This window comes from Flectobacillus sp., from assembly GCF_049240685.1.
In the GTDB taxonomy this organism is placed as follows: domain Bacteria; phylum Bacteroidota; class Bacteroidia; order Cytophagales; family Spirosomataceae; genus Flectobacillus.
Genome location: NZ_JBMLSD010000176.1, coordinates 1 through 43,735 on the forward strand (window position 1 = coordinate 1; position 43,735 = coordinate 43,735).

A 43,735-nucleotide genomic window follows, 5' to 3' on the forward strand; every position below is an offset into this window, starting at 1 on the left:
GCTAAAAGTTAAATAGTATTTCTCATGAAGTAATGAAAGCTTTTTTGCCTAATGCTTACGGCTTATAGCCAAAGGCTCTTTATGCAGTAGGCTAAAAGTTAAATAGTATTTCTCATGAAGTAATGAAAGCTTTTTGCCTAATGCCTACGGCTTATTGCCTAAAGCTCTTTATGCAGTAGGCTAAAAGTTAAATAGTATTTCTCATGAAGTAATGAAAGCTTTTTGCCTAATGCCTACGGCTTATTGCCTAAAGCTCTTTATGCAGTAGGCTAAAAGTTAAATAGTATTTCTCATGAAGTAATGAAAGCTTTTTTGCCTAATGCCTACGGCTTATAGCCTAAAGCAGTATTAATGCAATTTGATTTTGCATTAATATTTATAAAATCGCTAAATAAAAAAATTGGTTAGGGTATTAGCTACTTTTCCCAAAGAGTTGATACCCAACAACCTTTTTGTGTTTGGTTGCCTATTTTGTGTAGTTCAGTAAACATCAAATTAATATAAAAGCTCATGAAAGCGTTTCTACATTTTTCACTCCTTCTTATAGGACTTTTAGCAAGCTGCAAAACTACTTTTGCTCAAAAATTAGTGAATCCTCATATTAGTTTCAAAATAGAGTTGCGCCCAGATGGCTACTACTATGGAACCATGAAGTCGGATACCACGCTGAGTGCTGGCGTTCGAGAAAATATTATTTCCACTATTCAATTTACGATAGTAGCTCCCATAGGAACATTTGCTCCAGTTTCTTATACGGGCTCAACGGTGTTTAACTTGCTAGGAAGTATTGAAGATTTAGTGCCTTCAGACAATCTTGGTTCATATTTGTGGACTATTCAGCGATCTACCTACGATGCTAATACAGAGTATGCTTTTATTGAAATGAGAGGGACAGCTCGATTTATCAATCCGATCACAAAAGATGTGGAAATTCCTTTGTTTCGTTTTAGACTACAAAATTGTTTAGGAAGTATCCGCTTGTATCAAAATGGCATAGATTTACCAAGCCGTTCGGGAACAGCCTTGCTAAATACTGACTGTTCGGTCTATATTATAGGTATTAGTGGAGGTTTAGCCGACGCCTACAAAGATAATTATGGCGGACCAGCCGCATGTCTAACAGCTCCCATCCCCGACTTAATGACGTCATTGACTGTACCATCTTCTGGTGCTCCCAATACAGCTTACAATTATACTGTTAGTGTCATGAATGTAGGCTCAGGTGCTAGTTCAGGAATTGTGGCAGAAAGTTTTAGTTTGCCCGCAGGTTTGACATTCAATAGTGGAGGAGGTAACGGCTGGACTTGTGCGGTTGCAGGCACATCCTCTGGTACAACAACAGTCACCTGCACCAATCCCGCACCGAATGTGCCAGCAAGTGGAAGTATCAATTTTCCATTAACGGTAACACCAACGAGTCTAGGTGCTTTTACCATCACCGCACAAGTATCGGGTGGGGGAGAAAGCAACACCAATAACAACAATGCCACAAGTAATACCACCAGTATTGGTTGTGGCGTAAGCGCAGGAGGAATCAACAGACTTTAATCAATTTTTGATTAAAGAGAAGAAATATAAGCCTAAGGAGGACATCGTTAAGATAAGGAGTAACTATTTTTTCGTTGCGAGCGAAAATCAATACTTCAACAGTACTAGAGGTTGGTATAATCTGCCAACCTCTTTTTTGTGGGTTAACATTACAAACAAGTTAACTTCATGGGAAACCCTCATTTGCCTCGCTAGTGCTGGATTCCTATCCAGCACTCCTTTTTTCTGAGGATTCTATCCCTCATAATAGGCTATAGTTTCCTGCAAAGTTTTATCATTTTCGATAATCTAATGGAGGCTTTCTATCGCCTGCCAAGGATTTATATTCAAATGTTTTTGTTCCTCTTCTTTGATATAATTCCTCTTTGGCTTGTTCAATTAAATTGGGTGATTTAAACAAGTTTTGAGCCGTAAGGGCAATCGTTTGGGCGGCGTTCATCATGCCTTTATGCCCAATACTCATACCATTGCAGGCAACCGCTTGCCAACTATGGGCAGGTACGCCTGGCACCCATGTAGCTGTAGAAAGCCCAGCCGTAGGCGTAACCCAACTCACGTCGCCCACATCTGTAGAAGCAGGAAACGCCAAGCCAGTGGTATAAGGACGCACCGTTTGGGCAGAGCTGATTGGGGCAAGTGTTTGGGCATTTACCGTCTGGCGAATTTTTTCGGCAAAAGCGATTTCTTCGGGTGTGTAAGGCACGCCCCCAACTTTTTCAAGGCTTTTTTGCATTTCTTTTGCCAAAATATCATTGGGTAGTAAATTGTATAATCCTGCCAAAATTTCGTAGCTCATCTTCGTTTCTGTGCCATGAGCTGCTGCTTCAGCGGTTTTGAGGAGGCGTTGCCAAATTTCTTCTAAACCCTGTGCCGTAGGATTACGAATCGTGTATTCGACCATCGCATAATCAGGTACGATGTTGGAGGTTAGTCCGCCGTTTTTAATCACATAATGAATACGTGTTTCGGGAGAAATATGTTCTCGCATCAAGTTTACCATATAGTTCATGGCTTCAACGGCATCTAAAGCCGAGCGACCTTTTTCGGGACTAGCCGAAGCGTGAGCTGCCAAGCCCGAAAAGCTAAAATTGGCTACTCTATACGCCAGAGACGAGTTCGGACTAGCGTTGTTGTTATCGCCAGGGTGCCAATGCAACACCGCATCAATATCTTTGAAAACACCCTCTTTTACCAAATAGGTTTTGCCACCGCCAGCACCTTCTTCAGCTGGTGTGCCAATCAGGCGAATGGTTCCTTTGATATGGGCTTTCGCCATCCAATTTTTGGTAGCAATAGCGGCTGCAACCGAGCCCACACCAAACAAGTTGTGCCCGCAAGCATGGCCATAGGCATTCACAAATTTAGCTTTTCTGAAAGGCACTGCTTCTTGCGATAAACCGGGCAAGGCATCCATTTCTGCCAAAATACCAATCACTGGAGAGCCAGAGCCATAGGTAGCCACAAAGGCTGTTTGCATTGCTCCAACCCCTTTTTGTACCTGAAAGCCAGCCGCTTGCAATTCTTCTATTAGGGCGTTGGAGGTTTTGTCTTCTAAATATCCCGGTTCGGCCCATTGCCAAATTTTATCTGACAAGGCAGCGTATTGGGTATATTTTTGTTGTAATTCTTGGGTAATTTCTTGTTGAGCCAGCGCACACGGAATACCTACCCAAAGGCAAAGGCATACATACAGTAGTTTTTTCATGGTTTTAGTTTGGGTGAATGAGTGGAAAACAATATTTTGAGGTATTTTCACTAATATCAAATTTAACCCATGAGCAAGTTTAAATCAAGCAAGTAGCAGAATGTTATTTTGAAAATATCCAAGTAAAACCTTTACAATGAAAAAAGGAGTGCTGGATTCCTATCCAGCACTCCTTTTTTCATAGGATTCTATCTTTTATTGAAGTTATCTATTGGAAACCTAACTTTAATGGACAAGTTTGACCAGCATTTTAAGTCGTTACTAGCCCAGAGAAGATTCCAATGAGGATAATTAAAATGAATAAAAATGAGTAAGACATAGTCAGTAGTATGAACTTTATGAGCGTTTTTACCCAACTTTGCTGATATACGTTTTTGATAGAAATCATGAAATACACTAGACTCAGAATTACTACAAATAATACAATGTATCCTGAATAATCATAATAATCTTGATTGAAAAAGTATTTGTATAAATCAATCAGAAATTCACATATTGCCCAAAAGACAAAAATAGCGGAGTGGGTATATAAGGTAAACACAAGGTGTTGAAAGTAATACCGCCACTTGGTACGTTTTTCGAAAAACCATAAGATATAGGCTGCAAACGGTAATAGAATAAACATGATTGTCGGCAAATAATTGTTGAACAACATCGTTCTGCCATTTATTTCTGATTTTACTCCATACTTTTCTTCAAGATAGCGATGGTATTCCTTCACAATACTATTTTTGATAGTTTTCCTGACAGGGAAGAATGTAGATATTCCCTTAGCCGTCAATACGGAATCTAAAGCCTCGTCATTTAATTGAAAATAGTAAGTGATGGAGTCTTTTGGAATAATGAGTTTTTTGAAAAGACCTAAATAAAATTTGGAGCTATCTTTTCTGGCATTATACTCTTTTTGAGCATCTTTCATGCCTTTTCTGAATTCATCCAGATTACTTTTTGAGACAGTATCTAGTTCTGATTCGAGGTTTTGCGAAAGGTCTTTTTTTAATTGTCTAGCAAAGTTTCTACCGCTATTATAGTCTCTATTTTCGGCTTTTCTCAGCGAATCAATGGTGTTTTTGCTCTGTAACTGAGTATTGCTATCTTTTTTCAGTAGGTCTGAACTCATGATGAAAAAAAAGATGGCACTCACCCCAAAATACATTCTTACAGGGTGCATATATTTAACTCTTTTCCCTGAGTTAAATGCTAAAGTCAGTTTACCCGGATGTGTGAATATAATTTTTACCGTTTCGATAAACTTGGTTTCAAAAAAAGTAATACCACCAATAAACTCCATGATGAGGTCTTTCATGGGCGCATTCAAATTGTGATTTTCTTGTCCACAAACGTGGCAATAATTTTCATTGCGTTCTAGGACAGTTTCACAGTTTGGGCATAAATGGGTTTTACGGCGTACTTTTCTTTTTCGCATAATAAAATAGTAGTATGGTAGTATTTGAAATGAGGCTATACAAATGTAGATGTTTTTAGAAAAAACTCATCGCTAGTGCTGGATTCCTATCCAGCACCCCCTTTTTTCTTAGGATTCTATCCTTTTTGATTTGGTAAGACTATTACTTCTTTCCCACCCATCCCAAATGCGTATGCTGAAAACTGTCAGTATATTTAAGTCCGTAGCCCAAAGCTCTGTCCATAGCCGAATGACCAAACAAAATAATGCCAATCAAGGTGATTATGTCCTGATTTAAAAAATAACCAAGCGCAAGTATAGCGATAGCCAATAATTTGTGATGAAATAGGTTATATCCCCAAGCCCCAACTTTGGTATTAAATAGATAGCCTAACATCGAAATATCTGGCAGCAGAATACAAGCAGGATATATCCACCAAGCATACTCTAATTGCTGAAATAATACGATAGAAAGAAGTAGCTGAGCAAGTTCTTCTAATTTGAGGAGGGAATTCATTTCTTTTGTCATGTTCGTTTTTGTTTTTGTGATGACACAAAATTCGAGCATTAAAAAGTATTCACTCTTGACAAAAATCAAGAACTTTCGGATTTACGTTTTCTGATTCGACTAAAGGTTTCGGCGCTCATACCCAATACCGAGGCTATGTATTGCAGAGGTACTTGATTGAAAAGTTCTTTATTTTGTTCAAAATACGCATCATAACGCTCTTCGGCGGTCATTGATAGGTGCGAAAACACGCGATTTTCAATCATCGCAAAACATTTGACGATAAATCTTTTTTCAATATCGAGCCACTTGGGAAACTCCTGACAGAGCTTGAGATAATTATTTTTTGAAAGGGTCAATAATTCAACATCTGTAAATGCTTGAATTGACCAGCGATTGGGCTGGTTAAAGAAAAAACCTGCTATTTCGGTGATAAGATAATTTTCGGTCGAAATCCATTGAGTAATTTCTTTCCCGTCTACAACAGCATACACTCTTAAAATCCCTCTTTTTATGAGACTGAGCTTATCACAAACTTTATCTGATTGGGTAAAATAAGCATTTCTAGGAAGTTTTTCTTCTTTAAAATAGGAGCGAAGAAGTTCCAACTCAGTCTCAGAAAGTTGTCCGAAGTTATCCTGAATAATAAGGTTAAAGTCTTGCACAGAAAAGGTTGTTATAAATCTTGAGCGTTTTCAGGATATAGGTAGAAAATAGAAATCAGTTTTCTGGTAGCTGTATCCCAAAACATCATGTAGGCTTTTTCCTCTGTACTAAAAGTATTTAAACACACCTCCTTGGCTGAGGAGCTGGAGAGTTTTTTTATCGCCTCTTCCCAAGAGCTTATTTCTTCGTTTTCAAAAAAAGATCTCTTCAAACTTTTATTGATTCGTAGCTTTGTGGTGTATAATCCTGTTAGATACTCCCTCGTTTGAACTATTTCCTTTAGAATACTCTCAGGATATTGTTGGAGTACCGTTGCACATTCTTGTGCTAGAAAAGACTCCTTTTCTGCTTGAAGGCCATTTAAAACTTGTTCACGTGTCATCTAGAATTGGTTTTTGGATAAAAGGTGTCTTGGGTATATCTCTGAATACTAAATTGATGAAGGTGATTTCATGAGATTGAAACGTCATCTAAGTTCTCAAAATCTTATCCATTTTTTTACCCTTCGCTAGTTCATCCACTAATTTATCTAAATATCGGATTTGTTGCATCAATTTATCTTCAATATCTTCTATTCGGTAGCCACAAATAATCCCAGTAATTTTATGAGCATTTGGATTTATCTGAGGAGCTTCTGCAAAAAAGGTTTCAAAGTCAGTTTTTTTCTCAATAATTTGTAGAATATCGGCAACATCATAGCCAGTTAACCAACAAATCACTTCATGTAATTCGTCTACAGTCCGTCCTTTTTTCTCAACTTTCTGTACATAGTGAGGATATACACTCGCAAAAGACATTTTGAAAACTCTAGTATTTGTATTCATGAGTAAAGTGAAAGGTTAACTGACAAGTTTATTAGCAGTTTAAATTTACTGTTTTTCAACAAAAATCTACTGTTTGACACAAGGGAATTTCTAGCCTAAGCTCTATAAATAAAATTCCCAAAAGGAAATAAGTCATGCAAAATAAGATTTAATAAGCTGAAGCTATTTTATTATTTTTGTAAAAGCTCCGTAGGAGCGAAAGTTTGGTAGCATAATTCCTTAGGAAAATTTTAAAAGAGCGCCGTAGGTGCGAAAGAAAACAAACTATTTTGAAGTCTTTCGCGCCTACGGCGCTCCTTTATTGGTTCAGTAAAAAGTCCATTACTACCAAACTGTCGCTCCTACGGAGCTGATGTAAAAGATTGGTGAGTAAGTGGGCTTGTCATTTTTAAAAATAAATTCTGTCGTTCTGCTTCGCTTTTTATTTCGAGCACAAACAACCAAAATATGAGGTCTTTCTGTCATAAATGCTTTTTAGATATTCGATATTAATGCGACACCATTTTCAATCCAATAATAGAGCCAATTAAAGTACTGATAAAAAATAAGCGCCAAAAAGTAGCTGGTTCTTTAAAAACAAGGATTCCCAAAAGGACTGTTCCAACAGCACCAATGCCTGTCCAAACAGCATAAGCCGTAGCAATAGGTAGCGATTCAATAGCTTTCATCAAAAGCCCCATGCTGATAAAAAGCGCTATACCAAATCCTGCATACCAAAGATATACCTCGTTCCCAGTACTTTCTTTTACTTTGCCCAAACAAAAAGCAAAGGCTACCTCAAATAGCCCTGCAATGATTAACCATATCCAATTCATATTTCTTGTGTTAAAATTCACAAGCAAAGTTCTGCATCGGAAAAGGAAAATAATTTTACAAATGTTAAAAAATACTACTTATCGAATATCAGCTCTAATTCTACTCAAACTCACTTGGCTTATGCCAAGGTACGAAGCAATATGTCCTAATTGCACTCGCTGAATTAGGTCAGGATGTAATTCTAGAAGTTCTTGATAGCGTTCGCTGGCGGTTTTGAATTGTCTCGCAATAAATCTTTCTTCTGTTTTGATGAGTTCCAGTTCAGCCAATTTGCGTCCCCAATTAGCGATATGTATATCACTCTGATAAAGGTCTTCCAACACCTCTGTTTTTAATTGATACAGTTCACAATCTTCTAATAGCTCTACATCTTCGTAACCTTTTTGTCCAGTGACATAGCTTTTTAAAGATACCAAAGTGTCTCCTTCTTTACAAAACAGAAAAGTAATCTCATTGTCAGGCGTTTGAGTATAGAGTCTTGCAATTCCTTTTTTGATAAAATAAATACTATTTTCCACTTTATTGGCTCGCAGTAGAATATGACCTTTCGGGAAACTAAGCTCAGAAATATGCCCTTCCAGCTTTTGCATAGAAGCTTCAGGAAGAGGGTAAATTTTATTTGAAATGTGTGAGAGGTTCATGTTAAATTGAATTGATGTATTTCAAATGATTTTTCCCGACGTATTTTCTCATTGATAACCTTTTAATCATTAAAATTACACTAGTTAATAACAGAATAGATAGTTTAAATCCGAAGCCCATTAAAATTTGAGATGAATATCTGTAGACTATTTGACGAAATCCAAATGCTGAATTTTATCAATGCAAGCCTCAACCGAATCATCCGTAGACTTCAATTGATATTTTAAATGCCAATTTTTACTTCTCACCAAAAAAATTCCTAAAGATTTTTCATAGTAAGCCTCTACTTGGCCGTCTGTCCTTGCATCAGGATTGGTAAACTTTAAAATTTGAATAGTTTGTTGGTGGATAGGATAGGCAAAAGAATCTACTAAAATCATTTTTTCTGAAACATCAGGAATATGATTTAGCCAGAGAGTATCAGATTTGCCAAGTTCTTGCTTAATCAAGTAAAAGCTATTTTCTTTTTGGGATACTGCTTTTTGTTTTTGGTTACAAGAGTAAAGGCTAATAATTGCGATGATACATAAAATGTTTGATGTAGATTTATCCATGATGTTATGTCTATAAACCAGCGCTTTAAGAGTTTAGAAAAATTCAAAACAAAGATGCGAATATTCATTGTGTAACCTACCTTTAGCTCACAAAATGAAATTAATTAGGGTATTTACAGTAGTATTCTTGCTTATGTATCTTGAAAGATGAAAATGGAGTTTTGATTTAAAATATATTGGGTGATAAGTTAACCCCAATTCAATCAAGTAATTAGTACAATCCCAAGAATAAATTTGACTTGGAATTAGCGAAAATTTGCTAAATGTATTTAGTTAAATATTTGGTAAAACTTCGTTTGTCATGGAATAATATTGTGTTGATAGATGCTTTAGTGCAAAAATCTTTGTTTTATCCATTTTAGGGTAATACACGAAGATGCTACAAGGATTAGACAATATTTCAGAAAATCTTCTCTGAAAATGAGAATAAATTAAGATTAACGTCAAAAAAAGCGTTGTAAGGGATAGGTTTTGAAGCGAAATTAGATACTTGGACAAAAATGCCACTCTCAAAAAAGTATAACGTTTAGCACGAAAAAAATTAGATTGTCGTGGAATTGTGAAATTTCTTCCCTAATTTTGCACCCGAAAAGAGTTAGTAAGTTTAAGATGTAATGCACACCTTCCAAGTAAAGCGAAAAAAATCTCTTTCCTTATCTTGTAAAGGACTTGCATCCAACGAATAACCTCTCAAATCGAATTCCAAAATCACAAATCCAACTATAAAGAAATGGCATCAGTCAGACCAGATGAAGTGTCAGCCATCTTGAGAGAACAACTTTCAGGATCTAAGTCAGAGGCTGAACTCCAAGAAGTAGGTACCGTGCTACAAATCGGTGATGGTGTAGCTCGTATTTATGGACTATCGAAAGTACAAGCGGGTGAGTTGCTCGTATTTGAAAACGGCTTGAAAGCCCTAGCCCTTAACCTCGAAGAAGACAACGTAGGTGCGGTATTATTGGGTGAATCATCTGAAATCAAAGAAGGTGACACCGTAAAACGTACAGACGAAATCGCCTCTATCAAAGTAGGTGACGGTATCTTAGGTCGTGTCGTGAACACACTTGGCGAGCCAATTGACGGCAACGGTCCAATCGCAGGACAATTATACGATATGCCACTTGAGCGTAAAGCTCCAGGGGTAATTTATCGTCAACCAGTAACAGAACCTCTTCAATCAGGTATCAAAGCAATCGATGCGATGATTCCAGTAGGTCGTGGTCAACGTGAGTTAGTTATTGGTGACCGTCAGACAGGTAAAACAACTGTTTGTATTGACACAATTATCAACCAAAAAGAATTCTACGATGCAGGTCAACCAGTGTTCTGTATCTATGTAGCTTGTGGTCAGAAAGCTTCAACTATCAAACAAGTTGAGCAAGCTCTTCGCAAAGCAGGTGCTATGGATTACACAGTAATCGTAGCGGCTGGTTCTGCCGACCCAGCTCCAATGCAGTTCTTTGCTCCATTTACAGGTGCTGCTATTGGTGAATTCTTCCGCGATACAGGTCGTCCAGCATTAGTAGTGTATGACGATTTGTCTAAGCAAGCGGTTGCTTACCGTGAAGTTTCATTGCTTCTTCGTCGTCCTCCAGGTCGTGAAGCTTACCCTGGTGACGTATTCTATTTACATAGCCGTTTGTTGGAGCGCGCTGCCAAAATCAACGCATCTGACGAAATCGCAAAAAATATGAACGACCTTCCTGAGTCTATCAAAGGAATCGTAAAAGGTGGTGGTTCATTAACGGCTCTTCCAATTATCGAAACTCAAGCGGGTGACGTTTCTGCTTATATCCCGACTAACGTAATCTCTATTACCGACGGTCAGATCTTCTTGGAAACTAACTTGTTTAACGCAGGTATCCGTCCAGCTATCAACGTAGGTATCTCTGTATCTCGTGTAGGTGGTAACGCCCAAATCAAATCAATGAAGAAAGTAGCTGGTACCTTAAAATTGGACCAAGCGCAATTCCGTGAATTGGAAGCTTTCGCTAAATTTGGTTCTGACTTGGATGCTGCTACTAAATTGACTATCGAACGTGGTCGTCGTAACCTCGAAATGTTGAAGCAACCTAACGGTAGCCCTCAACGTGTAGAAGACCAAATCGCTATGATTTATGTTTCTACAAACGGTTTAATCGACACAGTTGCGGTATCTAAAGTACGTGAGTTCGAGAAGGATTTCGTTACAGTTATGCATGCTACTCAAAAATCTACTATGGATGCTTTGAAAGCAGGTAAATTCGACGATTCTTTGACTGATGTATTGAAGAAAGTGGCGAAAGAAGTGGCAGTTAAATACCAAGGATAATATTTGAATGTAGGAGAGGGTAGTACGCTACTCTCTCTTTTACAGTAATTAATCAATTAGCAAATTGTGAATTGTGAATGAGAAATCATCACAAAAGCTTCGCAAAATTGAGACTGATTACCTAGCACGAAATCATTATTTGACTTGATATTCTTTAATGTAAACTTTCTGAGTCCTTACAAATAACAGATACATTAGTAATAAATAACGATTTTGAATACATCAAATATTTCATTTCTATCATTCACTGTTTCAAACATTAGCAAAAGATGCCTTCATTAAAAGAAGTCCGTAACCGAATAGTGTCAGTAAACTCTACTCAGCAGATTACTAAAGCCATGAAAATGGTTTCGGCGGCTAAACTTCGCCGTGCAACTGATGCTATTGTTCAAATGCGCCCTTATTCGCAGAAGTTAACCGAAATGATTGCAACTGTTTCGGCTAATGCAGAAGGTGCTCAATCGAACCCTTACACAATCACTCGCGATATTCAAAAAGTGCTAGTGATTGTTGTTACTTCTGACCGTGGTCTTTGTGGAGCATTCAACGCCAACATTGGTAAGGCTGCTGTAAACCTTATCTCTGAAAAATACGCTAGTCAAAATGCCGCAGGCAATGTTGAGATTTTGGCTTTGGGTAAAAAGGGTGCTGAATACTTGACTCGTCGTGGTTTTAAAGTAAACGAAAAATTTGTTCATATCTTCTCTAAATTGTCTTTCGCTTCAGTTCGCCAAGCAGCAGAATTTGCTATGGATGGATTCGTTGCCGAAAAATACGATGTGGTAGAAGTTATTTTCAATGAATTCAAAAACGTGGCAACTCAAATCTTGAGAACAGAACAAATGTTGCCATTAGTTGATAAACAAGATAGTAACGTTAAAGCTTCAACAGTTGATTATATCTTCGAACCATCAGAAGAGGAAATTATCAGCGAATTGATTCCTAAAGCGTTGAAATTGCAAGTGTATAAGGCTGTTTTAGAATCAAATGCTTCTGAACACGGTGCTCGTATGACTGCAATGGATAAGGCTACCGAAAACGCAGGCGAGTTGTTGAAAGAGTTGAAACTCGTTTACAACCGTTCTCGTCAAGCTGCGATTACGAAGGAAATCCTCGAAATCGTTGGTGGTGCCGAAGCATTAGCTTCAGCTTAATCTTGTTAAAAAAAGAACACAAAAAAAGACCTTTCGAAAGATAGGTCTTTTTTTATGTTCAGTTCTTACCTCTAAAAATTTGAAATCATCATTTTCTGGAATCTTTAAAGACAATTACCACTCGTCCAATCAAACCAACAGAGATAATTCCTCCAATAAGAAGAATGAAAAAGGTTTTTTCATTGAATCCATTGGTCGAATCAAGTAGTGCTATAGCGCCCCATGTAATTAAGGCTACAGTGGCTAGTATGATAATGACAAGAAGAATATAGGCTATGTTTTTCATGAAAATTCGTTGATTATTAGTCTGACCCAAAGCTAAGTGGCAGTTATTTTTTTAACAAGAAAATAGCTATTTTGTTTGTTTAACTTTTCAAAATAGTCTATTTACTGGTCAATTCATCGTAGGCAGCCGTCAAACTTCTTTGGATTCCATCGCCTTTCCATTCTGGGGCATTAGGGATAGCCGTAGTTTTGAGAATTTCTTCCTTGCTTTTTCCCGCTTTTATTTCTTGCGACACATAACCCAATAGCTGTTCCAAATAATTTTTGAATGCCTTTATATCTTCATGAGCACCCGTAATTTTCTCAGGATCAAACGCATGTCCAAAGACAAAAATGGTATCCTTATCAAAAGTAGCATTGATTTTGTCCAAAACATTAATCCAAGAATTCATATTGGCACCCGCATTGCGGTCTACTACCGGAAAGCGGCGGTTGAATACCAAATCACCGCAGTGTGCGACATTGGCACGTTCAAAATGAATGATAGAGTCTCCATTGGTATGACCCGCACCGAAATAATGTAGTTTGATACGCTCTTTTCCTAATTTCTCTAAGTGGGTATCTTGGTAAGTTATATCTGGGAAAAGCTGTTTTTCTACTGTGTTTTGCTTTTCAGCAACAGCTTTTTGATTTTTTAAAGAGTTTTCATGGGCAATTACATGTTCTACAATTCCTTTATAAGCTATATTACCACTTGAATGATCGCCATGGTGATGGGTATTGAAAAGTAATTTTATGGGATTTTCTGACATCCCTTTGAGGGCTTCTATCAAGTGATTGGACTGCTCAGGAAACTGTGAGTCCACTATGGCGATACCTTTGTTGGTAGAAGCAAACGCAATCGTACCTCCACGTTCGGTAAATACACCGACACCGTTGCGAAGTTCTTTGATTTTATATGGTGTGTCGAATGGCGATTTGTACGAACTAAGACCAAGGCTTGTCAGCAAAAAGGCTGAATGTTGGAGAAAAAGTCTTCTTTGCATAGAGAGTTGAAATATTTAAGTTTAGTTTTGACGTCAAGAAAATATGCTATTTAGGAAGATGCTAATCTTTACCTGATACAAAAAATGATATGAATGTACAATTGTTAACATAATTCGAAACTGCATAAAAGTAAAAACGCTTCTTTATACTACATTAGAACTGTACCGAGGGTTTCCAACAATTGTAGATTTGAGATTTTTGATTTCGGAAATACATTAAAATATCTTTTTTACAAAATCCAGAAGCTTATACTTCCAATAGCCAAAATAGACATTTTTAGAATCCTTGGTACGCAACTAATACTAAATAACTAATTGCTATTCAGCTGTTTTAATCTTAGGTACTGCTAGTCAAACCTTTATTCATAGATGAACTTTAAAGGAAAGACAAGTCAAAATTTAATAGAATTTTATCGTCGTAAAATACTATATTTAAGTTTTCATCCAAACTTTTCGACCAACGAAGCAAATAGGATTCTGAACGATTATGCAACACCTCAAAATTAAACAATTTGGCCCTGTCAAAGCTTTTGAGCTTGGGTATCACTGGCCTGGCTTGCCTACTTTTACGGTCTATGTTTACTACCTAGATGAGCTTTTGATTGATACAGGGCAACACAATTGCCGTCAAACAATTGTATCTTTATTTAAACAACTTCCTTTACAAAAAATCGTACTTACGCATTGGCACGAAGATCACATAGGCAACGTCGCTACACTCTATAATCAATTTAGTCCTGTGATTTATGCCGACCCGCTAACAGCCCAAAAGGTTAGTCAAGGCTTTGATATTATGCTTTATGAAAAGTATTTTTTTGGAAAAATTCGTCCACAAAATATTCCGATTGAAAATTTTCCCGATTGTATACACACGAATCAATTTTCGCTTACGCCAATTTTTACGCCTGGGCATACCGAAGACCATCATGTCTTTTTAGAGAAAAACGAAGGATGGCTTTTTTCAGGAGACCTGTTTGTGAGTCAGCGGATTAAGGTATTTCGGAAAGGCGAAAATATTTGGCAACAGATAGAATCGCTCAAAAGAGTTTTACAAGAAGATTTTGAGAAAGTTTTTTGTGCACATAATCCCCAAATACAGTTTGGCCGCAAAGCCTTAGAACGTAAACTCAGTTACTTTGAGTCGTTTACAGAGCAAGTGTGCTATTGGTATAATCAGGGATATAAAACCGCTGAAATTATTCAAAAAATGGAGCTTAAAGATAAAAAGGTTATTAATTTGATGACAGCTTACGACGTTAGTGTACATTGGATGGTGGGCTCTGTTATCAAGCACTTACCTGTACAATTGTAATTGCTGATAGGGCTATAATTAAGGCCATTGGTCGAATTTTTGTATCTTCTTGTCGGCATATTATGCCATCGGGTGAAACTATATTGTACTTTTGCCTGTTCAAAATGATTGAATAGTCTTCAAACAATTCTCCAATTTAAACAATAACATGAAAAAGATTTTATTAACATTTGTGGCAGTTGCAGCTATTATGACTGCTCAAGCACAAGGTATCAAAACTCCAGCGCCAAGCCCAACCCAAACCATCAAACAAGATTTTGCTTTATCTTCTATTGAAGTAAACTATTCGCGACCAAATATGAAGGGTAGAACTGTATTTGGTGATTTGGCTCCTTATGGTAAATTATGGAGAACAGGCGCTAATGCAGCCACTAAAGTGACTTTCGGCGAAGACGTAACGGTAGGCGGCGTAGCGGTAAAAGCGGGTACTTATGTGCTTTACACTGTTCCAAACAAAGACGAATGGGAAGTGATTTTTAACAAGGGTTTGAATAACTGGGGTATCGATGGTTACAAAAAAGAAGAAGATGTTGCTCGTTTCAAAGTAAAACCAGTAGCATTGCCTTCATCAGTTGAGACTTTCACGATTCAATTGGGTAATGTAACTGCTTCGACGGCCGATATTCAGGTTTCTTGGGAAAAAACTCAAATCAATATTCCTGTAGTGGCAGATATCGATGCTAAAATTTCTAAGTCAATTGAGACTGCAATGAACGTGGATAATCGTCCATATTTCCAAGCGGCTAGCTATTATTTTGAAGCTGGAAAAGATTTGAAGCAAGCATTAGCTTGGACAAACAAGGCTATCGAAAACAGTCCAAAAGCATTTTGGATGGTACATTTAAAAGCAAAAATCTTAGCTAAAATGGGTGACAAAGCTGCTGCTGTGACAGCTGCAAACCAGTCTATTGCATTGGCCAAAGAAGCTAAAAATGATGATTATGTAGCATTGAACGAGAAATTGATTGCTACCTTGAAATAATTTTAAGCAATATGCCATAAGCGGAAAGTTAAAGAATATTTCAAATGAAATGATACATACTTTTTGACCTAATGTCTAGGTATTAAAACATTTTATAATAAAAGGCGGTCGAAAAATAATTTTCGACCGCCTTTTTGATGCTACTATGCTAGATTTTACTCAACCTAAGACGCAAAGCATTGCATCTCTACTGGTGGTAGGTAGATTTAATCACTAAATCACTCAATCTCAATTCACTCAATACTATTTCCTCCTAATAAAATCTACTTAACTATTTTAGTATAAATAAAAAAGCAGTACCTTTGCAAAAAAATAAAAACACCCATTGGGTAAAGTCATGAAGTTCCTGTATTTTTCTCCTAATTTCTTCTCTTAGTAAAGGTATTTTGAACCTTTACCTCATTTTAGAATCTGTCAACTGGATAGACGTATTTATGACAGCATCCATTGGTTTTTGATTCAATACATATTATTTTAGGGAACTTAGTCATTGTAAAATTTCAATCTTTTTGTTTTAGCAATTGTTCTATATTCAGAACCTGTTCTGAGTTTCATTGCCCAATTCGTTCATTCTTTAGCATGAAATGAATACGATGCCCAAAGACTTAGTTTTCCCTCCACATAAATAACCATAAAATTTATGAGCACAGAACAGAAGGTTGAAATAAACCTAGAGGAAATAAATATCAAAAAGCGTCGCCTAGAGGCTATCAAAGAAGAGCTGAAAGCCGAATTTATCGGTATTGACTACATCATCGACGAATTAATCAACTATATCCAAATCTGGTATTTGATGCCAGACGTATTGGTTCGACCTATTGTGGTAAATCTTTGGGGAATGACGGGCGTCGGAAAAACCGATTTGATTCGCCGTTTAGTTTCAAAACTTGAATATCAAGATAGATTTGTAGAGGTTGAGTTATCACATGGCGAAAACTATTGGTACACCTCAGTAGCCTCTATTTTTGAGAGTAATTGTATCAATGACGGAAATCCCGCCATTGTGTTATTTGATGAAATTCAACGTTTTTACACGATTGATCCTGAAGGAAAAGTAGTTACCAATACTCGTTCTCAGGATTTTTGGGAGCTCTTGTCGGATGGACGTCTTTCTAAAAAAGATAACAAAGAGTCTATTGATGAATATATGCAGCGCTATATGCACTCGTCGGCGCAGCGTCAAAAACGTAAGAATAAACCTGTAGATGATGACACCTCCGACGAAGACGATGATTTGGTTGGATTGTGGGAAGCGTATAATTTGAAAAAAACCTTTGTACTCAACGAGTCTGTACATGAAATTGCAGAAATGAAGGAAGAGGACATGTTGAAAATTATGCAGCAAAAACGAGATAAAAAGATTGTTTTTGAACCTATTAATCATGCCAAGACCTTAATCATCATTAGTGGTAATCTCGACGAAGCTTATACCATGGCCGACGAAGCAGGCGAAACGGATGTAGATGCAGATATTTTTAGGGCTTTTACCGAAAAAATTACCATTATAGATATCAAAAAGGCGTTGTCGAGAAAGTTCAAACCAGAACAGGTGGCTCGTTTTGGTAATATTCACTTGATTTATCGTTCACTCAAAAAGCAGGATTTTAATGCCCTTATTGATTTAGAAGTTCGTAAAATTCAAGAAAGAAACATTGAGCATTTTGGTTTGAGAACAACCGTAACTGATGCTGTTAAACAACTAGTTTATCAAAATGGGGTATTCCCTGTTCAAGGAGTTCGTCCTGTATTTTCGAGTATGGTAGATGTGGTCGAGTCTAACTTATCCAGTGTTATTTTTGAAGCATTAGTTGAAAGTGCCGAAGAAATTACTTTGGATTATAATTTTGTTGAAAAGGAGCTAATTGCTACTTGGGGCGAGAGCTCCGAGAAGCGTATTCCCTACATAGGAAAAGTAGATTTGATTCGTCAAAACAATTTGCCAGACATGATTGCCAATATCTCTGTGCACGAATCTGGTCATGCTGTGGCATATTCTTTGTTATTGGGGGTAGCACCATTACAGTTAAAGTCGAGGGTAGCGTCGTCGTATGCAGGGGGATTTTCATTTCCTCATCAGATACACATGTCAGAGCAAAATGTGTTGAAAAAAATCAAAATTTATTTAGCAGGAGGTTTGGCCGAGTCGATAATTTTTGGAGAAGAAAACGTTACAATCGCGCAAAGCTTCGACCGAGAAGATGCGGCAGGGTTAGTGATGGAATATATTCGAAAATTTGGTTTTGATCGTAATTTCTCCTCTTATTATATGAGCTCCGCAGAATACAGTATGGATATGACTGTAACCGATTGGTCGATTGAGAAAATGATGAAAAGTTTGGAGCAACAAACTTATGAGCTTTTAGTTCAAAACAAGGACTATTTAGTGGCGCTGTCGAAGGTTTTATTTCAAAAAGGTAGTTTGAAGCCTCAAGAAATAGTTGAAATTGCCCAAAAATTTGGTCATACCTTAACTATTTGCAAAGAAAATCACTTAATTATTGCGCCTTATCAACATACCTTGGAGCAGCAATCAGAATAGAAAAGGGCAGTAATACCTTTTATTTTTACATGACAATTCTAACGATAAAGCAGTATCTTTGTGGTTCGATTTTATATCATAAAATACAGAAATTAACATGATATAAAAATCCAGTAAATGTAAAATAATTTTTTAGGCCTTTGGGTTTTTGCAAACCTTATGCCGTTTTTCACACGTTCTGAGAAGATTTAGCCTTAAAAATCAATGATTTTATGATAGGGCTCATATTCTCTTGAAAATTAAATTTGATTAATAAGCTTTATGCATAGTACTTATAAAGAAAAAGAAACGGCGGTTTTGGTTGCCGTTCAAACACAAAAACAAAATGCCATTCAAACCAAAGAATATTTGGATGAATTAGCATTTTTGGCAGATACCTCGGGTATTGAAACCCTTTACACTTTTACTCAAAAACTCGAACGCCCTGATAATCGTACCTATGTAGGGAAGGGGCGTATGCAAGATATACTCATGTATGTGATTGACAACGACGTAGATATGATTATCTTCGACGATGAACTTTCGCCTATACAAATTCGTAATATTGAGGCCGAGTTTGCTCAGTTTCAAAAGCAAGTAAAAGTGTTGGACCGTAGTTTGTTAATCCTAAATATTTTTGCGATGCGTGCCCAAACTGTACAGGCTCGTACACAAGTAGAGTTAGCGCAACAGCAGTATATTCTTCCTCGATTGACGCGCATGTGGACTCACTTATCAAAGCAGCGTGGTGGGGTAGGTATGCGTGGTCCGGGGGAAAAGGAGCTTGAAACCGACCGACGTATTGCGAATGACCGTATTGCATTTTTGAAAGAAAAATTACGCCAAATTGATAAACAAGCGCTTACTCAACGCAAAAATCGTGATAGGATGGTGCGTGTTTCGCTAGTGGGTTATACCAACGTAGGAAAATCTACTTTGATGCGACGTTTGGCAAAAGCCGATGTTTTTGCAGAAAACAAATTGTTTGCGACTGTTGACTCGACCGTTCGAAAAGTTACTATTGATTCTATCCCCTTTTTGCTTTCTGATACCGTAGGATTTATTCGTAAATTGCCTACCATGCTCATCGAATCCTTTAAATCAACCCTAGACGAGGTTCGAGAAGCTGATATCTTATTACATGTAGTGGATATTTCACATCCAAATTATGAAGAGCAGATAGGGATTGTCAACGATACGCTCACTGAAATTGGAGCAGCAGATAAACCTACTATTTTGGTTTTTAATAAAATTGATAAATTTGAGGTCAATCCTATGACTATTGAAAAAGACCAAGAAGATTGGGAAGTAGTCCACGGGGAAAATGTTTGGGAAGAGGAACCCAAAGACCAAGCTTCAAGAATTCAGAAAGTAACAGAGTTTTTGAAGAAATCATACCTACATACACCACAGCCCATGGCTGTATTTATTTCGGCGGAGCAGAAGGAAAATCTGGATGAATTGCGAGAAATTGTACTTAATTTGGTCAAAAATAAACATTTTCAGATTTTCCCTAACTGGCTCACACCTGACAATACCTACTCAGAAAGTAGTGAAAGCTGGTCGTAGAAATTGTATTTTAGGTAAAATAATTGCTATTTTTATTACCTAAATTTTTAAGTAATTTTGTATTCTGTGAACCACCCGATGGTTCACTTGGCACTGTAGTTCAATGGATAGAATAGGCGTTTCCTAAACGTTAGATGCGGGTTCGATTCCCGCCGGAGCCACATTATCTGTTACTGCTGCTTTTTCACGTTTTTTGATACTTGTTCGAATTTGAGAAACAAGATTACGATAAGTGAAAAAATAGAAAAACATACCTTTCTCTGCACGATTCAATTTGTACTTTCCTGAGGTATAGACCGACAGTGTATACTTTTCAATCCCAAGTATACGTTCCAAATCTTCAAATTTGAGTTTTTGCTGCGCCATTTTGTCTAATATCCACTGGGCATCTACGACATCAGTTGTGGTGGGAATAAACAGTTTTATGCCAACTCGTAATTTCCGACCATACAAAAATGGGGTGAATACTTCTTCCGTGATTTTTAATAGATATTCCTTTGCGTTCGTTTCATCTTCATCTTTTTGAAGTTGACTCGTTTGGATAATCATTTCACGGTCAGTTACTTTCATGGTTTTAAATAACACTTGATACTTTTTCATCTGTGCTATTGCTCTTTGTTCCAAAGATGCTTTGAGAGCAGGACTCAAATGCTCGAAGCGATGCAAATTGTCAAACTTAGGTGTCATAATGGTTAGTGAATTTTAATTAGAGAGAAACTTTTTTTAAAAAAAAGCAATATGAAATTAATTGATTTAATGGGTTTTGGATACTTCTGGCTTTTTTAGGCTTTACTTGGGTAAATTTTTCAAATTTCGCCATTAACTCATCTGTCAGCATTCTGGCCAAATGATAGAATGACTAGCGTTCATGATTTTAAAATAAAAAGTTCAAAATATTCGCAGTTTTCAGGGAGGAGAATGGTGTTTTGATGTGTTGTAGCTATTTATATAAGACAATATTCTATAAAATTAGAAAAATAAAAAATAAAAAAAAACGCTTCACTCAGTTTTTTAAAGGAATTTAATATTTTTTCTCTAAAGCCTTTTTTTTATATAAAATTTGTCATTTTATATAGTTGATAGTCAGATTTTTAAAAAGTTTTTTGCATCTTCCGAATTATTTTTTCCAACCAAGTTGTGTTTTTAAAGACTCATTAAAGCAAAACAAATCAACACAACATTATGAAAAAATACCTTTTAAGTTTGTCAATTGCTGCTACATTAATGTCTTGTTCGGATCAGGATAACTTCCCCAAACAGTTTATTTTATCCGATAAATTTACTACGAGTACCCAAGGTTGGATAGGTGATTTTGCGGATTATCCCAAATCAGATTCTGTATTTTATGAGCTAAGTTACAACCATGCCAAACTTCCTGCACCTTTGGACACAGCTAAAAAAGCGCTAAGAATTTCAGGTAATAATCACAGCGATGATTTATTTATGTTCTTGAAAAAGAAAGTAACAGGCCTGAAACCTAACCAAACTTACAATGCCAAATTTGAAGTAGAATTTGCAAGTAATGTACCCAATGGTATGATGGGAGTCGGTGGTTCGCCAGGCGAAAGTGTGTATTTTGGAGCTGGATTCAGTGGTATCGAACCGAAAAAAGAGGTTGATAACGGCTATTACAGAATCAAAAATGTAGGAAAAATTTCACAAGCTGCGGACGGCAAAGACATGAAAGTAATGGGAAATGTAGCGAATGGAACCGACAAAAATCAATATACCTTGGTTAAACGTTCGGGAACATTTACAGGTAAAACCGACGCTCAAGGACAATTATGGTTGATGATTGGTACCGACTCGGGCTTTGAAGCTACTACAACTTTGTACTACACTGGTGTAAATGTAGAGTTTATTGAGGTGACAAATCAGTAGTTTTAAATGATTTTACTGAGCGATTGTATTGTTTTTCAATCGCTCAGTAAGATTTTATTAGTTTACCAAATGTTCCCAAATGACTTGATAAACTTCAGTAGCATCGATTTCCTTTTTGTCGATTGCTTTGTCTGTTACAAGGATTGGATAATATTCTTTACCAATATTGATACCACCATGCGAGCCTTTTACCAGTGTGGCATCTAATGGAATAACATCCATCAAGTATCTGAATCCAAGTAATTTACGCGCAAGTTTATAAGCAGCTCGTAACTTAATCAAAGGATTTTTGGGATTCATAAACATCTCAACTGGGTCATAGCCCGGTTTGCGATGAATATCTACCAAACGGGCATAGTCAGGTGCAACGGCATCGTCGAACCAATAGTAATAGGTAAACCAGCTATCTGCGTCGGCCATTAAGACAAAATCGCCTGAACGCTCATGGTCAAGGTGGTAATCTTTTTTGGTATTTTCGTCTAAAACTAAGGCTACACCAGCAATATTATTTAAGATTGTTCTTACCTTTTCAAGCTGTGTTTTGTCGTTGACATACACGTGTGCTATTTGGTGATCGGCGGTGGCAAAAGCTTTTGAAGCGCCCGCATCCAATAGTTCTAACCCTTTTTCTACACGTACATTGATTAAGTTATTTTCTCTTAAAATACGATTGATATGGATTGGATTGTTGACCGTATTGATACCATATTCAGAAAGTAAAATGATATTACAATCTTTTTGGCGATAATGCGTCACTAAATCTTCCACCAACTTATCTACTTCATCCAATTCTTTATGAATTTTCGTGAAATCAACCCCATATTTTTGTAAACAATAATCCAAATGTGGGAGGTAGATTAAGGTCAACGTAGGGTCATGTTTTTTGTCTACCCAAACAGAAGCATCGGCTATCCATTTCGAAGATTTAAGGTTGGCATTGGGACCCCAAAAGTTGAAAAGTGGAAATGTTCCAAGTTCAGCTTGTAGCTCATCTCTCAAACTTGAAGGATGCGAATAACAGTCGGGTGCTTTTACACCATCAGCATGATATTGAGGTCTTGGTGTTACTGAATAATCGGCAGTTGAATACATATTATACCACCAAAACATCTTTGAGCAAGTAAAGTTGGGGTCTAATTTTTTGGCAGCGTCCCAGATTTTTTCCGACTGTACCAACTTATTAGACTGTTTCCAAAACTTTACCTCAGATTCAGTACGATCATACCAACCATTACCTACGATTCCATGTTCTGTAGGGAATTTGCCTGTTACATAAGTACTTTGTGCTGTGGTAGTTACCGCAGGAAGTACAGGTTTGATATGGGTAAAATGATGATCTTCAAAATACTTTTTCAAAAATGGTGTATGTTCACCAATTACGCTGGTGCTAAGCCCAACTATATCAATAACAACAGTTTTTTTCATATTTCTAAAAAATTGGGAGCAATGAATTTAGGGCTAAACCAAGGTTTTTACCCAGGCGATTTCTCGAACAATAGAGTCATTTAATGGCGCCTGCACTTCTGCGGGCAAAACGCCCCATGTATATGTTTCGATTTCGAGATGATTGGTGGCAGGCTTTTGTTTATGCAAAGCCAATGTTTCAACAATATCGTTTCTGGTTGATGACAAAAGTCCGTAATGTTCGATAAACAAAGGGACGTGGAAATGTACTCGCCATTCTTGATACGACACTGTTTGAGCAGCGGTTAAGGCATCGCCAAGGTCAGTGAACTTTTCAAAACTTCCATCTTCCTTTAAAGCAACAACTTGGTGCAAATAGGTAGGTTCGTTGTATTGTGCCAAAGCTGCGAGTTTTTCCACTTTTTGCTCATCAAATACAACTCGAATCGCTGAACTAACCTGAAACTTGCCAATTTTAATCCCTAATTCCGCTAGTTTTGCCAAAGCCGCTTCAGGCTTTTCGTAGCTTACTGCAAAATGGCAAATATCATAGCATAGTTGGACATGCGTATGAATAAGGTCTTCTATTTGTTTGTCTGTCAGGTTCTTATCTTTAAAATGTTCTTTGGCTGTTGGCAGTAATATATGTTGATACCAGTCGATGAACTCAGCCGAATTTTCTAAGATACCATCTGGTTCTGGTTCTATATCCAAGTGTAATATTTTGCCCGTCGTTTGCTGAATTTCAGCCAGTTTTTCAACTACTTGTAAAATATGTGTCGTCGAAATAGCAATAGCTTCAGCTAGTTTTTGAGGCGTTTTCCACCAATAACGATAGGAGAGAGGCGAGGTCGAAATACCACCTTCTTGCATATCGGTTGGTAAAATGTCTGCCAATATTTCAAACATTCGGATGGTATAATCACGACGATTGCTGGTAGTCCAATCGGGTGCATGAACTTGGTCTTTTACTACAGCCTCATGAAAATCTCCATAAGGAAATCCATTCATCGTAAATACATAACAATTTTGCTCAGATAGCCAATTTTTGAAAGTTTCAAGATGATCTTTTTGACTTAAATCAATACTCGCCTGATTGGCCAAACGCAAGCCAATTCCCATCGGCTGGTTGGGACTCACTTGTTGTTTGATTACTGGAATACTATTTTGAAGTACTGAAAAATGATGTTGCCAATCTTCACCTGTATGGATATTGCTACAATAAGTCAAATGACCATTGGGAGTTTTCATGCTAGTTTATTGTTAATTTCGTAAAAGCCTTAAAATACACAAACCTTCGAAGCCAGATAATCTACGGCTTGTTTTACTAATTCAAAATCTATCTCGTGAACTTCCTCGCCTTTGCCTAATGCTTTTAAAAGAGTAATAGTTAGTTGACCACCAAGATGTTCCCTAAATTCATTTAAGCCTTTCCAAAGATTGATTTTATCATTTTCTGCTAAAGCAGGGTGATATAGCTCAAAGCCTAAATTTTGTAAAAGTGTAATGATTCTTTGTAAATCATTTTCGGTTAAATCACCTTTGAGATGCGAATACACCGAATCCAAGGCAATACCAATCGCAACAGCTTCGCCGTGACGAATACTGAAATTGGTAAGATATTCTAACTTATGTGCAGCCCAATGCCCAAAATCCAAAGGTCTTGCTGAGCCACTTTCAAATGGGTCGCCACTAGAGATATGCTGAACGTGCAATTCGGCACAACGGAAAATATGCTGGTACATGGCGTCTTCATCACGATTTGCCAAAGCAAAAGCATGATCTTCGAGCCATGTGAAAAACGTCAAATCCTTGATTAAGGCTACTTTAACGGCTTCTGCAATGCCCGAACGCCAATCACGGTCGTTGAGGGTTGTCAAGAAATTACTATCGTTGAACACTGCTACAGGGGGAGCAAATGTGCCTAAGAAGTTCTTTTTTCCGATATAGTTAATCCCATTTTTTACCCCAACACCCGAATCATTCTGTGACAAAACCGTCGTTGGTATGCGGATATGCTTGACCCCACGATGCGCCACCGCCGAAGCGTAGCCCGTCATGTCCAAAAACGCACCACCACCAATGGCAGCCACAAACGAATGACGGTCGATACCATAAGTATCAATCGCTTCGAGAGCTTTGTCGAAATAGCTTGGTTGATTTTTGACGATTTCTCCTCCCGGCAATACCAGAATATCTGAAGCAAGTTCAATGGCATCTTGCGTTGCAAAATACTTACGAATAGCATCTTGCAAGTAAGGATGTGCCTCGGCAACGCCTTCGTCAATGAGAAAAAGTATTTTCTTTTTGAAGGTTGGACTGCCGTAATTACGGAGAAAATCTATGAATAAGGAGTTTTCAGGCGCAAATAAGTTTTTAGTAAATTGGATATTATAAGAAAAATGTACCTGAAAAGATTGCTGAATAACTGACATTGAATTAAGATTTTAAGTCATTTAGTGCCAAAGAATATTGTCGGGCGCTAAGTCATACAATTAACATGTGGTGATTTTTTAGTTATGAATTGTGAATTAAATTCAATTATTTGGCATTCGGCTTTCAGCTATGGGCTTTTCGGCATAAATATTTCTTATGAATTCATAGAAGCTTTTCTACCTAATACGATAGCTGACTATTGATGAGTTAAGATATTAGTAATCATAAATTTGTACTCACAATTCATCATTCACAATTCACAACTCATTTTACGTTACTGCAAACATTTTTGCCAAACGCATTGATAACGGTAAAAGCAATACAACCATTAAGGTCTGAACAATATTTCCTGATAAACTCACCCAAGCAGCATCCATAATAATTAAGGACAATACACCTGCTTTAACAGCTTTTCCGATATTGGGTCCTATTGGATGTTGAATAGCTTTGAATAGGGGTTTTCCAATCAAATAAAGATGGATAGCCACCAAAATGGTTGTCAACCAAAGCGTTCCTCTCGTAAAAGAAACATACAACTGAGCCGAACTTACCAACAGATACAAAAGTGCTGCAAAATATAGAATATTTTTACTACCTCCATGTACTTCGCCGCGGCTCACCATGGTAATTGCTGCAATATATATAACAGGAATAAGGGCTAAATATTGGTAATTTTGCCATTCTTCGGGCATGACACTCATACCAAGCAATAAGTTAAAACCTCTGCATAATCCCATGTTGATAGGACCTAAAAATGAATGATGTTTTCCCCATTTGTCATAAACTAAGGCTGCAACAGCGGTTATTATCGCAAAGATGGCACTTAAAGGGCTTTGTAAATAGGCACTAATTACTCCGATTAGTAACAAAATACTGCCTAAAATGCTCGCCTCGGTAAGAGTCACTTTTTTGCTCGGAATCGCTCGTTCGGGGCGTTCGATAGCATCCAATTCTGCATCAAATACGTCGTTGAACACCACACCACCACCATATAATCCCAAGGTGGATATAGACAAGTATAGAACAGATTGTACATGAAAATAGTTTGTGTCAAACACAAAGTGTACAATACTCATACCTGCCAAAATGTCTGCGACCGCCGTTATCATATTCGCCGGTCGCATGAGTTGTAAATAATATTTAAGTTTCAATTTGTCTATTAAAGAAGTTAAAAATAGAGAATCGCATTAATTTGCTGTAGGCGATAAGCTGTAGGCATTAGGCAAAAATTCGTGAGAAATACTTTTTGTTTATTTAGCCTAATGCGGGTAAAACAAAATTTTAGATTGTGCTTTAAGCTTTCAGGTAACGGCTTTCGGCGATGGGCTTTGGAAAAAAGCCTGTTTATGCTTATTGAAAACAATTAACGTGTTGCCTTGTGCCTAAAATACAATTCATCACTCTTACTTATCGTATCACTATCGCATTTTTATCGATACGAGGTTGCTGTCCTCCTCTCAAAATGGTATTTCCATTGAAAGTTTTACTTTGGTCAATAACCGTATTGTTTTCAAAATCTTCCACGTTGATTTGACCACTTTGAGCAAATGCATCGATGGCATTTTGATAAGTAACCATCTTGATGTCATGGTCTGAAATTCCTTTCATTTTCATTAATGCGGCAGTTTTGGCAACGGCAAGTGGGTCGCTAATACCCCAGTCGGCCGCAGAATTAATCATGATTCTTTCTGAGCCATATTGTTTTACAATTTCTACCATTCTTTCGTTACCCATTTTGGTAAATGGATAAATCGTAAATGCTGCATAAAAACCTTGGTCGAGTACACTTTTTACGGTTTCCTCATTGTTGTGATCAATGATTACCATGTTGGGAGCAATACCATGTTCGAGTGCAATAGCCATACTGCGTTCGGTACCTTTGCGTTTATCGCGGTGCGGGGTATGCACTTGTACGGGTAGATTGGCCTCCTTGGATAAATCTAATTGCCAACGATAATACTTTTCTTCTGCGGGAGTTTGGTCATCAAAACCGATTTCTCCAACGCCAACCACGCCTTCTTTGTAAAGATACAATGGCAAAATTTCCATAACTTGTTCTGCCAAGGGTTCGTTGTTGGCTTCGCGAGAATTAAGCCCAATCGTGCAGTAATGTTTGATACCAAATTGTGACGAGCGGAATCTTTCCCAACCTACCAAGCTGCTAAAGTAATCTTTGAATGTTGCCAAACCTGTACGAGGTTGTCCCAACCAAAAAGCAGGTTCGATAATTGCCACAACACCAGCGTCGGCTAAGGCTTGGTAGTCGTCGGTCGTACGTGAAGTCATGTGGATATGAGGGTCAAAAAACTTCATATCCTTTATATAATCCATGAAATTGGCCTGCACGTGTTGTGCAGTTACTTTCTCCTCTGCCGAACCTTCGAAGTGCGAAGGATTTTGTTGTATTTCTGAATGTTTATTACACATAATCGAATGAGTGAATTGAAAATGAGTGAGTTAGTGAGTTGCTTGCGTTTCCTTCTTATCTTTTGAGTCACTACACATAACACAGTTGATGAACCTCCAATTGCTTCCAGCTCAATTGTCCTTTTTGTATGGAAGCTCGTAATTGAGGGTAATTTTCTAGTAAACTCTCAGCGCCAGGAAATGATGTTTCGGAACATACCAGAGCTGCGGCTGTTTGATTTTGGATGTCATTTGACTGAAAAAGTTTATCCAAATCAGCCAAAATTGTATCATTCATAAAATCGGTTACCAAGCGCCACACTTGCGCAGGTACTTTACGGTCGGCCGCCCAGCGCTCATGCGCAAAGTCGGAAAGTGTTTCAGCAAGTTTGCGATTGGCACGTTTTTCCAAACCTACAATCAAATGAATAGGTTTATCATTAAAAATACATTTTAGTACCAATTGATTCCATGCTAGTTCTGAAAAATGTAGAAAAGGGTAAGGATTGCCAAATCCGATAGCATCGAAAACGACGCCCATATTGGAGCGAACTGCCTCTGTGGCTCTAAAAAGCCATTTTTCTGGATAGGACAATACGGGTAATGCTGAATATAATGCTACTAATTCATTGATTTCGGCGGTATCAAAAAGCGTTTCAATGTTTTTGACATAATCTTCACTATGCTCGTTTGGGATATGTAATAGTAGATAAACACGTACCAATCTTTCTAAAGTCCACTCCTCAATTTGCCAATCTGGTACAACCGAATGAATCACCTTTTCATCGACACGAATTGCTACTTTGTGAATAAATCTAGGCGCTGAAACAAAGGCTATTTGAATCGCTTTTACATCAGAATTAGCCTTAGTTTTTACCCATTCTAATTCTTTCTCATTGGCTGTGGCCTCAATAGCACTGAATAGTATATGTTGGATAGACGTCATCGTTTTGGGATAGTTTTATTACTTAGGGTTTTTGGAGGTATCTAAAAGAAATCTTTTATGTTGACCAAAAACCTTTTCTTTCTTTTTGTAAAGATAAAAACATCTATTCAGCTTGGTGTCTTGTTTTTTAGGGAAAAAAAGCATTTATGATATTAATCAATGTTTATTTTCTTCCTGTAAACTTAAGTTTTGTGTTTTAGGGCACAAGACAAAGAGTATTAAATGGTTTTGTTATAACATTAGCTATGTTTTTGCCGAAAACCCATAGCTGAAAACCGAAAGCTAAAAAATTAGATTTCATTTTGCGCATTAACTTAAAATTAAATGTTTTATGACAAAATTAAATAGAAATAATTCAATTATTGTCCCTTTGTGAGAAAATAAATATAATGACTAAATAGAGAAGTTGGTACAAATCTCCTTGGGCGCTCGTTATAGGTTTTTTGCAAAAATAGGAGACATCCCAGATTTTGAGGAAATTTTAGACTTTGACACTTAATTTTACAAAAACAGTTGTAAACTGTATAAAAAAAGAAAGTCCAAGACTAAGTCTTGAACTAGGAGATTCAATTTTGTCCAGCTAAAAGCCATAGACGAGCCCTAATTTCTCAAGATGATTTTAGAGGTTTGAGACTTTTTACCTGTTTCTATTTTGAGCAAATACATACCTGTGGGTAGTCCTTGCAAGTCGAAGACCTCTTCTGTATTGGCACGAACCATTCTTGTATTTTGGATAATACGACCGCTCAAGTCAATCAGCGTTGCCTGTGCATTTTCGGTCATTTTTACATAGACATACCTATTCGTAGGATTAGGATAAATCTGACTAATTTGGTCTTGCTCAGTACCAGTAATGACCACCTTGGTAAGGTTTTTTAATACTCGTAATCCTCCAGTATTAGTACCAATGATGACGTCAGGAAGCAAATCGTTATCCAAATCTCCAATGGCAATTGTGGCATTTCCTCCAATCAATAAGTTTTCAGACTTATTACTAAAACTGTTGAATATCAGACTAGTATCTGCTACGAATTGATTGGTGTTTTGCTCTTGGAAACTTCTGTAAATACTCATATTGCCAGTGCGATTCCCAACAAGCAAATCCGTTTTTCCATCAAGATTGACATCACCAGTTGTCAGAAATATATTGCCTGCAATAAAATCGGTTTGGAGCTTGCCAAGGTTGTCATTTTGTACTACATATTTGGGTGATTGATTAGTGCCAGTATTTTGGATAAAACGAATATTTCCACGCGAGGTTCCATGTAAAATATCCATTTTCCCGTCTTTATCAAAGTCAAAAAAAGTGACAGATTCGCCAGCTAAAAAGTCAGCAATGGAAGGAAGCAGTACCGCATTACTCAACTGGATACTAAAAGCCTGATTACGTGCAGCCTTGTTGGGGATGTATCTGATTTCCATGCCTTTAGACGAATTAGAACTAAAGCCCAAATCATCGACTCCATCACCATTGATGTCAGCTACGAAGGGACGAACATCCAACAATTGCATAGATTTTACGAGTCCTAAGTAATCGGTGTCCTTTACTTCAAATGTATTATTGCCCTTATTTTCCAGTAAAACCAAACCTGCTTTTACGCCAGTTGTTGTACTATTTCCACTGTATCCAACTATCAAATCCTTATCGCCGTCGCCATCAATATCTACTAAAACGGGGGAGGCATTTTCTCCCAAATCTATCATAGTATTCTGCAAGAAATTTTTGCCTTGAAAATTCCAAATCGGGAAATTATCTTTTCCTGTATTTTTATAAAACCATACAGATTGTTGAAAATCTACCAGGCGTTCTGCATTATCAAAGCCATTTGGGGCAGCCACCAAATCTTTGATACCATCAAAATCTAAATCCTCAAAATATACCGCTGGAAAAATAGGGAAATCAATGGCCGTGGTATTGGTGGGGTATACGTAGTTTGCAGAGGTGAAAGAAGCACGTTGCTGCGTGCCCTGATTGATTAGTGCAGCAATGTTATTACAGGTGATATGCCCAAAAAGCACATCTTTTTTATTGTCACCATTTAAGTCAAGCAATAGCAAAGCATTGCCAGAATGTAGAACTTTTTGAGCACTCTGCTCGCTACTTTTTTCTCCCGCAGGCGTATCGCCACATTCTATTCCGAATTGAAAATCTTGACATAACTGCTTAATGAAATCACCCCAACAATAACCGATTTTTACAAATTCGAGACGAGTAGGGTCGTTGTATTTCTCGACGGCATTGTTTCTATGAAACTCAACAAAATCTCCAGATGGGTCAAAGAGTAAAACATCAATATCGCCATCGTTATCAATATCTGTAATAGCTGGAATATCTGTGGCTGTTACATTGAGATTAATTTTCCCTGAAAAACCTATACTATACACTGGATTAGCAATAAGTTGCCAAGATACCTTGTCGGCTACGGTGGTATTTTTAAACAATTTTAGTCCAGCAGACGAATGAGTGAATAAATCTTTGCGACCGTCTTTATCATAGTCTACTAATAACATCCAGTTTTGTAACGTCGGGAAAAGCGTTTCGTATTGAGGGGCATATTGCCAGTAATATTGTCCAGCAGTATTTTGGGATGCCAAAAAAGTAAAAACCTTTTGGGCTGTTCTGTCATAAACCACCAAGTCTTCAGGTCCTTCGTTGTTGAGCTGGCAAGTCGAGAATTGTGGAGCATTCAAACCACCCGCAAAGGCATTGACGAGGGTTTGACCATTCTGAATGATTTTTACTTGGTCGTTATACTTAAAAGATATTTCTTGGGCATAAATTTGAATAGAAGACCAAATTATATAGAGCGTAAGTAATTTTTTCATTCGATATTTGTTTGCTTATTTCGTAGTTGTAATAATACGAAGCTTGATGTGTATATAACAGTTATTTAGTTTGTGAGGCTTAATCAATTACAAATCAGTGTATTATTTTTTTTTACCTAAAAAAGAAAAATAATTTTTTTCTAAAAGACCCATTTGAATACAAATAGGGTTGCATGTTTTTTCAAAATAAAATAAAAAATAGCGTAGTTTTTATAACTCGATTTTGAGAATTTATAAACTTCAAACCTTTTCTTCGGCAAATTGTTGATAACAACTAAACGACAAAAATGATGATTTCGGTTAGCGAATTATACAAAAAATACAAAGAATGTACTGGTGTATCTACCGATACCCGCAAAATTGATCAAGGGGTTATGTTCGTGGCTTTGAAAGGCCCCAACTTTGATGCTAACCAATTTGCCGCTCAAGCATTAGAAAAAGGTGCTGCCTATGTGGTAGTCGACGACCCCGCCGTTGTTCAAAATGAACGCTACTTATTGGTAGAGGACGGTCTACTGGCTTTACAACAACTAGCAAATTACCATCGTAAACAGATGAATATTCCTTTTGTGGGACTCACAGGTTCGAACGGCAAAACCACCACTAAAGAGCTAATTAATTGTGTTTTATCAAAAAAATATAAAACATATTCAACTGTTGGTAACTTAAACAATCACATTGGTGTGCCTTTGACAATTTTGGCCATAGATGATACGCTTGAAATGGCTATTATTGAGATGGGAGCCAACAAACAAGGTGATATCAAAGAGTTGGTTGAAATTTGTGAACCTACGCATGGTTTTATTACCAACATTGGTAAGGCGCATTTAGAAGGTTTTGGGGGTGTAGAGGGCGTTCGCAAAGGCAAAGGCGAATTGTTTGATTTTTTGTCAGCTCAGCATAGAACAGTATTTGTTAATGTGGCTTCGACACCTACCTTTGACATGACGCAGGGCAAAAGCTTTGCCGAAATCATAACTTATAGCGCAGAACCCAATGCCGATTTTCCAACTGTAATTACCCTGAAAGAGGAAATTCCGAATGTTACTTTTGAAGATTTAGACGGGCATTCGTACAAAACACATTTGACAGGCAAATACAATTTTTATAATATGTGTGCCGCCATTCGAATTGGACAGTATTTTGGTATTGATACCCAAACAGCTTGTCAGGCAGTGGCTGATTATGTGCCCAACAATAACCGTTCGCAATTTGTTGAAAAAGGCTCTAATCTTGTTTTGATGGATGCTTATAATGCCAACCCATCTTCGATGAATGCCGCTATCACTAATTTTAACAATTTGAAAGCCGATAAAAAAATGGTGATTTTGGGAGATATGTTCGAACTAGGCGAGGAGGCGGAAGCCGAGCATAAGGCTATCGGAGAGCTATTGAAAAATTGTAATTTTGATTATATTCTTTTGGCAGGAAAATTGATGGAATCCGCTGTGGCTCAGTTGCCAATCATGAAGGTACACTATTTCCCAGATAAGTTTGGGTTGCATGTGTGGTTACAGGACCATAAAGTAGAAAACACCCATATTCTCGTAAAAGGTTCGAGAGGAATGGGCTTAGAAAGTGTATTACAGTTTTTGTAAATTAATATGCTTTAGGCTGTAAGCAGTAGGCATTAGTCATGCACAACTTTTAGCTTACGGCGTATTGCTTAATGCCTAATGCGTTATAGTGCAATCTATCTCTAACTTTGTTTGAAAATATGAGTAATGATTCGTTTAAAGAACTAAGAGGACCTAATCAAGGTGTTAATGGGATGCTCCGTGCAGGAATTGGGGTTGTTTCGGTGTTAGCGGCTGTATTATTATACATGGTGATTCAAAGCAATGATATCAAAAAAAGTCAACAAGAGGTCATTGAAGAAAAAGTTGTACAGCTGGCCGAGACTCGTATCAAGCTAGACTCCATTATGCATCAGTTGGATAATAAAATTGCGGAAATTCAAGAATTGGGTGGAGATATTTCGGAGCTACAAAAAGCCAAGGCCAAATTGGAGCTCGACAAGATACAACTACTCAAAAATACTTCTGAAGAAATTGCCAGTATTAAGGCCACCTATCAGGCCAAAATACTGAGTTATGAATCATTGTTAACTATCAAAGAGCAAGAAATACAACGATTGCGTGCCGAAAATACAGAGTTAGCTTCTCAAAACGAAAATCTTAGCGAGGAAAATACAAGCCTTCGTTCCGAAAAGTCCCTTCTTGCCAATACCGCTGCGCGTATAAGGGCACAAAAGGAAGATGCTGATATACGAAATAAGGCCCTCGCCGAAAAGGTATCTAGGGCTACAGCACTCAAAACTGAGTTTGTGAAAATTACGGGAATTAACCAAAAGGGACGAGAGTTTGATGACAAGCGGATGAAGAATGATAAGTTGGCTCGACTCAAGATATCGTTTATGCTTGCAAAAAATGATTTGACCGAGCACGAAAAGAAAACGGTATTTATTCGTATTCTTGATCCTGATGGCTCCACACTTTTTGATTCGGCTACGGGTTCTGGAAGCTTCGTTTTTGAAGGTAAAGATTTTGCCTACACAACAAAGGCCGAAATTTATTACGACAATGTTAATCAATTTGTGGAAGTCGCCTATCATAGAGGTACTGCATATCGTTCTGGTAAATACACAGTCGAGTTGTTTGCCGAAGGTTTTAAAATCGGAACTGGTGGTTTTGAGATTAAGTAGGTATTGGTTGAAGACTTAAGAAAAAAGCACGATACAAGTCTAAGGGTTTTATAGATTTGTGTTGTGCTTTTTTATTTTAGAAAATAGTATTTCTTGAAATAAATAAATTATCTTCAATATGTTATTTTTTTAGATAATTTATCAAAAAATTAAACATTTATGTTTTGTAATTTCTATTTTTTGGTTCAATCCTAAATGATTTATTGGATTGCTTTTTAAATCTTCCTAAAACCTACTAATTTTGTACTTTATAAAGAATTGAGTTCATAAAAGAAAACATTTTTCATATTTAATTAATTGAAATAGAGTTTATTAGAGGCTTAATTTGTTTTAAAGTAGAAATAATAAAAGTAAAAAATAAATGTCAACTACAACACAACCGTACACTCCGTACAAAGTAAAAGACATCGCCCTAGCTGATTGGGGTCGTAAAGAAATTCTTTTGGCTGAAGCTGAAATGCCAGGTTTGATGGCGCTTCGTGCTGAATATGGTGAGTCTAAGCCATTGGCTGGTGCTCGCATCGCAGGATGTTTGCACATGACTATCCAAACTGCTGTATTGATTGAGACATTGGTAGCCTTGGGTGCTGATGTAACTTGGTCTTCTTGTAATATCTTCTCTACTCAAGATCACGCTGCTGCTGCTATTGCTGCCGCGGGTATCCCAGTTTATGCTTGGAAAGGTATGAACGAAGAGGAATTTAACTGGTGTATCGAACAAACTTTGTTCTTTGGCGAAGAGCGTCAACCTTTGAACATGATTTTGGATGATGGTGGTGACTTGACTAACATGGTTTTTGATAACTACCCTGAATTAATCGGTGGTATCAAAGGTTTGTCTGAAGAAACTACCACTGGTGTTCACCGTTTGTATGAGCGTTTGAAAAATGGTACCTTATATTTACCAGCTATCAACGTTAACGACTCAGTTACAAAATCTAAATTTGATAACAAATACGGTTGTAAAGAATCATTAGTAGACTCAATCCGTCGTGCAACAGACTTGATGTTGGCTGGTAAAGTAGCTGTAGTGGCTGGTTATGGTGACGTAGGTAAGGGTTCTGCCGAATCATTGCGTGGTGCTGGGTGCCGTGTATTGGTTACTGAAATTGATCCAATTTGTGCGCTTCAAGCAGCTATGGATGGCTTTGAAGTAGTTACTATGGACGAAGCTGCTACTCGTGCAAACATTTTTGTAACAGCTACTGGTAACGTAAACATCATCAAAGGTCGTCATTTCTTAGCAATGAAAGACAAGGCGATTGTTTGTAACATTGGTCACTTTGATAACGAAATCGATATGGCTTGGTTGAATGCCAATTATGGTGCTACTAAGCAACAAATCAAACCACAAGTTGATTTGTATGATGTTGATGGCAAAGATGTTATCGTATTGGCAGAGGGTCGTTTAGTTAACTTAGGTTGTGCTATGGGTCACCCATCTTTCGTAATGTCTAACTCTTTCTGTAACCAAACCTTGGCTCAGCTTGAATTGTGGTTGAACACAGAAAAATACGAAAAACAAGTATATATCCTTCCTAAACATTTGGATGAGAAAGTAGCTAAATTGCACTTGGCTCATATCGGTGCGAAATTGGAAGTATTAGACGAAGAACAAGCTGCTTATATCGGTGTTACTGTAGAAGGTCCATTCAAATCTGACTTGTACCGTTACTAGGATTTTGTCCTAAAACGACCTATATATCAAAGCCTCAATTACTTCGGTAGTTGGGGCTTTTTGAGTTTTTAGAGAAATTATCAATTATTTTGAAATTATAGAATAAGTATCTTAATTTGGATAAAATAGGGCTTGAGCTGTAGGCATTAGGCATTGGGCTTTGAGCTTTAGGCATTAGGCATTAGGCATTAGGCTCTGAGCAGAAATATAATTGTAAATTTAAAAGATTAAAAACTCTTTGCCTGTTGCCTGTTTACTATTGCCTGTTTACTGTTACCTGTTTACTGTTGCCTATTTACTGAAAACCAATACTTGAATGTTTATCCTGTTTTGCACAATCACTGCTATGTCGACTGTCTATTTTTGTGCTTTATATGAAAGGTATTTTACATTATTCTTACTTACTTTTATTGCTATTGACTTGTAATTTTCAGGTGTTGAGTTTTGTTAAAAGTTCAGACTCCACTACCCACATTACGAATCAAACTAATGCCCCTTCAACGCTTACTTTGCGTATGCGTGACAAACATTCCAGAAAATCTATTTTTGGACAGTTTATAGTGCAGTTTAGCGATGGAAAAAAAACGCTTATAGAAACTGCGTCCTCTCATATCGTAACCTTTAATTCCGAAGCAAAGCTAACTATCACCGCTCAGGCAGAAGGTTATCAAACCCAACAACGTACATTTCAAATCTTACTAGCACCCTTTGGTAAACATTATGAATATGAGGCTTTTATGGAAAAGGCCGTTGGCGTAATTCGTATAAATGCTTTGGATGAAGAAACTAAAAGACCTGCTAAAAAAGTTAATTTTTTTGTTAAAAATACTTACACAGAAGAAGTCCAAAAGTATTTATCTATTAGTTCTGAAGGAATAGTTTATCTAAATCTATTTGATTCTCCTCTAAAGTATGAACTCGAAATATCTGCCAAAGGCTACGAACCAATAATCACAAAGTTGGATTCTTCGAGTTTGGATAGAGTATTAACTTATCTATTGAAGCCTGTAAAAAGAGCTAGTGTTGTAATTCCTATTGTTGCTCAAGATATCCTTACAAAAGATTTGATTCCTGTTTTCGAGGTAGCCTCTACTAATTTAAAACTTACTGAAACCAAACCTTATAAAGTACTTTTGGTAGATGGCGATGAGATTGATGTAGAAGTTCAAGCAAAAGAATATCATACCTATAATAAGCACTTCGTTGTAACAGATACCTTACTCAATTTGTCGAAATTGGTAGTGCCTATGGAAAGAAATAGTTATACTTTTTTGCTAAAATCATGGGAAGACCAAGAGCTAACCGAGCATATTCATGCAGTTTATAAGGTTTATGATTTAGAAACCAATACCCAATTACCACAAGCGTATCAAGGTGTTTTTCCGATGGTTGAGCTAATGCCGCACAAAGAGTATAGTATTCATGTGACTGCAAATGGATATGAGCCCATTATTACACGTTTTGCGCCTTTAGGTGCTATTATGGACAAACAGTTTTCGAAAGATTTTATCCTGAAAAAAAAGCGCACTATCGTCAAGATAGAGCCAAATTCAATTATAAAATCTAAGGAATTTGGTATTATCGAAAAAGGCAAAGCAATTACTTTACGAAATCTATATTTTGATCAAAGTAGCCCTGTCTTAAGGAAGGAATCTTTTCAAGAATTAGATTCATTAGTAAGTTTAATGCGTGAGAACCCGACTCTCAAGTTAGAAATTCGTGGTCATACCGATAATGTTGGTGATTTTAATCTCAACCTGAAATTATCTCAAGAAAGATGTCAGTCTGTTATATTTTATTTGATTTCAAAAGGTATTCAATCAGAAAGACTCAAGGCCGTAGGGCGTGGTCCTTTAGAACCCGTCGTCCCAAACAATTCGGAAGAAAATAAAAAGAAAAACCGACGAGTTGAGTTTATCAGGCAATGACACAATTTAGGTAAATGGTTTGTTTGTTTTAGAAAGGTTCTTTTCAGTGTTTTTTTCATTTTAGAAAAAGCTTTTTGCTGAAAATCAGTATAATTACCTATAATTTTACTTTTTCGAGAAACAAACTTACTACCTTTATGTCTACTTCAAACCGACGTCAGTTTATTTCTGAATTAACTATGATTGGGGCTGCTTCGATGCTCTCACAGTCACTTTTTGCTTCAAAACCTTCTTCTATTAAGATAGCTTATTCGGCTATTACGTGGGGAGGCAAAGACCTAAATGCCATGCAAGATATTTCTTCATTGGGCTTCAAGGGTATTCAACTTCGTGCCAACGCTTATGATAATTACAAGACTAGGGTTCAGGAGCTAAAAGACTTACTTGCCCAGCACCATTTGACATTGGCGATGTTTTCGAGTGGAAATGTGGAGGTAGATTCAGCGCGTGTTTCGAGTAATGTAGACTACCATGTGGCGCATGCAAGTTTTGTAAAAGCCCTAGGTGGAGATGCGATTCAGTTAACTAATAGCCTCAGAAAAAATAACCAAGCTCCAACCAAAGAAGAGTTAAAGGCCTTGGCGAAAGTGATGAATCAAATAGGTGAACAAACGGCCGATTTGGGTGTGCAAACCACCTATCACAATCACATGCACCAATGGGGCGAAACCCCTGAAGAGGTAGATATTTTGATGCAAGAGACCAATCCTACATTTGTAAAAATGCTGCTCGATGTGGCACATTATCATCAAGGTGGGGGCGTACCAGCCAAAGCTGTGGAGCAATACAAAGACCGTCTATTTGCATTGCATATCAAAGATGTAAAATCTCCCTTGGCTGATAAGCCAGACCCAAAGGCCTACAAGTTTGTTGAGCTTGGCCAAGGCAACGTGGATTTGCCTGCGGTGTTTAATGCTTTAGCAAAAATTAAATTTAATCGTTGGGCGGTTGTCGAGCTTGATGGCGTTCCTGAGCCAAATCGTACGCCATTAGAATCAGCCACAATTAGCAAAGCCTATTTGAACGATAAATTAAAACAAAAGATATAGTTTTTTTACAGGTACTTGACAGACCTGAACAAATAGCTAAATGAGTGAAAAAAGATTGAGTGAAGGAGTGATTATGTAAAATTCAGTTCATCACTCAATCTTACTTCATTGAATCAGGAGTGTTTGATATTTTGCCTTTTTCTACAAAAACACCTATCTTGCATGGTTTTCAAAACCAACATATTATGAATAACTAAATTCCTTAGTGAGATGGTGTAGGCATTGGATTCCTATCTATTACACCCACTAGCTGACTTCTGACAGTGAAAATGCCCTTTCAAAAAATTCATTTAAAACATTTTTTGGTAATTATCGACTTCCTGATTTTCAGATAGGACACGTATGGTCTCATGAAAAATTGTCATGCTTAGTAATGACGTAGTTCATGTTAAGTAATCGTGCAGAATTAGATCTAGGTGTTGTGATAAAGGCACTAGGCAACAGGCAAAGAGGTAAATTGTTTTTAATTAAGGATACATACGCTTTTGCCGATTGCCCATAGTTGAAAGCCGAAAGCTCCAAGATTAAAATTTATTTTGCTCACTTAAGTAGAAGGAAAGATTAAATTAATAGTATCTCAAAGATAAAGTTTGAGTATAATCTTTTGATTATGATTGCATTACAATAACAGATATGCTGTTAACTAATAACGTCTTTTACTTACTTAACAAGGCTATATGTTGTTGTGTCCTATATTAAGTTGATGTATTGAAAATTTCTAAACACTTCGTCGTTATGTCTGACAAGCGCAACCCTGCCATTATTTTTATTTTTATCACCATGCTCATTGATGTTCTTGGTATCGGTATCATTATTCCGATTTTACCAGATTTAATTGAGGAGTTTGTAGGAGGGGGAACTTCCAATGCCGCTATTTATGGCTCAATGTTGATGGCCTCTTATGCTGTTATGCAGTTTATCATGTCACCAATCATCGGAGGGTTGAGTGATCAGTATGGGCGTCGACCTATCATTCTGGCTTCCTTGATTGGTTTTTCTATTGATTATTTATTATTGGCCTTTGCCCCCAACATTACCTGGTTATTTGTTGGTCGCTTGATAGCAGGAGTCACAGGGGCTAGTTTTACTACAGCGGGCGCATATATAGCAGACATCAGTAAGCCAGAAGAGCGTGCCAAAAACTTTGGTATGATAGGCGCTGCCTTTGGACTAGGATTTATTCTTGGCCCAGTAGTAGGGGGAGTTTTGGGCGAAATCAATATCAAATTGCCATTTTTTGCTTCGGCAGGACTAACCGCCATCAATTGGTTGTATGGGTATTTTATTTTACCAGAATCTTTATCAAAAGAAAACCGCCGACCATTCAATTGGAAACGTTCTAATCCTATTGGTACGCTATCAAACATGACTAAATATCCTTTATTGTTTGGCTTATCTTTGGCGTTATTCTGTATACAATTGGCAGGGCAAACCAATCCTAGTACCTGGGCCTACTACACCAAGTTGGTATTTCATTGGAGTAAACGAGAAATAGGCTTGTCGTTGGGTTTTGCAGGCGTGGCGGTGGCTATTGTTCAGGGGTTTTTGAGCCGAAAAATTATTCCTAAATTAGGCGAGAAGAACTCAATTTTTGTAGGATTAGCTTTTTGGTCAGTAGGCTTTTTGTTGTACTCTTTTGCCTGGAAAGGCTGGATGATGTATGTAATCATGATGCCCTTTGCCATGGGGGGCATAGCCGCGCCAGCGATACAGTCGGTCATGACGCAACAGGTAGGTGCCAACGAACAAGGTGAATTACAGGGGGGAATCACCAGTATCTTGAGTATTACATCCATATTAGGTCCTCTTATAGCCTCTAACTTGTTTAGTTATTTTGCTTCATCCAAAGCGCCTATCTATTACCCAGGTGCGGCCTTCTTGTCAGGAGCAATTTTGGCTGTTATAAGTTTAATAATTGCGTATTTTTCTTTTTCCAAAAAGAAAGAACAACCATCTGTCAGCAAATAATGCGTTTTGTCCCAATTCCGTTTGGTAAGTAGTAATAATTAGAGTAGCTTTCAGTAAATAATCGGCCTAGAATGTGTTTGCTTTGGGCTTTCGATATGAGACAAAAATATATTTGTGATTTAATGAAAAACACTTTTATTTTTTGCCTAAAATAGAAAGTCTTATGCCTATGCGATGCAAAAGCAATCTGATTCTGCCAACTGATTTATTACCTTATTAACTAAAACTAAATATTACCATGAAAGTAAAGAATTTGTTTGCCTCGGCTTTATTCTTAGTAGCTACTTCTATCGCTTCTATGGCTCAAACTGCTGAAGAAATTGCTCAAAAGCATATTGATGCGATAGGTGGCTCAGAAAAATGGAAAGCCGTTAAAAGCATCGAAATAAAGAACCACATGTCGATTGGAGGTATGGAGGTAGAATCAAAATCTACTATTGTAGTAGGTAAAGGTCTACTTACTGAGGCTTCGGTTATGGGGCAGAAAATAGTCACAGGATTGGATGGTGACCAAGGCTGGACTATTCTTCCAACAATGATGGGAGGTACAGGCGAACCGCAAGACTTACCCAACGCAGTGGCCAAACAGACCAAAAGCCAAATGAATTTTGGAGGTGTATTGATTGACTATGCAGAGAAAGGTGCCAAGTTGGAATTGGTTGGGAAAGAAAAAGTTGATAATGTGGAGACGTATAATTTGAAGATGACCGAAAAAAATGGCGATATTACAAATGTTTATGTTTCTCCGTCGACGTACTATGTTGTAAAAACTACTGCTACAAGAGTGGTAAATGCTAAAAGCATCGATATCGAAATTTCATATTCAAATTTCAAGGCAGTAGAAGGTTTGATTTTTCCTTATACATCTGAGATTCCTTCTCCTATGGGAGGTGGACAAATGACATTGGAAGTTGATTCAATCAAATTGAACCCGACTATTGATGAAGCTATTTTCAAAAAACCTTCAAAAAAGTAAGTTGGAATGCAGAATTAGATTTAATTTATGTGTTTTAGGCAACAGGCAAAAGGCAAAGCTTGTTAAAATGTTTTTCAGTGACGATTGCTATGTTTTTGCCGAATGCTCATAGCTGAAAGCCCCAAGCTCAAAAATTAAATTTTATTTTGAGTAAGTGAAAGGAGATTATTAGTTAATAGTATATCTGTTATTGGAATGCGTTCTTATTCAGAAGGATATAGTCAATATGTCTCGAAGATATATTATTAATTTAATCTTTCCTGTTTCTACTAACTTAACATAGAAGATTTATATTTCAACACTGGGTTTGAGCCCATGAATGAGGAAAAACTTTTCTATTTGACCAAAACAATTTCAAAACCTCATAGCTAAATCCAAAAGCTGTGAGGTTTTTGTTTGCCCTTTTTGTAATTTTGTCATTATAATAAATCTTTAAAAGCTCGAGGATTCGTTTGTCGCGAGCGCAGATGCTGACAATATAATGTACAAACTTTTTTTACAGCCACTCTTATTTCGTTTCGATGCCGAGAAGGCTCACTATTTTACTTTTGACTTAGTAAAAGCTTTATTCAAAATTCCATTCTTTCCGAGTATTTTTAAAGCGATTTATCAATACGAAAATCCTGCCTTGGAAAAAACTGTTTTTGGTCTAAAGTTCAAAAATCCTGTAGGATTAGCCGCAGGGCTCGATAAAAATGCTGTATTGGTAGATGAACTTTCTGCGATGGGGTTTGGATTTGTAGAAATTGGTACGCTTACACCAAAGCCGCAATCTGGCAACGACAAGCCTCGTTTGTTTCGTCTAAAAGCAGACGAAGCCCTCATCAACCGAATGGGATTTAACAATGATGGGGTAAAAGAAGCGGCCGCAAGATTGAGAAAACGTAATAGCGAGGTTTTGATTGGAGGAAATATTGGTAAAAATAAGGTTACACCAAATGAAGAAGCCGTAAATGACTATATGATTTGCTTCAATGAGCTGTTTGATGTTGTCGATTATTTTGTGGTAAATGTAAGCTCGCCCAATACGCCTAATTTGAGAGCTTTGCAAGAAAAAGAACCATTGAAGGATTTGTTACAAACCTTACAAAAAGATAACGAACGTCGTCCTACACAAAAGCCAATTTTGTTGAAAATCGCACCCGATTTGACCGACTCACAATTGGATGATATTATAGAAATTGTACAAGAAACCAAAATAGCTGGAGTAATTGCTACAAATACCACTATTTCGAGAGAAGGGCTGCAATCCTCAGAAGAACTAGTGAAAGAAATGGGAGGGCTGAGTGGCAAACCCGTTACCAAACGCTCGACAGAGGTGATTCGTTATTTGGCACAAAAATCAGGAAAAGCATTTCCAATTATTGGCGTAGGGGGGATTCATTCACCTGAGGACGCTGAAGAAAAATTAAACGCAGGTGCCGATTTGGTACAGGTATACACAGGCTTTATTTACGAAGGCCCAGGACTGGTAAGTAGAATTAATCGTTATTTGGCGAAGAAGTAAGTAAAGGGTTCAGGCAAGGAGGCATAAGGCATTAGTATAAAGTATGACTGATTTCTTCTCTTCTAATCTATAATAATACTGTTTTTTTTCCTTAAAGAATTGTGTAGAACTAATTTGATTTTGAGGCAAGTTGTTACCAAAAATTCAACTCAAAACTCATCACTCTTAACTCTGCACTAATGGTAGTTTCCTTACTCTAATCAGATTCGAGAGGTTGAAATATCTCAAATCATCATTTCGA

34 protein-coding genes and 1 tRNA gene are annotated in these 43,735 nt (G+C 37.3%); 17 read left to right on the forward strand and 18 right to left on the reverse strand.

Annotation, left to right across the window (positions count from 1 at the left end):
• Positions 1–510 precede the first annotated feature (510 nt).
• On the forward strand, positions 511–1,548 hold the full coding sequence (locus ACOVQ4_RS08045; protein WP_421820138.1) for a hypothetical protein: 1,038 nt from the start codon (positions 511–513) through the stop codon (positions 1,546–1,548).
• Between the two features lie 274 nt (positions 1,549–1,822).
• Here the strand turns inward: ACOVQ4_RS08045 and ACOVQ4_RS08050 are convergent, their stop codons facing one another.
• The 9 genes from ACOVQ4_RS08050 to ACOVQ4_RS08090 all read right to left on the reverse strand — a co-directional run bounded on the left by ACOVQ4_RS08050 (position 1,823) and on the right by ACOVQ4_RS08090 (position 8,668).
• Entirely contained in the window at positions 1,823–3,253 is a 1,431-nt protein-coding gene (locus tag ACOVQ4_RS08050) for an amidohydrolase (protein ID WP_421820139.1), read from the reverse strand.
• 250 nt (positions 3,254–3,503) lie between these two features.
• Positions 3,504–4,679 (reverse strand): DUF3667 domain-containing protein, encoded by a 1,176-nt coding sequence (locus ACOVQ4_RS08055; RefSeq protein ID WP_421820140.1) that lies wholly within the window; start codon positions 4,677–4,679, stop codon positions 3,504–3,506.
• A 142-nt stretch (positions 4,680–4,821) separates the two neighbouring features.
• Positions 4,822–5,187 (reverse strand): DUF4260 domain-containing protein, encoded by a 366-nt coding sequence (locus tag ACOVQ4_RS08060; RefSeq protein ID WP_421820141.1) that lies wholly within the window; start codon positions 5,185–5,187, stop codon positions 4,822–4,824.
• Between the two features lie 65 nt (positions 5,188–5,252).
• Complete coding sequence (locus ACOVQ4_RS08065; protein WP_421820142.1) at positions 5,253–5,831, reverse strand: Crp/Fnr family transcriptional regulator; 579 nt, start codon at positions 5,829–5,831, stop codon at positions 5,253–5,255.
• 11 nt (positions 5,832–5,842) lie between these two features.
• Entirely contained in the window at positions 5,843–6,214 is a 372-nt protein-coding gene (locus ACOVQ4_RS08070) for a hypothetical protein (RefSeq protein WP_421820143.1), read from the reverse strand.
• 88 nt (positions 6,215–6,302) lie between these two features.
• On the reverse strand, positions 6,303–6,656 hold the full coding sequence (locus tag ACOVQ4_RS08075) for a DUF2200 domain-containing protein (protein ID WP_421820144.1): 354 nt from the start codon (positions 6,654–6,656) through the stop codon (positions 6,303–6,305).
• A gap of 488 nt (positions 6,657–7,144) precedes the next feature.
• Positions 7,145–7,471, reverse strand: coding sequence for a DMT family transporter (locus tag ACOVQ4_RS08080; protein ID WP_095162341.1), 327 nt, complete (start codon positions 7,469–7,471; stop codon positions 7,145–7,147).
• Positions 7,472–7,549: 78 nt separating this feature from the next.
• Complete coding sequence (locus tag ACOVQ4_RS08085) at positions 7,550–8,113, reverse strand: Crp/Fnr family transcriptional regulator (RefSeq protein ID WP_421820145.1); 564 nt, start codon at positions 8,111–8,113, stop codon at positions 7,550–7,552.
• Positions 8,114–8,260: 147 nt separating this feature from the next.
• Complete coding sequence (locus tag ACOVQ4_RS08090; RefSeq protein ID WP_421820146.1) at positions 8,261–8,668, reverse strand: hypothetical protein; 408 nt, start codon at positions 8,666–8,668, stop codon at positions 8,261–8,263.
• Positions 8,669–9,398: 730 nt separating this feature from the next.
• Between ACOVQ4_RS08090 and atpA the strand changes: the two genes are divergently transcribed.
• Entirely contained in the window at positions 9,399–10,979 is a 1,581-nt protein-coding gene (gene atpA, locus ACOVQ4_RS08095) for a F0F1 ATP synthase subunit alpha (RefSeq protein ID WP_421820147.1), read from the forward strand.
• 269 nt (positions 10,980–11,248) lie between these two features.
• The gene (gene atpG / locus ACOVQ4_RS08100; RefSeq protein ID WP_421820148.1) at positions 11,249–12,133 is read left to right on the forward strand and encodes an ATP synthase F1 subunit gamma; all 885 of its coding nucleotides are present in this window, start codon (positions 11,249–11,251) and stop codon (positions 12,131–12,133) included.
• Positions 12,134–12,221: 88 nt separating this feature from the next.
• Here the strand turns inward: atpG and ACOVQ4_RS08105 are convergent, their stop codons facing one another.
• Together ACOVQ4_RS08105 and ACOVQ4_RS08110 are read right to left on the reverse strand one after the other, a co-directional pair.
• Complete coding sequence (locus tag ACOVQ4_RS08105; RefSeq protein WP_421820149.1) at positions 12,222–12,419, reverse strand: hypothetical protein; 198 nt, start codon at positions 12,417–12,419, stop codon at positions 12,222–12,224.
• 97 nt (positions 12,420–12,516) lie between these two features.
• On the reverse strand, positions 12,517–13,404 hold the full coding sequence (locus tag ACOVQ4_RS08110) for an MBL fold metallo-hydrolase (protein ID WP_421820150.1): 888 nt from the start codon (positions 13,402–13,404) through the stop codon (positions 12,517–12,519).
• Between the two features lie 487 nt (positions 13,405–13,891).
• Between ACOVQ4_RS08110 and ACOVQ4_RS08115 the strand changes: the two genes are divergently transcribed.
• The 6 genes from ACOVQ4_RS08115 (at position 13,892) to ACOVQ4_RS08140 (ending at position 21,666) form a co-directional block, all read left to right on the forward strand.
• On the forward strand, positions 13,892–14,716 hold the full coding sequence (locus tag ACOVQ4_RS08115; RefSeq protein WP_421820151.1) for an MBL fold metallo-hydrolase: 825 nt from the start codon (positions 13,892–13,894) through the stop codon (positions 14,714–14,716).
• A 148-nt stretch (positions 14,717–14,864) separates the two neighbouring features.
• Positions 14,865–15,698 carry a DUF2911 domain-containing protein gene (locus ACOVQ4_RS08120; protein WP_421820152.1) on the forward strand — a complete coding sequence of 278 codons (834 nt, stop codon included), beginning with the start codon at positions 14,865–14,867 and terminating at the stop codon, positions 15,696–15,698.
• A 640-nt stretch (positions 15,699–16,338) separates the two neighbouring features.
• Entirely contained in the window at positions 16,339–18,237 is a 1,899-nt protein-coding gene (locus tag ACOVQ4_RS08125; protein ID WP_421820153.1) for a hypothetical protein, read from the forward strand.
• Positions 18,238–18,498: 261 nt separating this feature from the next.
• Positions 18,499–19,785: a GTPase HflX gene (gene hflX, locus ACOVQ4_RS08130; RefSeq protein WP_421820154.1), complete on the forward strand. Its 1,287-nt coding sequence runs from the start codon at positions 18,499–18,501 to the stop codon at positions 19,783–19,785.
• An 89-nt stretch (positions 19,786–19,874) separates the two neighbouring features.
• A tRNA-Arg gene (locus ACOVQ4_RS08135) sits at positions 19,875–19,946 on the forward strand.
• 1,021 nt (positions 19,947–20,967) lie between these two features.
• Positions 20,968–21,666: a hypothetical protein gene (locus tag ACOVQ4_RS08140; protein ID WP_421820155.1), complete on the forward strand. Its 699-nt coding sequence runs from the start codon at positions 20,968–20,970 to the stop codon at positions 21,664–21,666.
• A gap of 57 nt (positions 21,667–21,723) precedes the next feature.
• Here ACOVQ4_RS08140 and ACOVQ4_RS08145 read toward each other — a convergent pair whose 3' ends face one another.
• From ACOVQ4_RS08145 to ACOVQ4_RS08175, 7 genes are all read right to left on the reverse strand, one after another.
• A complete protein-coding gene (locus ACOVQ4_RS08145) occupies positions 21,724–23,091 on the reverse strand; it encodes an alkaline phosphatase family protein (protein ID WP_421820156.1) in 1,368 nt (455 codons plus the stop codon).
• A 33-nt stretch (positions 23,092–23,124) separates the two neighbouring features.
• Positions 23,125–24,321, reverse strand: a complete 1,197-nt coding sequence (gene eboE, locus ACOVQ4_RS08150) for a metabolite traffic protein EboE (protein WP_421820157.1) — start codon at positions 24,319–24,321, stop codon at positions 23,125–23,127.
• 29 nt (positions 24,322–24,350) lie between these two features.
• Positions 24,351–25,505: a 3-dehydroquinate synthase gene (locus ACOVQ4_RS08155; RefSeq protein WP_421820158.1), complete on the reverse strand. Its 1,155-nt coding sequence runs from the start codon at positions 25,503–25,505 to the stop codon at positions 24,351–24,353.
• Positions 25,506–25,775: 270 nt separating this feature from the next.
• Entirely contained in the window at positions 25,776–26,630 is an 855-nt protein-coding gene (eboC, locus tag ACOVQ4_RS08160) for a UbiA-like protein EboC (protein ID WP_421820159.1), read from the reverse strand.
• A gap of 283 nt (positions 26,631–26,913) precedes the next feature.
• Entirely contained in the window at positions 26,914–27,933 is a 1,020-nt protein-coding gene (locus ACOVQ4_RS08165; RefSeq protein WP_421820160.1) for a TatD family hydrolase, read from the reverse strand.
• Between the two features lie 70 nt (positions 27,934–28,003).
• Positions 28,004–28,858, reverse strand: coding sequence for an EboA domain-containing protein (locus tag ACOVQ4_RS08170; protein ID WP_421820161.1), 855 nt, complete (start codon positions 28,856–28,858; stop codon positions 28,004–28,006).
• Between the two features lie 600 nt (positions 28,859–29,458).
• Positions 29,459–31,684: a T9SS type A sorting domain-containing protein gene (locus tag ACOVQ4_RS08175; RefSeq protein ID WP_421820162.1), complete on the reverse strand. Its 2,226-nt coding sequence runs from the start codon at positions 31,682–31,684 to the stop codon at positions 29,459–29,461.
• Between the two features lie 287 nt (positions 31,685–31,971).
• Here ACOVQ4_RS08175 and ACOVQ4_RS08180 point away from each other — a divergent pair, with 287 nt between their 5' ends.
• The 8 genes from ACOVQ4_RS08180 (at position 31,972) to ACOVQ4_RS08215 (ending at position 43,494) form a co-directional block, all read left to right on the forward strand.
• A complete protein-coding gene (locus ACOVQ4_RS08180; protein ID WP_421820163.1) occupies positions 31,972–33,282 on the forward strand; it encodes a UDP-N-acetylmuramoyl-tripeptide--D-alanyl-D-alanine ligase in 1,311 nt (436 codons plus the stop codon).
• Positions 33,283–33,401: 119 nt separating this feature from the next.
• A complete protein-coding gene (locus tag ACOVQ4_RS08185; protein WP_421820164.1) occupies positions 33,402–34,388 on the forward strand; it encodes a hypothetical protein in 987 nt (328 codons plus the stop codon).
• Positions 34,389–34,749: 361 nt separating this feature from the next.
• Complete coding sequence (gene ahcY, locus ACOVQ4_RS08190; RefSeq protein ID WP_421820165.1) at positions 34,750–36,066, forward strand: adenosylhomocysteinase; 1,317 nt, start codon at positions 34,750–34,752, stop codon at positions 36,064–36,066.
• A gap of 374 nt (positions 36,067–36,440) precedes the next feature.
• On the forward strand, positions 36,441–37,994 hold the full coding sequence (locus ACOVQ4_RS08195; protein ID WP_421820166.1) for an OmpA family protein: 1,554 nt from the start codon (positions 36,441–36,443) through the stop codon (positions 37,992–37,994).
• A gap of 137 nt (positions 37,995–38,131) precedes the next feature.
• Complete coding sequence (locus tag ACOVQ4_RS08200) at positions 38,132–39,043, forward strand: sugar phosphate isomerase/epimerase family protein (protein WP_421820167.1); 912 nt, start codon at positions 38,132–38,134, stop codon at positions 39,041–39,043.
• Positions 39,044–39,778: 735 nt separating this feature from the next.
• Positions 39,779–41,011, forward strand: coding sequence for a TCR/Tet family MFS transporter (locus ACOVQ4_RS08205; protein ID WP_421820168.1), 1,233 nt, complete (start codon positions 39,779–39,781; stop codon positions 41,009–41,011).
• Between the two features lie 238 nt (positions 41,012–41,249).
• Positions 41,250–41,987 (forward strand): outer membrane lipoprotein-sorting protein, encoded by a 738-nt coding sequence (locus ACOVQ4_RS08210; RefSeq protein ID WP_421820169.1) that lies wholly within the window; start codon positions 41,250–41,252, stop codon positions 41,985–41,987.
• Between the two features lie 481 nt (positions 41,988–42,468).
• Positions 42,469–43,494: a quinone-dependent dihydroorotate dehydrogenase gene (locus ACOVQ4_RS08215; protein WP_421820170.1), complete on the forward strand. Its 1,026-nt coding sequence runs from the start codon at positions 42,469–42,471 to the stop codon at positions 43,492–43,494.
• Positions 43,495–43,735: the final 241 nt, after the last annotated feature.

What these genes read in the sequence shown, in the direction of transcription:
- ACOVQ4_RS08075 (WP_421820144.1), bottom strand. Translation starts at nt 6,656, where the DNA reads ATGAATACAAATACTAGAGTTTTCAAAATGTCTTTTGCGAGTGTATAT.
- atpA (WP_421820147.1), top strand. Translation starts at nt 9,399, where the DNA reads ATGGCATCAGTCAGACCAGATGAAGTGTCAGCCATCTTGAGAGAACAA.
- ACOVQ4_RS08145 (WP_421820156.1), bottom strand. Translation starts at nt 23,091, where the DNA reads ATGAAAAAAACTGTTGTTATTGATATAGTTGGGCTTAGCACCAGCGTA.
- ACOVQ4_RS08205 (WP_421820168.1), top strand. Translation starts at nt 39,779, where the DNA reads ATGTCTGACAAGCGCAACCCTGCCATTATTTTTATTTTTATCACCATG.
- ACOVQ4_RS08060 (WP_421820141.1), bottom strand. Translation starts at nt 5,187, where the DNA reads ATGACAAAAGAAATGAATTCCCTCCTCAAATTAGAAGAACTTGCTCAG.
- ACOVQ4_RS08045 (WP_421820138.1), top strand. Translation starts at nt 511, where the DNA reads ATGAAAGCGTTTCTACATTTTTCACTCCTTCTTATAGGACTTTTAGCA.
- atpG (WP_421820148.1), top strand. Translation starts at nt 11,249, where the DNA reads ATGCCTTCATTAAAAGAAGTCCGTAACCGAATAGTGTCAGTAAACTCT.
- ACOVQ4_RS08070 (WP_421820143.1), bottom strand. Translation starts at nt 6,214, where the DNA reads ATGACACGTGAACAAGTTTTAAATGGCCTTCAAGCAGAAAAGGAGTCT.
- ACOVQ4_RS08180 (WP_421820163.1), top strand. Translation starts at nt 31,972, where the DNA reads ATGATGATTTCGGTTAGCGAATTATACAAAAAATACAAAGAATGTACT.
- ACOVQ4_RS08175 (WP_421820162.1), bottom strand. Translation starts at nt 31,684, where the DNA reads ATGAAAAAATTACTTACGCTCTATATAATTTGGTCTTCTATTCAAATT.
- ACOVQ4_RS08170 (WP_421820161.1), bottom strand. Translation starts at nt 28,858, where the DNA reads ATGACGTCTATCCAACATATACTATTCAGTGCTATTGAGGCCACAGCC.
- ACOVQ4_RS08110 (WP_421820150.1), bottom strand. Translation starts at nt 13,404, where the DNA reads ATGCAAAGAAGACTTTTTCTCCAACATTCAGCCTTTTTGCTGACAAGC.
- hflX (WP_421820154.1), top strand. Translation starts at nt 18,499, where the DNA reads ATGCATAGTACTTATAAAGAAAAAGAAACGGCGGTTTTGGTTGCCGTT.
- ACOVQ4_RS08080 (WP_095162341.1), bottom strand. Translation starts at nt 7,471, where the DNA reads ATGAATTGGATATGGTTAATCATTGCAGGGCTATTTGAGGTAGCCTTT.
- ACOVQ4_RS08140 (WP_421820155.1), top strand. Translation starts at nt 20,968, where the DNA reads ATGAAAAAATACCTTTTAAGTTTGTCAATTGCTGCTACATTAATGTCT.
- ACOVQ4_RS08195 (WP_421820166.1), top strand. Translation starts at nt 36,441, where the DNA reads ATGAAAGGTATTTTACATTATTCTTACTTACTTTTATTGCTATTGACT.
- eboE (WP_421820157.1), bottom strand. Translation starts at nt 24,321, where the DNA reads ATGAAAACTCCCAATGGTCATTTGACTTATTGTAGCAATATCCATACA.
- ACOVQ4_RS08055 (WP_421820140.1), bottom strand. Translation starts at nt 4,679, where the DNA reads ATGCGAAAAAGAAAAGTACGCCGTAAAACCCATTTATGCCCAAACTGT.
- ACOVQ4_RS08185 (WP_421820164.1), top strand. Translation starts at nt 33,402, where the DNA reads ATGAGTAATGATTCGTTTAAAGAACTAAGAGGACCTAATCAAGGTGTT.
- ACOVQ4_RS08115 (WP_421820151.1), top strand. Translation starts at nt 13,892, where the DNA reads ATGCAACACCTCAAAATTAAACAATTTGGCCCTGTCAAAGCTTTTGAG.
- eboC (WP_421820159.1), bottom strand. Translation starts at nt 26,630, where the DNA reads ATGCGACCGGCGAATATGATAACGGCGGTCGCAGACATTTTGGCAGGT.
- ACOVQ4_RS08105 (WP_421820149.1), bottom strand. Translation starts at nt 12,419, where the DNA reads ATGAAAAACATAGCCTATATTCTTCTTGTCATTATCATACTAGCCACT.
- ACOVQ4_RS08085 (WP_421820145.1), bottom strand. Translation starts at nt 8,113, where the DNA reads ATGAACCTCTCACACATTTCAAATAAAATTTACCCTCTTCCTGAAGCT.
- ACOVQ4_RS08200 (WP_421820167.1), top strand. Translation starts at nt 38,132, where the DNA reads ATGTCTACTTCAAACCGACGTCAGTTTATTTCTGAATTAACTATGATT.
- ACOVQ4_RS08120 (WP_421820152.1), top strand. Translation starts at nt 14,865, where the DNA reads ATGAAAAAGATTTTATTAACATTTGTGGCAGTTGCAGCTATTATGACT.
- ahcY (WP_421820165.1), top strand. Translation starts at nt 34,750, where the DNA reads ATGTCAACTACAACACAACCGTACACTCCGTACAAAGTAAAAGACATC.
- ACOVQ4_RS08125 (WP_421820153.1), top strand. Translation starts at nt 16,339, where the DNA reads ATGAGCACAGAACAGAAGGTTGAAATAAACCTAGAGGAAATAAATATC.
- ACOVQ4_RS08090 (WP_421820146.1), bottom strand. Translation starts at nt 8,668, where the DNA reads ATGGATAAATCTACATCAAACATTTTATGTATCATCGCAATTATTAGC.
- ACOVQ4_RS08165 (WP_421820160.1), bottom strand. Translation starts at nt 27,933, where the DNA reads ATGTGTAATAAACATTCAGAAATACAACAAAATCCTTCGCACTTCGAA.
- ACOVQ4_RS08050 (WP_421820139.1), bottom strand. Translation starts at nt 3,253, where the DNA reads ATGAAAAAACTACTGTATGTATGCCTTTGCCTTTGGGTAGGTATTCCG.
- ACOVQ4_RS08210 (WP_421820169.1), top strand. Translation starts at nt 41,250, where the DNA reads ATGAAAGTAAAGAATTTGTTTGCCTCGGCTTTATTCTTAGTAGCTACT.
- ACOVQ4_RS08155 (WP_421820158.1), bottom strand. Translation starts at nt 25,505, where the DNA reads ATGTCAGTTATTCAGCAATCTTTTCAGGTACATTTTTCTTATAATATC.
- ACOVQ4_RS08215 (WP_421820170.1), top strand. Translation starts at nt 42,469, where the DNA reads ATGTACAAACTTTTTTTACAGCCACTCTTATTTCGTTTCGATGCCGAG.